Annotated in this window: 51 protein-coding genes (1 of these 51 cut by a window edge); 5 read left to right on the top strand and 46 right to left on the bottom strand. The window is 45.3% G+C overall.

Translation table 11 applies throughout. The features are described from left to right. Positions 1-224: 224 nt before the first annotated feature. From ACFQPF_RS11330 to yneA, 11 genes are all read right to left on the bottom strand, one after another. Entirely contained in the window at positions 225-683 is a 459-nt protein-coding gene (locus ACFQPF_RS11330; RefSeq protein ID WP_379749674.1) for a CcdC family protein, read from the bottom strand. An 8-nt stretch (positions 684-691) separates the two neighbouring features. Beyond that, the gene (locus ACFQPF_RS11325; RefSeq protein ID WP_379749672.1) at positions 692-1,138 is read right to left on the bottom strand and encodes a Na(+)/H(+) antiporter subunit B; all 447 of its coding nucleotides are present in this window, start codon (positions 1,136-1,138) and stop codon (positions 692-694) included. Positions 1,139-1,154: 16 nt separating this feature from the next. Next, positions 1,155-1,865, bottom strand: coding sequence for a cytochrome c biogenesis CcdA family protein (locus ACFQPF_RS11320; protein WP_379749670.1), 711 nt, complete (start codon positions 1,863-1,865; stop codon positions 1,155-1,157). A gap of 322 nt (positions 1,866-2,187) precedes the next feature. Next, positions 2,188-3,246 (bottom strand): tRNA 2-selenouridine(34) synthase MnmH, encoded by a 1,059-nt coding sequence (gene mnmH, locus ACFQPF_RS11315; protein ID WP_379749668.1) that lies wholly within the window; start codon positions 3,244-3,246, stop codon positions 2,188-2,190. Positions 3,247-3,307: 61 nt separating this feature from the next. Next, the gene (locus ACFQPF_RS11310) at positions 3,308-3,523 is read right to left on the bottom strand and encodes a YneF family protein (protein ID WP_379749666.1); all 216 of its coding nucleotides are present in this window, start codon (positions 3,521-3,523) and stop codon (positions 3,308-3,310) included. Between the two features lie 79 nt (positions 3,524-3,602). Further along, positions 3,603-4,046 (bottom strand): sporulation inhibitor of replication protein SirA, encoded by a 444-nt coding sequence (sirA, locus tag ACFQPF_RS11305; protein ID WP_379749664.1) that lies wholly within the window; start codon positions 4,044-4,046, stop codon positions 3,603-3,605. Between the two features lie 141 nt (positions 4,047-4,187). Continuing rightward, entirely contained in the window at positions 4,188-6,188 is a 2,001-nt protein-coding gene (gene tkt, locus ACFQPF_RS11300) for a transketolase (protein WP_379749708.1), read from the bottom strand. 166 nt (positions 6,189-6,354) lie between these two features. Next, the gene (locus tag ACFQPF_RS11295) at positions 6,355-6,639 is read right to left on the bottom strand and encodes a HesB/YadR/YfhF family protein (protein ID WP_379749662.1); all 285 of its coding nucleotides are present in this window, start codon (positions 6,637-6,639) and stop codon (positions 6,355-6,357) included. A gap of 102 nt (positions 6,640-6,741) precedes the next feature. After that, entirely contained in the window at positions 6,742-6,981 is a 240-nt protein-coding gene (locus ACFQPF_RS11290; RefSeq protein ID WP_379749660.1) for a DUF896 domain-containing protein, read from the bottom strand. 100 nt (positions 6,982-7,081) lie between these two features. Then, positions 7,082-7,819 (bottom strand): YneB family resolvase-like protein, encoded by a 738-nt coding sequence (locus ACFQPF_RS11285; protein WP_379749658.1) that lies wholly within the window; start codon positions 7,817-7,819, stop codon positions 7,082-7,084. Next, positions 7,738-8,007, bottom strand: coding sequence for a cell division suppressor protein YneA (gene yneA / locus ACFQPF_RS11280; protein ID WP_379749656.1), 270 nt, complete (start codon positions 8,005-8,007; stop codon positions 7,738-7,740). Before yneA ends, ACFQPF_RS11285 begins: the two co-directional genes overlap by 82 nt. A 155-nt stretch (positions 8,008-8,162) precedes the next feature. Here yneA and lexA point away from each other — a divergent pair, with 155 nt between their 5' ends. Together lexA and ACFQPF_RS11270 are read left to right on the top strand one after the other, a co-directional pair. Further along, positions 8,163-8,777 carry a transcriptional repressor LexA gene (gene lexA, locus ACFQPF_RS11275; RefSeq protein ID WP_379749654.1) on the top strand — a complete coding sequence of 205 codons (615 nt, stop codon included), beginning with the start codon at positions 8,163-8,165 and terminating at the stop codon, positions 8,775-8,777. Positions 8,778-8,989: 212 nt separating this feature from the next. Further along, entirely contained in the window at positions 8,990-9,850 is an 861-nt protein-coding gene (locus tag ACFQPF_RS11270) for an STAS domain-containing protein (RefSeq protein ID WP_379749652.1), read from the top strand. A gap of 44 nt (positions 9,851-9,894) precedes the next feature. On the opposite strand, the gene glnA is transcribed toward ACFQPF_RS11270, so the two are convergent. The 5 genes from glnA to spoVK all read right to left on the bottom strand — a co-directional run bounded on the left by glnA (position 9,895) and on the right by spoVK (position 15,388). Further along, positions 9,895-11,229 (bottom strand): type I glutamate--ammonia ligase, encoded by a 1,335-nt coding sequence (glnA, locus tag ACFQPF_RS11265; protein ID WP_379749650.1) that lies wholly within the window; start codon positions 11,227-11,229, stop codon positions 9,895-9,897. Between the two features lie 31 nt (positions 11,230-11,260). Further along, positions 11,261-11,665 carry a MerR family transcriptional regulator gene (locus ACFQPF_RS11260; RefSeq protein ID WP_379749648.1) on the bottom strand — a complete coding sequence of 135 codons (405 nt, stop codon included), beginning with the start codon at positions 11,663-11,665 and terminating at the stop codon, positions 11,261-11,263. A 194-nt stretch (positions 11,666-11,859) separates the two neighbouring features. Further along, positions 11,860-13,134 (bottom strand): methionine gamma-lyase family protein, encoded by a 1,275-nt coding sequence (locus tag ACFQPF_RS11255; RefSeq protein ID WP_379749646.1) that lies wholly within the window; start codon positions 13,132-13,134, stop codon positions 11,860-11,862. A 17-nt stretch (positions 13,135-13,151) separates the two neighbouring features. Then, on the bottom strand, positions 13,152-14,399 hold the full coding sequence (gene hflX, locus ACFQPF_RS11250; RefSeq protein ID WP_379749644.1) for a GTPase HflX: 1,248 nt from the start codon (positions 14,397-14,399) through the stop codon (positions 13,152-13,154). A gap of 50 nt (positions 14,400-14,449) precedes the next feature. After that, positions 14,450-15,388 carry a stage V sporulation protein K gene (gene spoVK / locus ACFQPF_RS11245; protein WP_379749642.1) on the bottom strand — a complete coding sequence of 313 codons (939 nt, stop codon included), beginning with the start codon at positions 15,386-15,388 and terminating at the stop codon, positions 14,450-14,452. Positions 15,389-15,629: 241 nt separating this feature from the next. On the opposite strand from spoVK, the gene ACFQPF_RS11240 reads away from it, so the two are divergent. Continuing rightward, positions 15,630-16,241, top strand: a complete 612-nt coding sequence (locus ACFQPF_RS11240) for a YitT family protein (RefSeq protein WP_379749640.1) — start codon at positions 15,630-15,632, stop codon at positions 16,239-16,241. A gap of 87 nt (positions 16,242-16,328) precedes the next feature. Here the strand turns inward: ACFQPF_RS11240 and ACFQPF_RS11235 are convergent, their stop codons facing one another. Further along, the gene (locus ACFQPF_RS11235; RefSeq protein ID WP_379749638.1) at positions 16,329-16,898 is read right to left on the bottom strand and encodes a YhcN/YlaJ family sporulation lipoprotein; all 570 of its coding nucleotides are present in this window, start codon (positions 16,896-16,898) and stop codon (positions 16,329-16,331) included. 109 nt (positions 16,899-17,007) lie between these two features. Between ACFQPF_RS11235 and ACFQPF_RS11230 the strand changes: the two genes are divergently transcribed. Further along, positions 17,008-17,955, top strand: a complete 948-nt coding sequence (locus ACFQPF_RS11230; protein ID WP_379749636.1) for a tyrosine-type recombinase/integrase — start codon at positions 17,008-17,010, stop codon at positions 17,953-17,955. A gap of 90 nt (positions 17,956-18,045) precedes the next feature. Here ACFQPF_RS11230 and hfq read toward each other — a convergent pair whose 3' ends face one another. Together hfq and miaA are read right to left on the bottom strand one after the other, a co-directional pair. Next, the gene (hfq, locus tag ACFQPF_RS11225) at positions 18,046-18,276 is read right to left on the bottom strand and encodes an RNA chaperone Hfq (RefSeq protein ID WP_379749634.1); all 231 of its coding nucleotides are present in this window, start codon (positions 18,274-18,276) and stop codon (positions 18,046-18,048) included. 46 nt (positions 18,277-18,322) lie between these two features. Then, positions 18,323-19,246: a tRNA (adenosine(37)-N6)-dimethylallyltransferase MiaA gene (miaA, locus tag ACFQPF_RS11220; protein ID WP_379749632.1), complete on the bottom strand. Its 924-nt coding sequence runs from the start codon at positions 19,244-19,246 to the stop codon at positions 18,323-18,325. Positions 19,247-19,403: 157 nt separating this feature from the next. On the opposite strand from miaA, the gene ACFQPF_RS11215 reads away from it, so the two are divergent. Continuing rightward, complete coding sequence (locus tag ACFQPF_RS11215; RefSeq protein ID WP_379749630.1) at positions 19,404-19,595, top strand: hypothetical protein; 192 nt, start codon at positions 19,404-19,406, stop codon at positions 19,593-19,595. 328 nt (positions 19,596-19,923) lie between these two features. Here the strand turns inward: ACFQPF_RS11215 and mutL are convergent, their stop codons facing one another. The 27 genes from mutL to ACFQPF_RS11080 all read right to left on the bottom strand — a co-directional run. Continuing rightward, a complete protein-coding gene (gene mutL / locus ACFQPF_RS11210) occupies positions 19,924-21,771 on the bottom strand; it encodes a DNA mismatch repair endonuclease MutL (protein WP_379749628.1) in 1,848 nt (615 codons plus the stop codon). 12 nt (positions 21,772-21,783) lie between these two features. Further along, on the bottom strand, positions 21,784-24,372 hold the full coding sequence (gene mutS, locus ACFQPF_RS11205; RefSeq protein ID WP_379749706.1) for a DNA mismatch repair protein MutS: 2,589 nt from the start codon (positions 24,370-24,372) through the stop codon (positions 21,784-21,786). A gap of 189 nt (positions 24,373-24,561) precedes the next feature. After that, positions 24,562-25,140 carry an outer spore coat protein CotE gene (gene cotE, locus ACFQPF_RS11200; protein WP_379749626.1) on the bottom strand — a complete coding sequence of 193 codons (579 nt, stop codon included), beginning with the start codon at positions 25,138-25,140 and terminating at the stop codon, positions 24,562-24,564. 314 nt (positions 25,141-25,454) lie between these two features. Beyond that, a complete protein-coding gene (locus ACFQPF_RS11195) occupies positions 25,455-25,889 on the bottom strand; it encodes a YlbF/YmcA family competence regulator (protein ID WP_379749624.1) in 435 nt (144 codons plus the stop codon). Next, on the bottom strand, positions 25,886-27,409 hold the full coding sequence (miaB, locus tag ACFQPF_RS11190; RefSeq protein ID WP_379749622.1) for a tRNA (N6-isopentenyl adenosine(37)-C2)-methylthiotransferase MiaB: 1,524 nt from the start codon (positions 27,407-27,409) through the stop codon (positions 25,886-25,888). The genes ACFQPF_RS11195 and miaB overlap by 4 nt, the downstream gene beginning before the upstream one ends. A 156-nt stretch (positions 27,410-27,565) precedes the next feature. After that, complete coding sequence (locus ACFQPF_RS11185) at positions 27,566-28,741, bottom strand: glycine C-acetyltransferase (protein WP_379749620.1); 1,176 nt, start codon at positions 28,739-28,741, stop codon at positions 27,566-27,568. Positions 28,742-28,759: 18 nt separating this feature from the next. Beyond that, entirely contained in the window at positions 28,760-29,806 is a 1,047-nt protein-coding gene (gene tdh / locus ACFQPF_RS11180; protein ID WP_379749618.1) for an L-threonine 3-dehydrogenase, read from the bottom strand. 249 nt (positions 29,807-30,055) lie between these two features. Continuing rightward, positions 30,056-30,922, bottom strand: coding sequence for a 2-oxoacid:ferredoxin oxidoreductase subunit beta (locus ACFQPF_RS11175; protein ID WP_379749616.1), 867 nt, complete (start codon positions 30,920-30,922; stop codon positions 30,056-30,058). Further along, positions 30,922-32,661 carry a 2-oxoacid:acceptor oxidoreductase subunit alpha gene (locus ACFQPF_RS11170; RefSeq protein WP_379749614.1) on the bottom strand — a complete coding sequence of 580 codons (1,740 nt, stop codon included), beginning with the start codon at positions 32,659-32,661 and terminating at the stop codon, positions 30,922-30,924. Before ACFQPF_RS11170 ends, ACFQPF_RS11175 begins: the two co-directional genes overlap by 1 nt. Before the next feature lie 333 nt (positions 32,662-32,994). Next, the gene (locus ACFQPF_RS11165; protein WP_379749612.1) at positions 32,995-33,921 is read right to left on the bottom strand and encodes a dipeptidase; all 927 of its coding nucleotides are present in this window, start codon (positions 33,919-33,921) and stop codon (positions 32,995-32,997) included. 222 nt (positions 33,922-34,143) lie between these two features. Beyond that, positions 34,144-34,404: a stage V sporulation protein SpoVS gene (gene spoVS, locus ACFQPF_RS11160; protein ID WP_010193268.1), complete on the bottom strand. Its 261-nt coding sequence runs from the start codon at positions 34,402-34,404 to the stop codon at positions 34,144-34,146. A gap of 217 nt (positions 34,405-34,621) precedes the next feature. Further along, complete coding sequence (gene rny, locus ACFQPF_RS11155) at positions 34,622-36,187, bottom strand: ribonuclease Y (protein ID WP_379749611.1); 1,566 nt, start codon at positions 36,185-36,187, stop codon at positions 34,622-34,624. Between the two features lie 271 nt (positions 36,188-36,458). After that, on the bottom strand, positions 36,459-37,502 hold the full coding sequence (gene recA / locus ACFQPF_RS11150) for a recombinase RecA (protein ID WP_379749609.1): 1,044 nt from the start codon (positions 37,500-37,502) through the stop codon (positions 36,459-36,461). 110 nt (positions 37,503-37,612) lie between these two features. Then, positions 37,613-38,851 carry a competence/damage-inducible protein A gene (locus ACFQPF_RS11145; protein WP_379749607.1) on the bottom strand — a complete coding sequence of 413 codons (1,239 nt, stop codon included), beginning with the start codon at positions 38,849-38,851 and terminating at the stop codon, positions 37,613-37,615. A 147-nt stretch (positions 38,852-38,998) separates the two neighbouring features. Further along, positions 38,999-39,577: a CDP-diacylglycerol--glycerol-3-phosphate 3-phosphatidyltransferase gene (pgsA, locus tag ACFQPF_RS11140; protein ID WP_379749606.1), complete on the bottom strand. Its 579-nt coding sequence runs from the start codon at positions 39,575-39,577 to the stop codon at positions 38,999-39,001. A gap of 91 nt (positions 39,578-39,668) precedes the next feature. Continuing rightward, the gene (locus ACFQPF_RS11135; protein WP_379749604.1) at positions 39,669-40,520 is read right to left on the bottom strand and encodes a helix-turn-helix domain-containing protein; all 852 of its coding nucleotides are present in this window, start codon (positions 40,518-40,520) and stop codon (positions 39,669-39,671) included. Positions 40,521-40,548: 28 nt separating this feature from the next. Then, on the bottom strand, positions 40,549-41,346 hold the full coding sequence (locus ACFQPF_RS11130; RefSeq protein WP_379749602.1) for a DUF3388 domain-containing protein: 798 nt from the start codon (positions 41,344-41,346) through the stop codon (positions 40,549-40,551). 85 nt (positions 41,347-41,431) lie between these two features. After that, entirely contained in the window at positions 41,432-41,689 is a 258-nt protein-coding gene (locus ACFQPF_RS11125; protein WP_379749600.1) for a DUF3243 domain-containing protein, read from the bottom strand. A 90-nt stretch (positions 41,690-41,779) separates the two neighbouring features. After that, positions 41,780-42,508 carry an elongation factor P 5-aminopentanone reductase gene (gene ymfI, locus ACFQPF_RS11120; RefSeq protein ID WP_379749598.1) on the bottom strand — a complete coding sequence of 243 codons (729 nt, stop codon included), beginning with the start codon at positions 42,506-42,508 and terminating at the stop codon, positions 41,780-41,782. 58 nt (positions 42,509-42,566) lie between these two features. Beyond that, complete coding sequence (gene yfmH, locus ACFQPF_RS11115) at positions 42,567-43,856, bottom strand: EF-P 5-aminopentanol modification-associated protein YfmH (RefSeq protein WP_379749596.1); 1,290 nt, start codon at positions 43,854-43,856, stop codon at positions 42,567-42,569. Further along, on the bottom strand, positions 43,846-45,132 hold the full coding sequence (gene yfmF / locus ACFQPF_RS11110; RefSeq protein ID WP_379749594.1) for an EF-P 5-aminopentanol modification-associated protein YfmF: 1,287 nt from the start codon (positions 45,130-45,132) through the stop codon (positions 43,846-43,848). The genes yfmH and yfmF overlap by 11 nt, the downstream gene beginning before the upstream one ends. An 860-nt stretch (positions 45,133-45,992) precedes the next feature. Further along, positions 45,993-46,955 (bottom strand): ABC transporter permease, encoded by a 963-nt coding sequence (locus ACFQPF_RS11105; RefSeq protein WP_379749592.1) that lies wholly within the window; start codon positions 46,953-46,955, stop codon positions 45,993-45,995. Position 46,956: 1 nt separating this feature from the next. Next, positions 46,957-48,009 carry an ABC transporter permease gene (locus tag ACFQPF_RS11100; protein WP_379749590.1) on the bottom strand — a complete coding sequence of 351 codons (1,053 nt, stop codon included), beginning with the start codon at positions 48,007-48,009 and terminating at the stop codon, positions 46,957-46,959. Further along, on the bottom strand, positions 48,009-49,532 hold the full coding sequence (locus tag ACFQPF_RS11095) for an ABC transporter ATP-binding protein (RefSeq protein WP_379749588.1): 1,524 nt from the start codon (positions 49,530-49,532) through the stop codon (positions 48,009-48,011). The genes ACFQPF_RS11100 and ACFQPF_RS11095 overlap by 1 nt, the downstream gene beginning before the upstream one ends. A 175-nt stretch (positions 49,533-49,707) precedes the next feature. Further along, positions 49,708-50,781, bottom strand: a complete 1,074-nt coding sequence (locus ACFQPF_RS11090; RefSeq protein ID WP_379749586.1) for a BMP family lipoprotein — start codon at positions 50,779-50,781, stop codon at positions 49,708-49,710. 92 nt (positions 50,782-50,873) lie between these two features. Next, positions 50,874-51,599 (bottom strand): GntR family transcriptional regulator, encoded by a 726-nt coding sequence (locus ACFQPF_RS11085; protein ID WP_379749584.1) that lies wholly within the window; start codon positions 51,597-51,599, stop codon positions 50,874-50,876. Between the two features lie 326 nt (positions 51,600-51,925). Next, positions 51,926-52,849 carry the final stretch of an FtsK/SpoIIIE family DNA translocase gene (locus tag ACFQPF_RS11080; protein WP_379749582.1) on the bottom strand. 1,410 nt of this gene lie beyond the right edge of the window, so only the last 924 of its 2,334 coding nucleotides appear in the window; the start codon falls outside the window, past its right edge — the gene reads right to left on this strand; the stop codon is at positions 51,926-51,928.

The following is a 52,849-nucleotide window of genomic DNA, read 5'->3' as shown; positions in this document are numbered from 1 at the left end:
ATGCGGGTCGCCCCGCACCACCTTGTCTTAAGCTACTGTTACTACTGCCTTCACAGTTCGGGACTCACACCCTATAGCCTGTACCCATGCCGGGCACACCAACAAAGAAAACCGGTCAAAATTGACCGGTTTTTTTTATAATAATGAAACGAGGGCAGAACATGTCTTGCCGTGTCCTGCCCTCGTTTCATCACTGATTGAATGGAATGATTATGGATTATGGATTAAGCAGGTTTATTGATCTGCTTAAACCGGTAAGCCATAGTCATGCGCCATGGCAAGAGCATTCCAAACGCGATGATAAAGAATATCCCGCTTGTCTCTTCATACGAGATATGCTGTTCAAAATAGATTTTCATGAGCAGTCTAACTATAAAAAGCCCTGCGAATATGAAAACAAACGCTTTAGACATCACCATGTAAATGCCATCTGCTCTTCTCTCGAATTTAGTCGTCATGATGAGCAGGAGCGAAAAAACAACGCCTGTTAAAAAGGCTTCTCCTGCTTTTATGAATGAAATCTGGAACACAGGAAACAAAAACATGGCGAAACCGGTGCTCATAAATAAAGGCGGCAGCATAATCTTTTTCAACGAAACGGGCTTTTTCGAGGCTTTCATCCTTATCCCCATCATCACGAAAGCCATCACTATGGCCAGGATGCCGCTAATTGCAATGAACATACTATTGATCAACCTTCCTGTTGTTCCCGCTCTCCTCTGTCCTCTGCAATGGCCAAAATAATGGTCATCGTGATGCCGACTACCGTCAAGTATACACCTAGATCAAAAAGCATGGCCGTTGCGAGCTCTGTTTTGCCGAGCAGCGGAAAATTAAAATAGCCGAACGTATGACTGAAAAATTCAGCTCCAAACAAAAACGAACCAGATCCCGTCAATACGGCGATCAAAAGCCCTGCTCCGATAAAATACCGGAAATCAACACGAATTACCCTTTTCATCGCTTCCATGCCGTATGAAATATAAAGCAACAGCAGGGCGCCGGAAGCCATCAGCCCTCCAACGAAACCTCCACCTGGTGCATTATGGCCAGAAAAGAACGAATTGATTGAAAAAGCAAGAATGATAAACACGATGATATTGGCTGTTGTTTTTAATATAACATCATTGCTGCGCATCAAATACCTCCTTTACTCAAAAACCTTGAAATCCGCCGAACAGTTCATTTGTTAGAAAGCTCGTTAAATACGTCAGCCAATCAAAGTAAAGCAGCACGCCCATCACTACCATTAGTGCGCCGCCTACTTTAATAAAATGGCGGTTATACTGCCTGATGATCGTCAGCTTGTCTAAAAAGAAGCTGAGAAAGAAAAACGGTACAGCGAAACCGAGCACATAAAAAAACATATACATCATGCCAGCGCCCGGATTTGTCAAAGCAAGCGCCATCACGCCTCCTAAAATCGGTCCCGTGCATGGTGTCCAGCCAGCAGCAAATCCAACACCGATTAAAATAGACCCGATAAATCCAGAAGGTCGCTGCTGAAAGTGGAGCTTCTTATCTTTCATTAAAAATTTCGGTGTAAAAATGCCGAGTATGATAAGACCAAAGAAGACGATAAAAATCGCACCGGCTTGCCTGAGTAGATCTTTGTAAATGAAAAAAATGTTTCCGATAAACGATGTGCTTAATCCGAGTACGACAAATACAATAGAAAAGCCGAGTAGAAAAAAAAGAGTATGCAGCATCGCCTTGCGCCTAAACATGCCCTTTTCTTCTTTTAATTCCGAGACACTCATACCTGTTATGTACGATAAGAACGCTGGATAAAGCGGCAGGCAGCATGGCGAGATGAAGGAGAGCAAACCTGCGCCAAACGCCAGCAGCACATTCAAGTCATTCATTATAATCCCCCTTATATACATTTCTTATCTTAATGGATATGGCGCAGCAACTCAACTATACGCCCTGTGTAACTCATTATTATGCTCGGCCTTCTTCTTGAATGAAAGCAAGAAGGAAAAAAAGCCGAACAATGACATCGTGACGAAACACAATAACAAGAGGCTGATTCAAGCTCTTCACGCGTAGTCACTAGACGTTAACTTTTTTTGTGTTAAGTACTCATAATATATAGCTTTATTAACATTTCGTATAAAAAAGCTTCGCAATGCTTTATTGCGAAGCCATTTTTCACCTTGAACACTCATATCCTGTATTCACTCGTTACAGTCCCCAGCCTGACAGTACATCATGGATCTTTTCAGAAGCTTCTTCAATTGACTCAATATTTATTTCTACACACTCGTTTTCATAACGGCCGTGAGCATGGCTGTACCTTGGGTCATAATAATGCTCCAGCAGCAGAGCGATAACTTCTTCATAGTCATATGAATGAAGAGCGGAAGTGATATCTGGAAATACTTCCGGTGCGATCCTTTTGCCTAATTTCATAACGGCATCATGGATAGCTTCTCTATAGTTTTCTGGCTGATAAAGTTTGCTAATGTACGAGACGCGTTTTCTAAAAGGAACGTTCAAGTAAATCCTTCTGCCCGAATATTTTCCCCTCAGCAAAAAATCCGGAACAACCGCGCGGCCGATCCTTTTGCTTTCTGATTCGATCATCCAGTATGGGCTTTCTTCGAGATCTCTCAGGCGGTGAAACAACTGAGCTTCGAAATCCTTCTGTGTCGCCGGATTTTCACCGATCTGGCCGAAAATGGAGCCCTTATGCCTTGCCATCTTTTCCATATTGACGACCGGCAGCCCTTTTTCCTGCAAGGCAGAAAGGATATCTGTTTTCATTGTTCCGGTAAGCCCTTCAAGCACGATAATCGGTTTTTGAGATGATTCTAATGAAGAAAGGTATGCATCGATCTTCTTCCGATAAGAACGTATGCCGCCTTCTGCTTGTTTGCACGGCAATCCCATCATCGTCATCGTAACCGCGATGCTTCGGCTTCTCATCCCTCCCCTGGCACAGTAAATCGTCAGCTGTTTGCTAGGATGCTCTTTCGAGAGATTCGTAATGGCTTCATAAATAGCCGGAAGTTTCAATGATACAATCTCGATGCCTCTTTTTTTTGCGGCTTCTTCGCTTACTTGTTTATATATCGTACCCACTTCCGCTCTTTCCTCGTTAGAGAAAATAGGAAGATTGACAGCTCCCGGCATCCGGAAATCTTCAAATTCCTGAGGTGACCTGACATCGATAAGACTGAACTGATCGGGGTTATTTAAAATCTCATCGATTGTTGCTGTATTCAAACTGTGCTCGATCATTTTCAAGCCCTTCTTTCACTATAGAAAAAGCACCCGCAAATGCCGGGTGCTTTTGTCCACTTTATTTCATCTGCTTGTTCATCGCCTGCATCATTTGATTGATTTTCTTCTGCGACGGTTTTTGTCCCATTTGCATCATCATAACACGCAGCATGTTTTCATTAATAGGCGGGTTCTTTTGCAAGTAGCTCATCATGTATTTGCGGGCGATGAAAAATCCAATCGCGATTCCTGCAATTAAAGAAAGAACACCCACAAGGATGTATAACCAAGTCATTTCAAAACTTCCTCCTTCATGTTGTCTAGCACTAGTTTACTATAAATCATAGTGCTGGTACAAGATGGAGGCAAAATATTTACGCGCCGTAAAACGAGTTTAGTTTTACAGGGAAAAGCCAGCCGTATTTTTTCGCCTCAAAATCCATTGCGAGAAACCGTGTTTCCACTTTCCGCAACAGTTCAAACATGGTTGTTTCAGCGTCAAACGTGCCTCTGCTCTCGAGCATTAAATAATCACGGTTCAAATAAAGGTGGACTTCGCTTTTGGACAGGGTGATGGAAAACACATTTTTTCTTGTGTCAAAGCTTGAACCCGGTACAGATAATCGCCATAAATAACTCATAAGCTTTTCTGCTTCGATCGGCAAAGTGATATAAGCGGTCTGTTTTTGCGCGATGCTTCTTTTATCTGCGTTCTTGCTTTTTCTTTCCTCTAAAAACAAAGAAAAAATTTTGGACTCTTTTCCATAAAATTCGTGAGCCACATCTTCGCGAATCTTATACAAAAAATATCCCCGCATGGCCCTGTCCTCCTATAGCTTTTTCATTATTATACGCGATAATCCCTCGGACGGCTTGTCTAAAAGCGGCGCGAAAATGCACTAGTTTTGACGAAAAAAGAGTCTCCAAAGACCTTTCCTTCAGAGACTCGTTATTTTTCTCTATTTCATTAATGCTTTTACCCGGTTCACGACGTTTTCTGGAGTAAAGCCATATTCTTTAATGATTGTCGCCCCAGGTGCTGAAGCACCGAAAGAATCGATCGCCAAAACATCGCCAGCGTCGCCGACATATTTATGCCACCCTAGAGAAGCTCCCATCTCAATTCCTAATCTGATCTTCACGTCAGAAGGAAGCACTTCTTCCTTATAACCAGCGTCCTGTTTTTCAAAACGGTCCCAAGAAGGCATGGATACGACTGAAGCTGCAATATTTTCTTTCTTAAGAAGCTCTTGAGCCTCTACTGCAAGGCTGACTTCCGAACCTGATGCTAAAAGAAGGACATCTGCTTTTCCTTCAGCTGGTGAAACCACATAAGCCCCGCGTTTGACACCTTCATATGCCAGTTCTTTTGTAGAGGAAAGAATCGGTAAATTTTGGCGGGACAACACAAGCACAGTAGGCTGGTCAGTGTTTTCTATCGCAAGTTTCCAGGCAGCATTAGATTCATATCCGTCTGCAGGTCGAACGACAGAAAGGTTAGGCATCGCCCTTAATGAGCTGAGCTGCTCGACAGGCTCGTGTGTCGGTCCATCCTCGCCTACTGCCACACTGTCATGTGTCAGAACGTAGGTAACCGGAAGACCCATTAGCGCAGAAAGCCTTACAGCCGGACGAAGATAGTCTGAGAACACAAAGAACGTACCGCCGTAAACTTTAAGGCCTCCGTGAAGGGCCATGCCGTTCAACGCTGCCGCCATTCCGAACTCACGCACGCCAAACCATATGTTGCGCCCACTGTAATCGTTTCTTGAAAAGTTTTTCTCATCTTTCATGAGCGTGTTGTTTGATCCTGCAAGGTCAGCCGAACCGCCGAATAACGCAGGGACCTTTTTAGAAAGTGCGTTGATGGCAGCACCTGAAGTGGCACGAGTCGCAATCGGCTTATCGAAATCTGGCATGTCACTATCCCAGTTTTCAGGAAGCTTCCCAGCAATCGCCGTTTTTAATTCTGCTGCAAGTTCCGGATGCTTATCTTCGTATGACTTAAAGAGTTCATCCCACGCTTGCTGTTTCTTTTTCCCTTCTTCTTTTAATGCTGCAAAATGCTCTGTAACTTCTGAAGGTACGTGGAAGTCTTCTTCAAACGTCCATTTATATGCTTCTTTCGTAAGCTTGATCTCATCAAGACCAAGCGGAGAACCGTGAGAAGCCGACTTTCCTGATTTGTTCGGTGATCCATGGCCGATTACCGTTTTCACTTCGATCAAAGCTGGTTTCGATGTGTCGGCTTTAGCCGCTTCAAGCGCTTTTTCAATTGAATCCAGATCCGTACCGTCTTCTACGAAGAGAACTTGCCAGCCGTATGCTTCAAAGCGCTTTTGAATATCTTCTGAGAATGACATATGAAGATCGCCGTCTAATGAGATGTCATTTGAATCGTAAAGAACAACAAGACGCCCAAGGCCAAGGTGGCCGGCTAGTGAAGCGGCTTCAGATGAAATGCCTTCCATCAAGTCACCATCACCGCATATGGAGTACGTATAATGATCAATAACATCCATGCCGTCTTTGTTATATTTAGCCGCTAAATGGCGCTCTGCCATCGCCATTCCGACAGCCATAGCAAGGCCTTGGCCAAGAGGCCCTGTGGTCGCCTCTACACCAGCCGTGTGGCCAAACTCAGGGTGCCCAGGTGTCTTAGAGCCCCATTGACGGAACTGCTTTAAATCGTCAATTGTAAGACCATATCCAGAAAGGTGCAGCAAGCTGTACAGCAGCATGGATCCGTGTCCTGCTGAAAGCACGAAACGGTCCCTGTTAAACCATGCAGGGTCAGCCGGGTTATGGTTCATGAATTTCGTCCAGAGGCTGTAAGCCATTGGTGCCGCACCCATTGGCATGCCCGGGTGTCCGGAGTTGGCTTTTTCTATACTGTCGATCGATAATGTGCGAATCGTATTGATGGATAATGTATCAATTTCTCTTGCCAATTCTATCATCCCTTCGTATGTATGCATTTTTTAGAATTACATCATATCTATTATCTCATATAAAAACAAGAAAAACAGTTATAGCACGTTGATTATTGTTTGCAACTATGCATCTCATCATACAAAAAGAAGCCTGTAATATAACACAGGCTTCTTTAAAATTTATTCCGCTTTATTAAGCGAGTCCTGGAAACTCACACATCATTCGGTCGCTGTCTTGATCATAATCCATTTTCATGTTATCGACGAGCCATAGCTCATGAGGCTTCACAAAGAAACGAAGGCCCTCTACTTCTTGAACATAATCCTCTTCACCCGGGGTGCCTGGAGCCGCTCCGAGTGAGAATCCGCCGCTGTCGCCGCTTCCTGCATACTTCACGAACAGCCGGATGCCTTCCTTCGCCCCAAGTTCCATATCCCTGTACAGTGCTGCTGCATTACTCGAAATTGAAAATGCCACAATATCACCCTTTCATGTGTTGTTATATAACAGTATATACTTTTCAGAAAATTATGCAACAAAAAAATCCGCTTCTGCACAATGGCATCTGCGGATTTTTTCTTAATGCTTGATCTGACCTTGATTTTTACTCTGCTTTAACTTTTCAGGTGTTACATCCTCACCGTTTGGATCCACAAACGTGATGGACTGAAGATCTGTAACAAATGACTTTCTGAAAGTCTGGATGTATTCTTTTCGAAGAGCTTTTTGTTCGTTGCTTTCTTCTATAGTCAATCCGTCTTTTTTTGCTTTATTCGCCAGTGCGTTTATACGGTCGATTTTTGTTTTTGGAAGCATCATCAACACTCCTTTTCATAGCATCCCTTTATTGGCTTCATACGTCCAGCCTGAAACAACGGTGATGCACTTCCACTATCGTACAAAAAATCGGCGGTTATGGCTACTCTTTTGCTTCTGTTTCCATATATTCAATATATCTTCTATTCACAGTCGCTTTTGAAATATCGTATCCAAGGCCGTTCAACGTTAAAGCAATATCTTTAAACGTGAGCTTTTTTTCTCTCAGCCGAACAATTTCCAATATAGGCGCTTCTTTCTTCTCTCTGCCGCCCTGCCTTAAATTGTGCAGATTTTTTTCCGGACGGTAGCCGTTCTGAACCGCTTTTTTCATCCCGCGGCGGATTTTCATATTATGCAGCTTGCGCTGATATTCCTCAACTGCCGAAACAATCTCAAACACCATTTCATCTGCTTCAGACAGGTTGTATTCTCCTGATCCGGCATAGGTATAAATTTTTTTGTTGAACTTGATCAAATGGTGCAGGATAGCCATCTTTACCTTTCCTCTTCCGATTCTTGTTTCGTCTTGGATCAGCAGACAATCGAATTCGCCTTCTCTGGCCATATCGAGCACTTCAAGCATGCCATCGCGATCTAAGCTGAATCCGCTCGCTGTTTCAGAAATAACCGCTGTCACGTTCAAGTTATGCTGCATGGCAAGTTCCCGCAGTTCTTCAATCTGCCTCTCTAACGAAGACTCTTGCTCCTCTTTATCTGTACTTACACGGGCGTAAAGCACCGCGTTCCGTTTATCACCTAGCTGCTCTTTACCGGAATGATCAGCTTCTGCCCAGGAACGAGCTTCGCTGTATGTAGATTGTTTTTCTTTTCTACCCATGAAATAAACTCCCTTGCTTCTAATGAGTGCTTATGCTGCAGCTTTTCAGAGATGCTCCAAAGAGATTCACCCTCTTGTACTGTCACTGTTTGGTAATGGTTTTCTTCTGCAGACAAGTCAGCTGCTGAAAACACCATAAGCCCTGCCACCATTATAAAGAATAAAATATGAAGTATGCCATTTTTCATTTTTAACCCTCCTGCCGAACGTTCGTTTGTATTTGTGATCTTAATTTATCACAGAACATTTGTTCGCGTCAACTTTTTTCTCGAACTTATGTTTGTATCCTTAGTTTTCCCATGCTATACTTTTTTTAAGAGATTTCAGTAAATGAGGTGGCGTCATGTCTAAATTATCCAGAAGACAGCTTGATATCCTGGATTTCATCAAGCTGGAAGTCAATCAAAAAGGCTATCCGCCTTCTGTTAGGGAAATTGGTGAAGCAGTGGGACTTGCATCTAGTTCTACAGTGCATGGCCACCTGGCACGATTGGAGAAGAAAGGGCTCATAAGAAGAGACCCAACAAAACCAAGAGCCATTGAGGTACTCGGTCTGGAAGATAACTTCGAGGCAAATAAAAGCATCCAGATCCCTGTCATCGGGAAGGTAACAGCTGGTCTTCCAATAAGCGCGGTGGAAAATGTGGAAGATTATTTCCCTCTCCCCGAACATATGGTAGGAGATGATCAAGTTTTCATGCTTAAAGTTGTTGGTGACAGTATGATCGAAGCTGGCATTCTCAATCATGATTTGGTCGTTGTTAAACAGCAGCAGACAGCGAACAACGGAGACATCATTGTTGCGATGACAGAAGACGATGAAGCTACAGTAAAGCGCTTTTTCAAGGAAAAGGATCATATTCGCCTTCAGCCTGAAAATTCATCGATGGCCCCTATCCTGCTTCCTTCTGTAAAAATTCTCGGGAAAGTTATCGGTGTTTATCGAACAATCCACTAAAAGAACCGCCATTTGGCGGTTTTTTTCTTTAAGAATGCATAACTTGTTGATGAGGCTGGCTTAACGTCTTGGCGACAGCCAGGTATTCTATACATGCTTCTTTTCTTTGGACGATTTTCGTCATTTAAGAAAAGAAGCATTTTTGTTTTAAATTTACGGTTAAGGGTATTTATTGAAGGTAATTTCAATAGAGAAAGAAAGGTTGGTAAGATGTGTCCAGTATATACACGCAATCCATGAAGCTTAAATCGGTACATAACTTTGAAGAAGCGGCACAGAACATTCTATATTTCATGAGCAAGCTGATCAATATTAACACTTTATTCGTGGCAAAAAACGATAAACAGGTGAATGAAATTCAGAAAGTGCTCAACCGTGAAGAGATTCTATTAACAGAAGGCACCATTCTCCCCTTTGAAGAAACCTTTTGTAAAATAAGTGTCGACCATGGCCATGAAATATTGACCATTGAAGATATAACGGAAAACCGCCTTACAAAGCACCTGGGTGTTACGACTAACTTAGGGGGAGGCAGCTTCATCGCCATACCCATCTATTACGAAAATGGCGAGAACTATGGAACGATATGCGGCCTTGATAAGAACAAGCTTCAATTTACCGATCAGCATATCGAACTGTTTCAAACGATGTCATCGTTATTAACATATGTTCTTGAACTGGATCGTGCGAATAAAGAGATAAAAGAGCTGTCTGTACCAATCGTTCCGTTAACCAAAGGTGTAGCCATATTACCTGTGATCGGAGAAATTAGTGAAACTCGCGCAGAAATCATTATCCAAACTACTTTGGAGAACTGTATTCAACGCTCACTTGATCATATGATTATTGACTTGTCCGGAATCAGCGATATTGATCAAAATGTGAGCGGGCACTTGCTGAATATCGTGAAGCTGTTAACATTAATCGGTGTGACACCGATCCTTACCGGCTTCAGACCTGACCTGGCAATAAAAACTCTCGACACGTCTATGGACTTTAAAAATATTATCATCGTTAATAATGTGGAAAGTGCCCTTTCCCATATCGGATTCACTCTTAACCGGAATCTTTAGAGAGAAAAACCCCTGATGCGTCTGCATCAGGGGTTTCTACTCTCTTAATACATGCTCATATATTGTTCGCGTTCCCAAGGGTGAACTTGTGTGCGGAACATATCCCATTCGATCTCTTTTGCTTCGATAAAGTGTTCTGCAGCATGCTCACCGAGAGCGTTCATCATGATTTCATTTCTCTTCAAGTTTTCTAGAGCTTCTTTTAATGTAGCCGGAAGATCTTTAATTCCTGCTTCTTCGCGCTCTTCCTTATCCATCACATAGATGTTGCGGTCGATCGCTTTAGGAGCCTGAAGCTTGTTCTTGATTCCGTCAAGACCAGCTGAAAGCAGGAGAGCCATCGCCAAGTAAGGGTTAGCCGTTGGATCTACACTGCGCACCTCAATACGAGTTGAAACGCCGCGCGAAGCCGGGATACGGATGAGCGGGCTGCGGTTTCTCATAGACCACGCAACATAACAAGGCGCTTCGTAGCCAGGTACTAAACGCTTATAAGAGTTAACCGTAGGATTCGTCACAGCCGTAAAGTCTTGAGCGTGCTTCAAGATCCCTGCAAGGAACTGCATCGCTGTTTCACTCATGCCAGTTTCTGTGCTTTCATCATAAAACGCGTTCTCACTGCCTTTGAACAAAGACATGTTCGCGTGCATTCCTGAACCGTTCACACCAAACAGCGGCTTCGCCATGAATGTAGCGTGAAGTCCATGCTTGCGAGCAATCGTTTTGACAGCAAGTTTGAACGTCTGAATGTTGTCACAAGTAGCGATTGCATCCGCGTATTTGAAATCGATCTCGTGCTGACCAGGAGCTACCTCATGGTGAGATGCTTCGATTTCAAAGCCCATGTCCTCAAGTTCTAGCACGATATCACGGCGGCAGTTTTCGCCAAGGTCAGTTGGTGCAAGGTCAAAGTATCCGCCTTTATCGTTAAGTTCAAGCGTCGGCTCGCCTTTTTCATCATTTTTGAACAAGAAGAATTCCGGCTCTGGCCCGATATTGAAATCCGTATAGCCAAGCTCTTCCATCTCTTTTAGAACACGTTTTAAAACGCCGCGAGGATCTCCCGCAAACGGTGTTCCGTCAGGATTGTAGATATCGCAGATCAGACGGGCAACTTTTCCCTTTTCAGAAGTCCATGGAAACACAACAAAGGTGTCAAGATCAGGATAAAGGTACATATCTGATTCTTCGATGCGAACGAATCCTTCGATTGAAGAACCGTCAAACATCATCTTGTTATCCAACGCTTTTTCGAGCTGGCTTACTGGGATCTCTACATTTTTAATTACGCCTAATAGGTCAGTGAACTGCAGGCGGATAAAACGGACGCCTTCTTCTTGCACTTTTTTTGTAATGTCTTCTTTAGTGAATTTAGCCAAAACAATCTCCTCCTAAATGTTGGTTACAAGATTATTGTTTCATAAAACGGGATAATTCTCCCTGTATCAAAGAAGCTTTTCCGAACCTTCCGCCATGAAGCAGCTCGCGTTTGAGCTGGCGGTAAATCGCTGATTCAGTAATTTCTTCTTGATTGTTTTTTTGAGCCTGATGAAGGAGCTGGGCCGCTGCCTGGCTGTTTAGTTCAAACACGCGTTTGATTCCGGCCATGTTCACGCCTTGTTCAAGCAGTGTTTTGATCTCAAGCAGCTTATCAACGTCATTGAAAGAAAACAGCCTGCGGTTTCCATCAGACCGTGCCGGATGAATCAGCTCATGTTCTTCATAATAGCGGATCTGGCGTGCTGACAGCTCGGTCAGCTGCATGACAATGCTGATTGGAAACAGCGGCATATTTCTTCGGTTATGGTCATTCATAATGTGCGCCCTCCCTTCAACTAATGATATCTTATGTGATATCTTCTAACATGTCAACACATGTGAGGAAAATTAACATTATTTTTTTCTGATGCACCCTAAAGTGAGCTGACTAAACAACATTCTCCTGTTTTGAAACAAAAAAACGGACTAACAAATTTGACTGTGCCATTGTTAGTCCGTTTATGATTACTTTATTCGCTCACTGCAATCATTTTCTTGTCGAGCAGCTCGTCTACAGCTGAAAGGATGGATATTTTCACATGTTCGTATGTTAATCCGCCCTGAACGAACGCAATGTATGGCGGTCTGAGCGGTCCATCTGCTGTAAGTTCGATGCTGGCTCCTTGGATGAACGTTCCTGCAGCCATGATCACATCATCTTCATATCCTGGCATGTAGCCAGGATATGGTACAGCAAAACTGTTTACAGGAGACGATGTTTGAATCGCCTGGCAAAACGCGATCATCCTTTCTCTGTCGTGGAAGATGACTGATTGAATCAAATCGGTCCTTTTGCTGTCATAAGCAGGGTTTGTGCTCATCCCAACGCTTTCAAGAAAGGCCGCTGTGAATACTGCCCCTTTCAAAGCTTGAGCTGTAACGTGAGGCGCCAGAAAAAAACCTTGATACATTTCAAGCAGACTATAAAGAGAGGCCCCTGCCTCCGTTCCGATGCCCGGAGAAGTCAGGCGGAAGCCGCAGCGTTCTACAAGGTCCTTTCTTCCTGCTATGTACCCTCCCGTTTTCGCAAGCCCTCCTCCAGGGTTTTTGATTAAAGATCCAGCGATCAGGTCAGCACCTGCTTCAATCGGCTCTTTTTCTTCCACAAACTCGCCGTAGCAGTTATCAACGAAAACAATGACGTCAGGCTTGATGGATTTAACAAACCCGATCATCTCAGTGATTTGGGCTATCGTGAACGATGGACGGTCTGCATATCCTTTTGAGCGCTGTATGCCGATCATCTTCGTATTTTTATGGATCATCCGTCTTACGGCTTCGTAATCGATTTCGCCGTCTGGCGTGAGATCTGCATGCTGATAACCGATTCCAAGCTCTTTTAGCGAGCCTGTACCTGTCCCTCTAAGTCCTACGATCTCTTCAAGAGTGTCATAAGGTTTTCCTGTAATATAAAGAAGTTCATCGCCCGGAAGCAGCACACCAAAAAGAGAGAGAGAGATCGCATGAGTGCCTGAAATAATTTGCGGGCGGACAATTGCTGCTTCAGCTTTAAAGACATCAGCATAGACGTTTTCTAACGTGTCTCGGCCATTGTCATCATATCCGTATCCTGTAGATGGATGAAAGTGGTGATCGCCGACCCGGTTTTCTTGAAAGCTTTTGAGAACCTTCAGCTGATTGTACTCTGAAATGCGGTCAATTTCTTTATGCTGCTCCTTTATTGCTGCTTCTGCCTTATGGCTAAGCTCCTCTAATACGCTGCCATGTTTAAATAGTGTGAACATGCTGTGCTCCTTTTGCTTCAATTGCTTTTTGGAAAGTGATAATCTTTCGGGGCGTAGCCCTTGCATTCATAGACCCCTTTGTCTTCATTAAATGACTGATGCATCAGGATGGTGGCAGACTTTAATTCCGAAAGCCATTTGCCATCACTCGCCTGTACCTCGATATGATAATATTCCATCAGCTTCATGATTTCTTTTTCCGTCCTCTCACGAAGAATGGCAATATCTTCATTATGAAGAGCAGAAATAGATAGTGATGATGTCCCTGAAGGCACGAAGCCTTCTGCAAACAAATCTTTCTTATTAAAGACCGTCAGTACAGGTATACTTGAAGCGCCTAGCTCGTTTAAAATCTTGTTCACGGTACGTTCGTGCTGCACCCTGTCTTCATGTGACCCATCGATCACATGCAAAAGAAGATCGGCTTCCTTCACTTCTTCAAGCGTAGAACGAAAAGCGGCAATAAGAGAAGTGGGCAGATCTTGTATAAAACCTACTGTATCGCTTGCCAGCACGCTCAGACCGTGTGGAAGCTTCAGCTTGCGAGTGAGCGGATCAAGTGTTGCGAAAAGCTGGTTCTCTTCATAGGTACCGGCTTCGGTCAGCCTGTTAAAGATCGTCGATTTACCTGCGTTCGTATATCCGACAAGAGCGACTTGAATCACTCCGGCTGTTTTCCTTCGGTCTCGGTGCCTGTCCCGGTGGCTCGCGATCTGAGTGAGAGACCGTTTCAGTTCATGGATGCGGACGCGTATGTGGCGCCTGTCTTTCTCAAGTTTCGTCTCACCCGGTCCCCTTGTACCGATTCCTGCTCCTAGCCTGGACATCGTTGACCCAATCCCAGAGAGCCTTGGCAGCATGTATTCGAGCTGAGCGAGCTCCACTTGAAGCTTGCCTTCACGGGAACGGGCACGAATGGCAAAAATATCAAGAATAAGCTGAGTCCTGTCAATTACACGAGCGGACAAGCTGCGAGAAAGGTTACGGTTTTGGCTAGGAGTAAGCTCACCATTAAAGATGATCAAATCTGCTTCAAGCTCGCTCTCAAGTGCTACGATCTCCTCAATTTTTCCGCTCCCGATATAGGTAGCCGAATCATAACGGTCCCTCTTCTGTGTCACAACGGCCGCGACCGTTCCTTGAGCTGTTTCGGTCAATGATTTTAGTTCGTCGAGTGAATAAAAAAAATGCTCGTCAGTCTGCCTGGATAGCTGGCATCCAACGAGAATGGCTTTTTCAGGTTCTGTTTTCGTGTATTCGTTCAATACGATTCTCCTTGCACTTAATATCTTCCATCATATCAAATGGTGCAGCTCTAATCCAGAACAAGGTCATCGCTTAGTAATGTCATCAATGTTTTTTTATCATGCCGTAATTCTTTGAGCAAGCGCACCGACTGCTTCCGTATTCCTTTTTCCACTAAGTTTCGTACATACCTGCCATTAGAAAAGGAACTCTTCCCCTGTTCAAGCACAACCCTTTGCAGATGCTGCTTCAGCTTGGATGCACATTCTCTCGTCATCACATATTCGCGTTCTTCCACCATCCGCATGCCTATTTCCATCAGCTCGTTCACACTATAGTCAGGAAATTCCATGATGAGGGGAAATCGCGAAGGCAGACCAGGGTTCAGCTTGAGAAAGCGGTCCATCTCTTGCGAATAGCCGGCAAGGATTAAGATAAACGAATGCTGCTGATCTTCCATCGCTTTTACGAGGGTATCCACTGCTTCTTTACCAAAATCCTTTTCCCCGCCTCGTCCTAGTGAGTAAGCTTCATCAATAAAAAGAATGCCGCCGCTTGCTTTTTTGATCAAGTCTCTTGTCTTCTGAGCCGTATGCCCTATATATTCACCCACAAGATCCGCCCGCTCTGCTTCAATGAGATGCCCCTTCGTTAGCACGTTCATATCATGAAACAGCTGGCCGAGAAGTCTTGCGACCGTTGTTTTCCCTGTCCCTGGATTCCCTTTGAACATCATATGAAGAGCTTGTTTCTCTGTTTTCAATCCCCATTCCTGTCTGCATTTATTGATATACAGCCAAGCATAGATCTCTTTGACAAAATATTTGAAGTCATCCATTCCAACCAGTTTGTTCAGCTCTTTTTCAATCTTTATGAGCGGAAGATGCGCTTCCATATGCTGCAGCTTTTTTTCCTGCTGAAGCGGTGCGTCCTCTTTTTCTTTTTCACCCGGCTGATTCAGCACGATGTTGATCTGCCTTTTATTTTTCGCGGCAATTGGATCATTCAAGGATCTTCACCTCTTTTCTGAGTCTCCATGATCAGCTGATATCTTTTTCTTCAACACCTGCTCTCCTTATTTGTATGAATCTCGCCCCGTTTATACGACAAGGCATAGGCATGAATTATTATACAATTCCAACATTTTCAAAATATATTGCGTTGAAAGCGTTTTCGGGAATAAGATGTATAAATATGAAGCTTATTTAATTTGTACGTTTCTTGGTCTAATCGATTTGGAGGAAATATAAATGAATAGAACTAAACAGGCACTGATCGTTTTCGCCGGTCTTCTGCTGACCGCGATCGGTACAAAGCTTTTGACGATCAGCTCTTTGACATTCGGTGGAACAGCAGGCATCGCTACATTGCTTTCGTTTACATTTGACGTTTCATGGGGTCTTCTCTTTTTTATGGTGAACCTTCCCTTCTTCTATCTATCGATCAAAAGGCTTGGGATGCTTTTTTCATTATCAACCTTGCTTTGCATCATTTTGATCTCTTTCGTATCCGATGCTCTTGACGTCTTGCACCTGCCTGCGCTACCGGCACTCGCAGCAACTGTGATGGCTGGCCTATTGATCGGAGTCGGCGTTAGCTTAGTCTTGAACAACGGTTCCTCGCTCGGTGGCATCCATATTCTGGCGATGTACTTCGAACAGTTCTTAAAAATCAATAGAGGGCTTACTCTGTTTTTGACTGATCTTGCTATCGTTTTATCAGCAGCGTTCATTGTAGGATTGGCGAATGCCCTTTATTCTGTCATCGCGATTGCCATTGCCAGCTTCCTCGTTGGAAAGCTTAAATCGATGAAACCGGCAAACGAAGACGGCATCACGTTAAAAGAACAAAAAACGGCTTAAACATTGTGCAAAAAAGCTGGACCTCGTTTGCGGTCCAGCTTTTTTGCATCTATATTGTCGAGAAATGCGCTTGCCCCGGAAATAGGATCATTCATAAATATCACTTCTGCCTTTGTTTCCGTCTTGTTTTTTTGCATCTTCCATTTTTGTGTTTTTGTATTGACCGCTAAGAGGCGGTATTTGGCCGATTAAAACTCCAACTTGGTTATAGATCTTCCCTTTCATATCATGATGGCCTTCCCCAATTTGGACACCAAGTCTTTGGATCTGCATCACTTTCTTTTGGTCAGTCGTAATAGCCGCGGTACGTCCATGTGAATTATCCTTCACTGACTCATATACTCTTCTCCGCAACAAGTGGTCTTCCGTTGAAGAAGGCCTTCCTTCCCGCTCAATGCCGATTAAGGTGTACATTCCTGTTACGATAACGTGGCTCTTCTTCACACCTTTCACCTTGTCTGCCAGTTTGCTTATTTCTTTAGCATAATGGACTTCAGAGCTTTTTTCTTCGACGACAGGCGAATCGTTTTCAGAATTTGGGAGTTCATGACTTACTTTTGATGGATTCCTGTAATGCTGATCGGTTTCCTTCGTGAATACGTTGCCGCAGCCTGATGCTGCCATCAGGCATACCAGCCAAAATGCACATCTTTTCATTGTTTGTTCCACTTCCCTTTTCTTCCTATTGTTCAATCGAGGACCCCTATTTATTCATGAACAAAGGGAGATTTGGTATAATGGAAAAAAAAGGACTGGTGTGATAATCTTGGATCATTTTCCTCATTTGCCCGGCTATGCACAGCACTATCTTCTTGCCCTTTTATCAGATGGAAGGAAAGAGAGCACACTTCGACGGTATTATTATGATTTACACGATTTCTTTGCCTGGATGCGAGTTAACTTCAAGGATGATGCACTGCCCTCGCTCAGTCACTTAAAAAAAGAAGAGGTACAAGAATATTTACGCTTCTTAACCGACCAGCGCAAGTATTCCACGTCCACTATGACGAGGGTAGAGACCGTGCTGAAGAGACTTGGTGTTTATTTGGTCAGAACAAATGCTTTGTCTGCTAACCCCTTTCACATAGAGCGTACCGTTCATGCTGAGGAATTAACTGACGATGATTTTGTTTCTGCCGAAGAAATAAACCAGCTGTTTTCCGTGCTGTCATCTTTGGATGGATTGACCGAAAATCAACTAAAGCACCGACCTCTTCTTATCGCACGGAACAGAGCTATCTTGCATCTGCTCGTTTATCATGGATTAACATTGAAGGAATTGAGCCAAATTAAGATGAAGGATCTTCGGCTTCACCAAAGAGAGCTTCGATTAGAAACAAGAATATGCCAACTCCAACAAAAAGATCAGCAGTTATTGAGTGAGTACTTAAATAGCATCCCCGAACCTGTAAGACCAAGGCTGCATTCAAATGATCCGCTTTTTGCTGCTTTCGACTATCAAAGGGGTACATACCGATGGGATTATGTACGCAGTTCCCCAAAGCCTCTTACGATCATCGCTATTCAAAAAATGCTTAGACAGGAAATTCGCCGCGGCGGCCTGCGCAGCGGTTTGTCATCACAGCATTTCAGGCGTACATTCATTTTGTCACTTATTGAAAAAGGTGCAGAAGATCATGAAATGCAACAGATGCTTGGCCTAAAAGCGCTCCTGTCGATTAAACGCTACCGCAGCTACGCCCAGCAGCGGTGAATCTTTAAAGTAATGGTTAGTAATAGAGAAACAAAAAAACAGCCTTTTTTCCATAAAAGAAAGGGCTGTTTTTTGCTTCTTAATATCCATTTATTCAGCAGACGATTGAAGGTCTACCGGCTTATGTGGAGTAAACGTGGAAATAGCATGCTTATAAATGAGATGCTGCTTGCCTTCTGCTTCAAGGACGACCGTAAAGTTATCAAATCCTTTCACTAATCCTTTCAGTTGAAAGCCATTCAATAAATAGACGGTAACATAAATATTCTCTCTTCGAAGCTGGTTTAAGTATTGGTCCTGAATATTAACGGTTTGCTTCATTTTTTCACAGTCCTCCTCTTTGCGCACTACAGTTTATACATTCTCGTTATCGCTGTAATTCTCCTTCAACAAAATTTAAAATTTCCTTAAATTTTTCTTGATAAGGTTTCTCGCCCATGTCGAACCATGTCGCATCAGTTTGATTTTTGAACCATGTCAGCTGCCTTTTTGCGTATCTTCTAGAGTTTCGCTTTAAAAGTTCCACGCACTCATTGAGTTCCATCTCATGCCTGAAATACGGAAATAGCTCTTTATAGCCGATGGCTGTTACTGCTTGCGAACCTTCTATCTTCCGTTCAAACAGCATCCGTGCTTCCTCGAGCAAGCCTTCCTTCATCATCGTATCGACACGCTCATTGATCCGTTCGTACAGCCGGCTTCTCTCCATCTCCAACCCGACCATGATGAGATGATAAGGTGATTCCTCGCAGCGCGATTGAGTATTTCCCACTTGAGCAGACATGGCCACTTCCAGAGCTCGAACGACTCTCCGTACATTGTTAGGATGGATGGTTGAAGCCGCAGTGGGATTTTGCATCTGCAGAAGACGATGCAGATGTTCCGCTCCCCTTTTTTCCGCTTCTTTTTCTAACTGTAGACGCAGTTCAGGATTGCCCCCGGCTTCTGGAAATTCATAGCCATGTGTGACACACCTGATATATAGCCCTGTGCCTCCAGCAATAATCGGAATCTTTCCGCGGTTGTTTATCTCTATGATGAGTTTTGATGCCATTTTTTGAAATTCTGCAGCAGAAAAGGTTTCATGAGGTTCCTTAATGTCAATTAAATGATGAGGTATCCCTTCCATTTCTGCTTCCGTGATCTTAGCGGTACCAACATCAAGACCTTTATATATTTGCATCGAATCGCCACTGATTACTTCTCCGCCTAGAGCCTTTGCCAGTTCAACGCTGGTTTTCGTCTTCCCGACTGCAGTTGGTCCTGCTGTAACAATTAATCTTTGTTTCATGGCTGTCTCCTAGAGCACTTTATAGAAATTACAAGAGTATAGTCGTTTTTATTGTAACAGATTGCCCTTTTATCTTTCACGCTTTAACACCTCATTAATCGTTCACACACCAAACACAGCAGACTGCAATATATTAAGTGAACAGGAGGTGTTCTTTATGAGCGGTGAGGCAGAGTTCGTGGAACAGGCATTTGCTTTGCTTGATATTCTCACGGTTCTTCTTGTTGAGGATAACCCAGTCCTTGGAGTATCCTTTGTCGTGCTCGTGAGAATGGCAACAGACGATCGTCTGCAGCGCCTTCTCTTTATTATGCTGGTTATCGTCCTGTCGCTGGCTCCACATCATTGATAGAAACGTACATAATAAAGAAAACTTGGCTGACGCCTTAAGTCAGCCTTAGTTGCCCTTACACTTTTTCCTAAACTTTTTGACTGCGTCGACTTTCTCCTCTGTTAAAAAGTTATCTTTTCTTAAAGTGTAAAGAAAACTTGGCTGACGCCTTAAGTCAGCCTTAGTTGCCCTTATACTTTTTCCTAAACTTTTTGACTGCGTCGACTTTCTCCTCTGTTAAAAAGTTATCTTTTCTTAAAGTGTAAGAAAACTTGGCTAACGCCTTAAGTCACCCTTATTTGCACCTGTACCTGTTACAGAAGGGCGAGCGGAACAGCTTTTACTTCTACATCACGCGTTTGAACATTTTTTCAAGCTCATAGCTTGAGAGGTGAATGGTGATAGGACGGCCGTGTGGACATGTGAACGGGTCTTCTGATTGTCTAAGTGATTCTAGTAAAGCAAAGATTTCATCATTTCGCAGATGCCGGTTCGCTTTAATCGATCCTTTGCAAGACATCATGATCGCTGCACTCTCTCTCAGCTTGGTGATTGAGATGCTTTTCTCTTCTAACACCTGCTGAATGATGTCTTCGATCGTTTCTTTTTCATAGCCTGAAGGGAACCATTGCGGATGCTCTCTCACAATGAACGTATGCTGACCGAAATGTTCGAGAAAAACTCCCGCTTCCTTTAACAGATCAAGCTTATCTTGCAGCAGATAAAATTCACGGGCCGTGAATTCGAACGTAAACGGAACAGTAAGCTGCTGCAGCTCTCTTGCCACAGCTGCCGTCTTTTCCCGGTAATATTCATACTTCAGCCGCTCTTGGGCAGCATGCTGGTCGATCAAATACAGTCCCTTCTCATTCTGGGCGACAATGTATGTTCCATGCATCTGGCCGATCGGGTACATCACCGGTATCTTGGAATCGATGGGCTTTGGCAGCTCGCTTTCTGAAATTACGTATTCCGGCAAATCAGCTGCAGTTGAGGGCAAGGATTCTAAAGAGTGTGAATCATCCTCAGCTGACCTTGAAACATGGGATGCCGATTTTGCTTGTTCTTTAGTTTGAGATGGAGAAGATACCCATTCGCTTACAGGCTGAGCAGCGGGAGAATGCTCAAATATAAACTCCTTCTGCTCGGAAATCTCTTTCCTCTCATTTTTGTCTTTCTTCTGCAAAACATCGGCATCTGGAATCAAGAGCGAGTCGCGCAGAACTTGTTTCACTCCTTGTTCGATCAGTTCCGACAGTTCCGTTTCCTTGCTCAGCCGCGCTTCCTGTTTGGATGGGTGAACGTTCACATCGATTAACACAGGGTCCATCGTGATGGAGAGAACACACACCGGAAAACGTCCGATCGGCAGAAGCGTGTGGTAGGCGGATTGCAGTGCCTTCGATACGGCATAATTTCGAATGTAACGGCCGTTCATGAACAAAGACATATAGGTGCGTGAAGCCCGGTTTACCTCAGGTTTGGCGATAAAACCCGATACTTCGTAATCCAGAGACTTTAGTTGCACCGGAATCATAAGCTTTGCTGTATGCATCCCGTAAACGGCGGAGATTACTTGGAGAAGGTTGCCGTTTCCAGTCGTGTGGAGGAGCTCACGGCCGTTATGCTTTAATCGGAAAGAAACATTAGGATAAGCAAGTGCGAAACGGTTCATGATATCAGCCGTATGAGCCATCTCAGTCTGAATCGTTTTCATATGCTTGAGCCGAGCTGGAGTGTTGTAAAACAAGCTGCGGACGATGAAGTCTGTTCCTTTCCTGCTCTTTGCCGGTTGCTTGTCCACGATCACACCGTTTTTTATAAGTAGCGATACGCCTGCCCCGTCCCCTGTACTGCTTGTCATATTGACTTCGGAAACAGACGCGATACTTGGCAGCGCCTCACCCCTGAAACCCATGGTGCGAATCTGGTACAAATCCTGCTCACGTTTGATTTTAGACGTCGCATGCCGGGAGAACGCGAGCTCACAATCGTCAGGTTCCATCCCGCTGCCATTGTCGAGAACACGGATAAGCTGAAGGCCCCCCTCTTCAAGTTCAACTTCGATTCTTCCCGATCCCGCATCGATCGCATTTTCAACCAGCTCCTTGACAACAGATGCTGGCCGCTCCACCACTTCTCCCGCGGCTATTTTATTGGACAATAATTCGTCTAGCTGAGTGATCTTCCCCATAGGATTCACGCCTTATCTTATTTTCTTTTGCAGCTCAAACAGCTTGTTCATCGCATCCAGCGGTGTCATTTCCAGCAAGTTCAGAGACTGGATCATAGATATAACCGCTTCGTTCTTATGCTGTTTCGGTGAAACCTCTTTGACAGGTGTCTCGAACAAACTGAGCTGGCTTTCTGGCACATCTATAGAAGCGGCTACTTCTCTGACAGCTGGCGAAGAGTGCTTTCCTTCGTTCTCGAGGTCATGCAGGATATGCTTTGCGCGCTGAATGAGCGGAGACGGAAGCTCCGCTAGCTCTGCGACTTGTATGCCAAACGACTGATCGGCATGCCCGTCCACGATCTTGTGAAGGAAAACAAGCTTACCTGCCTCTTCTACTGCTGAAACATGGACGTTCTTCAGCTGCGGCAGCGTATCTGTCAGAACCGTCAGCTCATGATAATGAGTAGAAAAAAGGGTCTTGGCTCCTATCTGGTCATGAATGTGTTCAATAATAGAATGAGCGAGCGCCATTCCGTCATAGGTAGATGTTCCCCTGCCGATCTCATCAAGAAGGATCAGGCTGTTTTTTGTGGCATGGCGTATCGCATAATTCGTTTCGAGCATCTCGACCATGAACGTACTCTGCCCACCGACTAAATCGTCCGCTGCCCCTATCCTCGTAAAAATCTGATCAAATAAAGGGAGTTCCGCGCTGTCTGCCGGTACGAAACAGCCAACCTGCATCATGATGGCAGTCAAGGCAAGCTGCCTCATGTACGTACTTTTCCCAGCCATGTTCGGCCCCGTGATGAGCAGCATGCTGTTACCATCCGTTAAACGAATATCGTTGGACACATATTCCTGCGCATCCATCACCTTCTCTACAACAGGGTGTCTGCCATTAACGATATCCACTATCCCGCGGATTGATATAACAGGCTTCACGAAGCGCCTCTCTTCACTTACAGATGCGAACGACTGCATCACGTCAAGTTCAGCCAGACAGCCTGCCAGTTCTTGAAGACCAGGCACGAAACGTTTCACATGTTCGCGGATTTCGAGAAACAGACGGTGTTCGAGATCCGCCATTTTATCTTCTGCCTCAAGAATCAGCCTTTCCTTTTCTTTCAGTTCGGGGGTGACGAAGCGTTCTGCATTGGACAAAGTCTGTTTTCTTTCATACCTGTCTTCAGGAACTCCCGCTAAGTTCGCCCGAGTGATCTCGATAAAGTAACCGAAAATTTTGTTATAGCCGATCTTCAATGATCGTATGCCTGTCTTCTCGCGTTCTTTTTGTTCAAGAGCAGCAATCCATTCTTTACCGTTGGTGCTCGCATCACGGTACTCATCAAGCTCTTTGCTGAATCCTTCTTTAATGATGCTGCCGTCTTTAAGAAGGAGCGGCGCATTGATATGGATGGCATTTTCAAGGTATTCTGCCAAACCTTCATGGGCATCCATTTGAGAAAATAGCTTTTCGCTCCCCGCACAGCCCAGCTGGAGCAGCTGTTCTTTAATACTTGGGACATTCTGCAGGGAGACCTTAAGCTGAAGGAGGTCACGAGGACTGGCATTTCCAAACGCTGATTTCGCCGCAAGCCGCTCCATGTCATACACTTCCCTCAGCTTAGCGCGAATCTCTTCACGTTCAAAAAATTTGCTGTAAAGAGCCTCGACCATATCCAGCCGAGCTTGAATCTCATTGCGCACATAAAGTGGCTCTTCCAGCCACTGCTTGAGCTTTCGTGCACCCATGCTCGTCATCGTTTTATCGAGCAGCCAGAGCAAAGAGCCTTTTTTCCCTTTCGTGCGATTTGTTTCTACAAGCTCTAAATTTCTTTTAGAGAATGCGTCAAGCTTCATCAGTACCGAGTCAGACTGTGGCACCACTTTCCGCATATGCGAAAGGGATCTTTTTTGCGTATGCTTTAAATATTGAAACAGCCTTCCAGCCGCCTTCTTTTGCAGCGGATGACCAAGCAAGCCGACATGCTCTGCAAACATATCTGGAACAGAATCTCGTTCTTCGCTTGATGCAGCAAACTCATTGCTGCTATGTATCCTTTCTTTCCAGCTTTCATACGTAGCCCTGTCAAGAACCGCTTCTCTCACACGGTGCCGGCTCAAATCTGCCATCATCGTGGCTGATTCTCCGTTCCGCAAATACGCTTTCGCTTCCCCTGTTGAAAGATCAGCGACCACAAGTGCATAACTGTTTCCGTCAATCGCGAGTGCTCCGATATAGTTATTGTCTCTGTCAGACAGCAGCTGATCATCCATGACCGTTCCTGGAGTGATGATCTGGACGACCTCACGCTTGACGACCCCTTTTGCCTGCTTTGGGTCTTCCACCTGCTCGCATATCGCCACTTTATGCCCTTCTGTGACAAGGCGTTTTATATAGCCTGGAGCGGAATGATACGGTACACCGCACATAGGTATGCGGCCATTGCTCCCGCCATCTCTAGAAGTGAGTGTGATTTCGAGAATCCTAGAGGCATTTAGGGCATCATCAAAGAACATTTCATAAAAATCACCAAGACGAAAAAATAAAAAGGCATCCTCATGGCTCGCCTTTACCTGTAAATATTGCTGAATCATTGGAGTATACTGGGTCATCATCATTCACCTGTTTCTTCTAACTTTCTAAACGACATTATATCATATGTCTCTTGTTAGTTGCAGAGATGGCCGTATCATACCCACTTTGTACGTTACCAGTTGGACTGCGCCGAATTTCTGCACTGTTAAAACATTATATTTTCTTAACGTATAAAAAACAGGGAAGAAATAATCTTCCCTGCCGCACTATTCTTCGAGCTCCCCGATCAAGAAGTTAGGGTCAAGGTCCTCGAATTCTTCATCATCAATATCTTCATAGTCATAATCACTTGCATCCTCATTGCCGTCTTGATAACCGCTGTCAGGCTTTACACACACCACCACTTTTGTATCGCCAATCATCTCACAGCTGAATTCACGCTCAACCTGCACAAGAATTTTATTGCCATTAGGCGAGACCGTTGCCTCTAATGTGTTTGGCTCTTGCAGTGCTTTTGCGGATACTTCATAATCTGTGCCTAAATATTCTTTGTCAAGCTTCTCAAATGCGATATTGTCTTTAAAATGAACCGTTTCTGTGACTACTTCTGTTTTCGTATTATTGCTATACGAGTACCAGATATTAACATCATAGCTTCCTTCCACGACAACCGCTTCTTTTCCTTTATGGGCTTTAAAGGTGTGATTGATAATCCAGCACCCGAGAATGCTGTTTGGCCTGTGGGAAGGCGCGATGGAGTGCGTCGCCTGTGAAAACTTCCGCCCCTTGCCACAGACTGCTCGGGTGATGATCTCTCTGTACTGATAATCTATGTTGTGTGACATAGACACAATCCCTCCTCTTTTAATTTCCATTCATCCTATGCAGGGCGAATGACTAGTGTGCATATCCATAAGTGCGGTTTCCGTACAACTCTATCTTATGGTTAGATGCCCTGTTTTTGCCTGTCTACATAAAATAAATTTGAAATACCGCTGTAGAGGAGATGATTGTATTGTTGGAAATAGGCAACCTTTACGGTATGTGAAAATATTATCTTTGTTGCTTTTTTTCTATGCTCTCTTCAAAATGCTCTCTTAACACGATGGACATTTCCCTCATCTAAAAAAAACACAGCATCCGCCGTGTTTTTTCTCGATTAATGACAGCCGCATCCCCCTGGGGCGCAGCCTTCCTGTGAACCTGTCGTGCCTTTGAGTACATTTCCGCCAGTTGACTCGATGATTTCGTCTGTTACCGTGTTTGAGATCGTGTGAGAAACCATCTGCAGAATGTCGTTGACATCTACTTGTGATTGCTTGAATTCACGGACGACCGGAATGGCGTCCACTTCCTTCATCAATTCATCAATTTTTGCTTCTGTTTCTTTAAGTGCTTCCAGTTTTCCGTAATGCTGCAGATTGACCGCTTGCTTCTGCAGTTTTTTTATCTCTCCAATCAGCTTGGCTACGGTCGGGTTGCCGTTGATCTGTGCTTCTGCCCGTTTAAAGAAATCCACTTCATCCGTTACGGCAATCATTTTTGCAAGCTCGCGCGCTTTGTCCAATATTTGATCTTTTGTATAGTTCATCACTTTGCCACCTCTGCTTTTTCTTCTACCCATTCTCCGCCAAGGTTCCATGTTTTCGCATCTGTAATGCGTACCTTGACGATCTGGCCGATCAAGTCTTTCGGCCCTGCAAAATTCACGACTTTGTTCGCGCCGGTATGACCAGTGAGCACCTCGGCGTTCTTTCTGCTTTCGCCTTCTACAAGCACTTCTACTACACGCCCCACATAGGCCTTGTTCTTCTTTAACGATATATCATTCAGTACCGCGTTCAGCCGCTGCAGTCTTTCTTTCTTTACATGCATCGGAACGTTGTCTTCCATTTTTGCAGCAGGTGTTCCTTCGCGCGGAGAATAGATGAACGTGTATGCCGCATCGAACTCTACTTCCTGAACGAGGGAAATGGTTTCTTCAAACTGCTCTTCCGTTTCATTCGGGAAACCAACGATAATATCTGATGTGAGAGCAGCGTCCGGAATCGCCTTCTTGATCTTGCTGACAAGCTCCAGATAGCTTTCTCTTGTATATTTCCTAGCCATCAGTTTCAGCACATCTGAGTTCCCATGCTGTACAGGAAGATGAATATGTTCGACAATGTTGCCCTGGTGAGCGAGTACTTCGATCAGGCGGTCATCGAAATCTCGCGGATGGCTTGTCGTAAAACGGATTCTTGGGATGTCAATTTTACGGATCTCATCCATGAGATCACCAAGCCCATAGTTCCTGTCTGTAAAGTCCTTCCCGTATGCGTTGACGTTCTGTCCGAGCAATGTCACTTCTTTATAGCCGTTTCGTGCCAGGTGTCTGACTTCTTCTATAATATCTTCTGGTTTTCGGCTGCGCTCTTTGCCGCGTGTGTACGGAACGATGCAATACGTACAGAACTTATCACATCCGTACATGATGTTGACCCACCCTTTTACGTTCCCTTTACGGACGCGCGGCAGGTTTTCAACAATGTCGCCTTCCTTGGACCATACTTCAACGACCATCTCTTTAGAGAAGAGCGCATTTTCGATGATTTGGGGAAGACGGTGAATGTTGTGCGTCCCAAAAATCATATCCACATTCTGATACGTTTTTAGGATTTTGTTTACGACTGATTCTTCTTGTGACATACAGCCGCACACGCCCAGAAGAAGGTTCGGGTTGTTCGCCTTCGCTGTCTTAAGGTGGCCAAGCTCGCCAAACACTTTATTTTCGGCGTTTTCTCTGATCGCACATGTGTTCAGAAGGACAACATCGGCATCCTCCGTTGAAGCGGCCGCACTGTATCCCATCTCTGTCAGGATGCCGGCCATCACTTCTGTATCATGATCGTTCATCTGGCATCCGTATGTTCGAATGTAAAACTTCTTCCCCAGTCCGATATTTACAAGGTTCTCAGGAATGGCAAAGTCTTTGAGCACCTTTATTTCTTCCTTGCCCCGCCTTTTCGCATCCTTTAGCGATGGCGGCTGATAGGCTTGTTGAAAATAGTGGGAATAATCTTTTTTGACAGCTGCATCTGCAGCCGCTGATTTCTTTTCATTTGTTACCGACATATCGTACGTTCACTCCTTTTACTGCACAAAAACGCTTACACCTGCACTTTAACTTTATAATTATATCAAAAAAAGCAAACGCACAAAAGGAAGGAGTCAGATAAAATGGTAAAAAAACAGGAAGAAGCATGCCGCCTCTTCCTGTATACAGAAGATCTATATGATGCCAAGCTCTTTTCCAGCTTTTTCAAACGCATCTAACGCTGTTTGTAAGTCTTCTTTACTGTGCTTCGCTGTAACAATGGTACGCACACGTGCTTTCCCTTTTGCCACAGTAGGGAACGCGATGCCTTGAGCGAACACGCCAAGCTCTAAGAGCCTGTCGGATAGCTTGTGCGTAAGGGCGTCATCACCGACAATGACTGGCGTGATCGGCGTATCACTGATCCCTGTATCAAAACCTAATGCCGCAAGTCCTTCTTTAAAGAAGCGTGTGTTCTCCCACAATCTTTCCATATGCTCCGGCTCTTCAAGCAAAACATCGATAGCGGCGGAGCTGGCAGCTATGACAGCCGGGGGATGAGAGGTACTGAACAAGAACGGGCGTCCTTTATGGATCAAATAGTTTCGTAATGTTTCGGTGCTGGCAATATAACCGCCAAGCACCCCGATCGCTTTTGAAAGCGTACCGACTTGAATGTGCACACGGCCGTTCAAGTTAAAATGATCGATCGTGCCGCGGCCGTTCTCACCAAGAACACCTGAAGCATGCGCGTCATCAACCATAACGAGTGCATCGTATTTTTCCGCAAGTTCCACGATCTCAGGAAGAGGCGCAATGTTTCCGTCCATGGAGAAAACACCGTCTGTTACAACAATGCGTTTGCGGTATGCTTGTGTTTCTTTTAACGCAGCCTCGAGGTCTTCCATATCAACATGCTTATATATGCGTCTCGCTGCTTTAGTCAAGCGGATGCCATCAATGATGGATGCATGGTTCAGTTCATCTGATATGACAACATCCTTGTCTGTCAATATCGCAGATAAGATGCTCTGATTCGTGGAGAAGCCTGACTGAAATACGAGGCAAGCTTCCGTATGCTTGAACTGGGCGAGTTTTCGCTCAAATTCTTCATGCATAGAGAGGGTTCCGGCAATCGTTCGAACGGATCCCGTTCCGACTCCGTACTTTTCAACCGCTTCAACAGCTGCACGCTTCATCTTCGGATGATTCGTCAGCCCAAGGTAGTTGTTGCTTGAGAGCTGATTCACTTCTCTTCCGTTAATTACAACTCTTGCGTCCTGCTCTGACTCTAGCGGAACGAGACGGCGGAACGTACCGGCTTCTTTCATTTCATCAAGCTCGTGCTGCAAATATTCAAACCCTTTCATTCTAATGCGCCTCCTTTATTATGGCAGCAGTACGACCTTGCCGCACTGTCCCTTCATCATCAGATCAAACCCTTTTTCAAACTCTTCAAGCGGCAGAGTATGCGTGATGATCGCATCGGTGTTCATCTGGCCTGCTTTTAACAAGCCTGACACCTGCTGCCACGTTTCAAACATCTTTCTTCCTGTGATGCCCTGAACGGTAACCCCTTTAAACACGATATCATTGGTTATATCAATTTCTACCGGCTTCACTGGCAGACTGAGGATCGATACCCGTCCGCCGTTGGTGACGATCTTGAACCCCTGGTCGATGGCAGCAGGATGACCGCTCATCTCGCAAATCACATCTACACCATTTCCGTCTGTCAGATCGAGAACCGCTTGAACAGGATCAGTGTCTTTCGGGTTGATGACTGCTGTAGCGCCAAGATTTTTGGCAAGGTTTAATCGATATTCATTCAGATCAATCGCAATGACCTGGGCTGCACCTGCCGCTTTAGCAACGCCTACTGCCATCACACCGATCGGCCCGCAGCCGATAACCGCAACACTCAGACCGGCTACATCGCCGGCAAGTACGGTATGGACCGCGTTGCCCATCGGCTCTTGGATAGAAGCGGCTTCAAAAGGCATGCTTTTATGATTTTTCCAGATGTTTTCAGCTGGAAGTGCCACGTATTCGGCAAAGCATCCGTTCGTATCCACGCCAATGATCTTTGTTTCCTTGCAAATGTGATACTGACCTTTCAGGCATTGCGGACATCGGTGGCACACAATGTGAGTTTCCGCTGACACATGGTCACCTACCGAAACGTTCAGCACCGCACTCCCGATTTTTTCCACGACGCCGGAAAACTCATGGCCGAACACATAGGGAGGTTTGACACGGCTCTGTGACCACTCATCCCATGTGTAAATATGAACATCCGTTCCGCAGATGGACGTTGCTTTTACTTTGATCAGCACTTCATTTTCGCCGATTTCCGGAATGTCTACCATTTCAAGCTTTGCCCCAAACCCGGCATGATGCTTGACGATCGCTCTCATTTTATCTGTCAAAAACATACACTCCCTGTCCTCTAACTCATATCGCTTTCATTCTATCAAAGGTAGGAAGTGACGGTAAAGGGGGGTGTCCATATGGGATGGACATAGGCACACACCATAAAAAAAACGCTATTTTTTTTGTGGATGCGCTATGAAAACTTGGATGAAGCCGAGCCTTTAAGTCAGTCTTAGTTGCACGTATACTTTATTCCTAAACTTTTTGACTTCGTGAAAAAAAACACCGTCGCAATCTGCGACGGCGCCTTCTTACATAAATTCAGCTGCAAGCTGTTTAAACGTATCTTCATCCAGTTTAAGATTTTGCTTGGCAAGGGCATCTTTGCTGTATCCGTGAGCCAAATCTTGATAGGAAGGTTTATTTTGATCTTGATAGATGATGCCTTTCACAAGACCTTTATGCTCCATCAATGTTGTCATAGCAAGGGTTCTGTTTCCTGAATCATACCCCTCGATCGAATCGAGCGCCACGAGGTGTTCCTTAAACCAGTCATACGTGTTCACCTTGTTATACGTCACACAAGGCGAGAAAACGTTGATCAAGGAGAAGCCCTTATGCGCGATGCCCGCCTCAATGATGGCCACTAGATCCTTTAAATCAGTGGAAAAGCTTTGGGCGACAAATGTGGCCCCTGCTGTTAACGCGAGCTCCATGATTCCGATGGAAGACTCGACTGAACCTTCAGGCGTGCTTTTGGTTTTGAAGCCGACATCGGAACGCGGGGACGTCTGCCCTTTTGTTAAACCATAAATCTGATTGTCCATGACGATATACGTGACATCGATGTTGCGGCGGATGGCATGAACGGTGTGCCCCATCCCGATCGCGAAACCATCTCCGTCTCCTCCTGAAGCGATAACAGTCAGGTCCCGATTCGCCATCTTAACGCCTTGTGCGATCGGAAGAGCACGTCCATGGATGCCATGAAAACCGTATGATTTAATATAACCGGAAATCCTTCCAGAGCACCCGATGCCAGATACAACCGCAAGATTTTCCGGAGTCAGCCCTGCATTCGCCGCAGCACGCTGGATGGCAGCCTGGACAGAGAAATCGCCGCAGCCAGGGCACCAGTTTGGTTTAATACTGTTGCGGAAATCTTTAAACGTTGCCATTACACCAGCTCCTTCGCTTTCGCTGTGACTTCTGACGGCAGGAACGGGTTGCCGTCGTATTTCAATATGTTGAAGATCTTCTGATGATTGCCGGTGTTCAGTTTGATAATAGAAGCAAGCTGTCCTGTCGCGTTATTCTCAACCACCACGATCTTTTTCGCGCGATCTGCCAGCTGCTGAAACTCTGCAGCTGGGAAAGGGTGGATGAGGCGGATGTGGGCATGGTTAGCCTTGATGCCTTCCTCCTCAAGCCGCGGCATCGCCTCTTCAATGACACCTCTTGTCGAGTTGAACCCTACGAAGAGGACATCCGCTTCTTCGTGCGGTGTATGTTTTACGATCGGCGTGTCAAACTTCAGAGACCGAAGCTTAGATAAACGCTTGTCCATCTGCTTCTGGCGGTTGCTCGCCACTTCTGACGGCTTGCCATACTCGTCATGCTCAACTCCTGTTACATGGTGGATACCGTTTTTCATCCCAGGCACAACGCGCGGGGAGATGCCGTTCTCCGTCAGCTCAAAACGCTTGAAGTACCCATCTTTATCATCAGATTCAGGCAGCTCTGATTGTATATCCAGCGTGCCTCGACGAATTGATACGCGGCTGTAATCCAGCGGCTCTACGGACTGCTTTCCAAGAGAAAGCTGCAGATCCGTCAGCAGGATAACCGGACACTGGTATTCTTCCGCGATATTGAGCGCTTCTACTGCATCATAGAACGCTTCCTCTGCCGTGCTCGGTGCCATGACCACCTTTGGGATCTCTCCGTGCGTACCATAAATCATCGCCATCAAATCGGACTGTTCCTGTTTCGTCGGCAAACCAGTTGACGGGCCTCCTCGCTGCGTATCTACGACAACTAGCGGAACTTCTGTCATTCCGGAGAGCCCGATCGCTTCCATCATGAGAGAAAGACCTGGTCCCGCCGAAGAGGTGACTGTTCTCACACCAGCATAGTTAGCGCCGATCGCCATCGTGCACGCCGCGATCTCGTCTTCTGTCTGAATGACGGTACCGCCAAACTTCGGCAGCTTCTTGATTAAATACTCCATGATCTCAGATGCCGGCGTGATGGGATAAGCTGGCATAAACCGCACGCCCCCAGCCAAAAAGCCCAGCGCAATGGCGTCGTTGCCGATCATGAACATCCGTTTGCTTCCATCTGCTGCATTCAAGCGGAACCCGTCAAGCTCACCTGCGATACTATGAAAATATTCTGCGCCCTTCTGTATAGCTTCCATGTTCTTTTCCACAACTTTTGAACCTTTGCGGGAAAAAATTTCATCAACGACATCCTGATACGATTCAGCCGGCAAGCCAAGTACGGCACTCGTTGCACCGATGGCGACCATGTTTTTCATTAATGACGTGCCAAGCTCAGTCGCCATTTCAGTAAATGGAACAGAGAACAGCCGCACTTTCGATCCATCTGGAACAGACGGATTAAACTTGGCATCACCGATCACGACACCACCCTCGCGAAGCTCATGCAAATTCACGTCGATTGTCTCCTGATCAAACGCGATTAGAATATCCAGATCATCAGAGACGGCTCTCGTCTGATAGGTGCTCACCCGAATCTTATTGTTCGTGTGCCCGCCTTTAATGCGGGAAGAAAAGTGACGATAGCTGTATAAATAATATCCCATGCGATTTAAGGCCATAGCAAAGATCTCACCCGTACTGTCGATCCCTTCGCCCTGCTGTCCCCCAACTTTCCAGGAAAGCTGTTCAATCATGCGCTCCACCCCTTATAATATCCTTTTTCAAAGCGTCAGCTGCCTATGAAGGCATTGCCATATAGGTTTTAAAGCTTGTTTCTTCCTGTCATCCCCGCTGCAAGCATCGATCATAGCTCGACCACTGATCACAGAAAAGTGCATTCCTTGCGGGAGATTGTAAGTGTAGTTCCTTAGACCCTTAAAGTAAGACTGTGCAACAAAAAACCAACAGGACTCTTTTTCTCAACAAACAAAAAATATGTACTGAACGCTTACAATTCTAGACGTATCACAGCTAAATTGCAAGTAGTCATATGAAAATTTTGGAATAATGAGAAGTTTCTAATAATTTTAAACAGCAGAAAAATAGCCTGCAAAATTATCAAAGAAAAACCTTTCCGCCTGCTCTTGAGAAAAATGCTTTGTTACTTCGTTTATCAAGGCTTCATATTCTTTGTATGAGGACAATTTTTCAGGTGTCTCTTCTATCCCATCAAAATCCGAACCAAACCCGACATGATCCGCACCGCCAAGTGAGCAGACGTGCTCAAGATGGTGAAGCACATGTTTGATTGATGATTTTCCGCTAGTCGTTAAAAAAGAAGGGACGAATGTTATGCCGATTCTCCCGCCTTTACTTATGAGAGCGTTGATCTGGCTGTCACTCAAGTTTCTAGGATTATCACATAATGACAACGCGTTCGAATGAGACGCGATAAGATAGTCGGCTCTTTCTATACAGTCCCAAAATCCTTTTTCAGATAAATGAGACACATCTGTCCAGCACTTTTTTTCATTAAGGAAATCAACGATCTCTTCACCGAAGGATGTGAGCCCTCCTCCTCTGCTCTCTAAAATGCCATCTGCTGCATCATTGCTATAATTCCAGGTGATGCCTGTACTTCTGATACCAAGCTGATACAATATTCTCATTTTGCTTAAATCTTTACCAATGCAGTCACAGCCTTCCAGACTCAATATCGCACCAGTCTCTTTATCTGCAAGATGAAGCAAGTCTTCACGGCTTCTGATTAATTTCAGAAGAGGGGAAGTGGCGAGCACCCTTTCATGGAAGATATCAATCATTTGCAGCGCTGCTGAAAATCGCGACTCGGCCGGGACCTTTTGCGGAATGTATACAGCAAATACCTGCACTGCCTTAGGATATTGCCGCAGCTGCGGGTAGGTGACATGCATCCCTTCTTTAGCTGAAAAAGATAACGATGGATTCTCCCACATTTGCCAAAGTACATCACAATGGGCATCAAATATACGCAATACGGCACGCTCCCTTTCTTTCTTTTTCTTCCCTGAGAAAATTCTCAATCAAAGAATATCGGCTGTTGTCATTATACTATTTTTCAATCACGAAATTCTCCTTTAACAGCCTGCGTTCACAGAAAAAATCAGGTGTTCTTCGTGCTATTTCAATACCCGCGTGACGCCAAACGGGCATGTAAAAGCCTGTCTGTACATGACAGACAGGCTGGAGAAGTCGTATTATCTCGGTTCTACGATCAGCTTGATGGCTGTCCGTTCTTCACCGTCAATTAATATATCCGTAAATGCTGGAATGCAGATGAGGTCAACTCCGCTTGGCGCTACGAATCCTCTTGCGATCGCTACTGCTTTAACCGCTTGGTTTAATGCACCTGCACCGATGGCTTGGATTTCAGCCCCGCCGCGCTCACGCAGTACGCCTGCAAGTGCACCTGCTACAGAGTTGGGATTGGATTTTGCTGAAACTTTTAATATTTCCATTAATTTGAACCTCCTTCAAGATATGATACCAGTTCTACTATATTCATTGGATCGGGCTTGTATTCCTTAAATTAAATGAGCGCTTGATGTTTCGCGCCTTGGAATACATCAATACGTTAACCCCATTTAACTGTTCCCTTCCAATCTTTGTATCAAACCTTATCGATCGGCCAAATTCATCTCCATAAACAAAATAAAGTGGTGAAGGATCACCACTTTATTTCGCGTACTCAACTGCTCTTGTTTCACGTATGACAGTAACTTTTATATGACCTGGATAATCCAGTTCACTTTCAATCTTTTTCGTAATGTCGCGTGCTAGCCTGTATGAAGCCATATCATCCACCATATCAGGCTTCACCATAATGCGAATTTCTCGTCCTGCCTGAATGGCAAACGATTTTTCGACACCGTCAAACGATTCTGATATCTCTTCCAATTTTTCAAGCCTGCGAATGTACGTCTCCAGCGTTTCTCTTCTTGCTCCTGGTCTTGCAGCTGACAGTGCATCTGCTGCAGCGACTAGCGTTGCAATGATGGACGTTGGTTCCGTGTCACCATGATGGGACGCAATACTGTTAATAACAACAGGATGCTCCTTGTACTTCGTTGCCAGTTCGACACCGATGTCAACGTGGCTTCCTTCCACTTCATGGTCAATCGCTTTTCCGATGTCATGAAGAAGTCCCGCTCGCCGTGCAAGATGCATGTCTTCTCCGATTTCTGAAGCCATCAGGCCGGCTAAGTAAGCGACTTCCATCGAGTGCTTCAACACGTTCTGGCCATAGCTTGTACGATATTTTAATCGTCCAAGAATCTTGATCAGGTCAGGATGAAGCCCATGCACACCCACTTCAAACGTCGTCTGTTCTCCTACCTCGCGGATGTACTCATCCACTTCGCGCCTTGATTTTTCCACCATCTCTTCGATTCTCGCAGGATGAATCCTGCCGTCTTGAACGAGCTTGTCGAGTGCCATTCTGGCAATCTCGCGGCGAATCGGGTCAAATCCGGATAAAATTACGGCTTCAGGCGTATCATCAATGATAAGATCAATACCCGTAAGAGTTTCTAATGTACGAATATTACGCCCTTCACGCCCGATAATTCTTCCTTTCATCTCATCGTTTGGCAGGTTAACCACTGATACAGTCGTTTCTGCAACGTGATCAGCTGCGCAGCGCTGGATGGCAAGTGAAAGAATTTCTTTCGCTTTCTTGTCAGCGTCTTCCTTCGCGCGGTTCTCAAGCTCTTTCACCATCATAGCAAGTTCATGCGACAATTCGCTTTCTGCTTCAGTCATGATGATCTGGCGGGCTTCTTCTCTCGTAAACCCGGAAATGCGCTCGAGTTCACGCTGATGCTCTTCCAGCAGTTCTCCTACTTTGCTTTCCATCTCTTCAATTTGCCGTTGTTTTTTGGCGAGAGATTCCTCACGCTTTTCCAAGGACTCCTCTTTTTTATCAAGGGTTTCGCTTTTCCTGTCCAGGATCTCTTCTTTTTGTACCAATCGTTGCTCTTGTTTTTGCAGCTCGCTTCTGCGGTCGCGCACTTCACGCTCAGCCTCTGTGCGAAGCTTGTGAATTTCATCCTTTGCTTCAAGCAAAGCTTCTTTTTTGCTGGCATCGGCCTCGCGCTTCGCCTCTTCTACGATTTGCGCTGCGGCCCGCTCTGCGCTGGAAATCTTTGCTTCTGCAATCGACTTCCTAACAAGATATCCGACAACTGCGCCGGCAGCTAAACCGGCAAGCAAAATGGAGATGAGAATCAACAAATCAGGCATGTTAACACCTCCTCTTGCTTTTTAAGTTTTTCATTTCATCAAATCAGTCGTCATTCGTGTAACAAAGCGCTTGCACAATTCAAGTGTTCTGTTGCATCCATCATTTTAATTTCCTTAGAAATCAAAATATAACTTCATTTTATAGTTGTCCACATACCTTGTCAAGAGAGTTAAACTTCTATAATAATAGGTGCTGCTTAAAAGCGCAAGATGCTTCAAAATAATATCCAGGAATGCAAAAAACCGGCCGGGGCCGGTTTTTGCTAGTGATCTATTCTGTCAGTTCAAATTCTCCCACTTCATCATGCGCTGGCGCTTCGGCTGCCTTCGCTTCGAGCTGATGGTAATCTCTCACTTCTTGAGAGATAGCAGCTGCCACTTCCGGGTTTTCCTTAAGGAACTGTTTAGAGTTCTCGCGGCCCTGGCCAAGTCTTTCGCCTTCATACGAATACCATGCACCGCTTTTTTGAACGACATCAATCTCTGAACCGATATCAAGGATTTCCCCTTCGCGCGAAATGCCTTCTCCGTACATGATGTCCACTTCCGCTACTCTGAACGGAGGAGCTACCTTATTCTTGACAACCTTCACTCGCGTCTTGTTTCCGACAATATCCTGGCCTTGCTTCAGCTGCTCAGCACGGCGCACTTCAAGCCTCACTGAAGAGTAGAACTTAAGTGCACGGCCGCCAGGAGTCGTTTCCGGGTTGCCGAACATCACGCCGACCTTTTCACGGATTTGGTTGATAAAGATAGCGATCGTTTTCGATTTATTGATGGCACCTGAAAGCTTTCTAAGCGCCTGTGACATAAGTCTCGCTTGGAGGCCAACGTGAGAATCTCCCATTTCGCCTTCGATTTCAGCTTTAGGCACTAGTGCTGCCACCGAATCGATAACGATGATATCAACTGCACCGCTGCGCACGAGCGCCTCAGCGATTTCAAGCGCCTGTTCACCGGTATCCGGCTGTGAAAGAAGAAGCTCATCGATATTAACGCCAAGCTTTTGCGCATACACAGGATCAAGAGCGTGCTCGGCATCGATGAATGCTGCCTGCCCTCCACCTTTTTGTACCTCTGCGATCGCATGGAGAGCAACCGTCGTCTTACCTGAGGACTCTGGTCCGTATACTTCAACAATTCTTCCACGCGGATAGCCGCCGACTCCAAGCGCGATGTCGAGCGCTAATGAACCGCTTGAAATTGTAGAAATCCTTTGTTCAGTCTGTTCGCCAAGCTTCATAATAGATCCTTTGCCGAACTGTTTTTCAATCTGGCGAAGCGCCATTTCTAAGGCTGCTTTACGGTCGCTCATGAAATCACTCCTCATATATAATAGAAACATTTATTCATTATTCTTGTTACCTCTATCATACCTTGTTTGAACAGCTTTGCCAATCTTTTTGCGAACATTTATTCGTATTTTTATTTTTCGGCAACAATCCGCTTATGAAGAGCAAATAGTCCATGCTTAACGGCCAATGCACGGATGCGGTTTCGAGATCCTGCCAACTGAAGAGGCAGGACATCGGTTTGCTGCGGAGAAGAAATAGCGATATAGACGGTTCCCGGTTTTGCGTGTCCGTCGCCGTCAGGCCCTGCAGCACCAGTAAAGCTTATCCCAAAGCCACTTCCCGTCTTTTGACGAACTGCCTCTGCCATTTCAGCCGCACATTCTGCACTGACCGCACCATGTTTTTGTATCGTTTCTGCTTTTACGCCGAGCAGCTTTTCTTTCATGTTGTTGTTATAAACAACGACACTGCCCATAAAGCTTTTCGATGCACCGGGTACGTCCGTCACTGATTTCCCGAACCATCCTCCTGTCAGACTTTCTGCAGCAGATAACGAAGTCGCAGTTTGCTGCAGACTCTTCAGGAGCTGTTCTTCAAGTGTGCTGTCATCGTAGCCATAAAAAAATTCGCCGGCTCGCTCGAGTATTCTCTGTTCCGTTTCATCTAATGCACGCTCTGCTTCTTCCGTGCTGTAAAAGCTTGCTGAGAGTCTTAACGTCACCTCAAAGTCACCAGCGAGCGGAGCGATTGTCGGATTTGTCTGGTTCTCAATTAGATCCGCAAGCTTTGCTTCCAGCATTGATTCGCCTATCCCAAAAAAGCGTAAAACTCTGGAACGGACAGGTTCTTTGCCACCTTTTTGAAGCAAAGCAGGCAATCCGTATTGACGGAACATCGGCTTTAATTCTGAAGGAGGACCAGGAAGCAGCATCCAGGTTTTGTTCTCAGCTTCCGTCACCATCCCTGGAGCCATTCCAAAATCGTTTGGCAGCACTAGTGATCCTTCCAATATGAGGGCTTGCTTCTTATTGTTTTCGGACATCTCCTTTCCCGTTATTTTGTAATGATTTAAAATATCATCAAGTGAGCGATGATCATACACCAGTTTTCTGCCGATACAAGCTGCAGCCGTTTCTTTCGTAAGATCATCCTTCGTCGGTCCCAGCCCTCCCGTGATGATGATGCATTCTGAGCGTGATGAGGCTTGCTTCATCACCTCTAGCAATCTATCTGGATTGTCGCCGACTGTCGTATGATGATAAACATGAAAGCCTGCAGAAGCGAGCTCAGCTGATAGAAACTGAGCGTTGGTGTTTGCGATCTGACCGAGCAAAAGTTCCGTTCCGACTGCGATAATTTCTGTTTTCACCTTTCTGCTCCTTTCAATGTACCTATTCTTTTCTTTCCCATCAAATGCCTGTTTGGCCAATCCTGTACTGATCATCGTGTCAATTTGAGCAAATCAAGCAGATAACTGATAAAAAAACAGGAGATTTCTCCTGTTTTTTCAGCAATATTATTTAGATTTTAACAATGCTTCTTTATTCGCCATAAAATATTCATAGCCAGAATACACGGTGATAATCACAGCCGCCCATAAACTCAAGTCAGCAAAAGGGATGTTCACCCAAGCGAAAGGAAGATTTTTCAAAAGAAGAGCCGAGATAGCGATGATTTGAATCCACGTTTTCAGCTTGCCCATCTGACTTGCTGCGATTACCTCTCCATCAGCAGCAGCTACTAGACGGATGCCTGTCACAGCAAATTCACGGCTTAAAATCACAATGACCATCCATGCAGGCGCATCTCCTGTTTCGACTAAAGCGACAAGCGCCGCCGTGACAAGAAGCTTGTCAGCGAGCGGATCCAAAAATTTTCCAAGGTTCGTAACAAGGTTATATTTTCTCGCGTAATAACCATCCACCCAGTCCGTCGTTGATGCGAGTATAAATATCAATGCCGCAGCAAGGTGCGTAACAGGCAGTTCTTTTCCGTCATAGGATAATACTCCCCAATCAAAGCCTCCTAGAAGAACAATCATAAAGACAGGGATCATCAGCACTCTTGAGACGGTAATTTTGTTAGGCAAATTCACAAGCTTTCCTCCATTTAATAAAAGAAGAGAAAGGCAGAAGCCCTTCCTTCTCTCCTTATCATATTTCTTTTCATTCCCAAGCTGGTCAGGTTTATTGAACGAATCGTATTAAAATTTTCTGATGCACTTTTTCAAGAGGAGCAACAGGATACGTGAACGGTACGCCGTTCAGTGTCAGCTTCGTCGTGTGTGCCGCACCGATGTTAAGCAGAATTTCCTTTTGCCCTTCTGCCTTGAAGGTATACGTTTCGCCATTTTTAAACTGTTTCGTTAACAAAAACTTACCGGAAGCATCCTTAATGTCGACATAGCTAGGTCCAGAAAGCGCAAATCCGATATCGAGGACATCGGTCCCGCTCAGTTCGTATGCCGTCATGTTGCCTTCCGTTTCTTTCTTCACGAGAGACATATCAGGCTTTTCTGGCTCAGGTTCTTTAGGAGCTGTTTCTTCCTTAGTCTTTTCCTCTTTCTGTTTATCGCCTTTCTTAACATCCTTGTCGGTTTCAATCAAACTCTCAGACTTCTTCTTTTCCTCTACCTGATCGCCGCCAAGATTTTGAATCAACATGTAAACCCCCATGATTACAATGAGAACAACACCGGCTATCACTAACATGGGCACGTATTTCCGAACAGCTGACTCTTTATCAGCACCGACAGTACGCGGTCGTTCAGACCTTGGAGTAAATTCTTCGGGCTCTCTCGCTGCTTTTGGTATATCCTTTTCATACTCTGCAAATACGGCTTCATAATCAAGGCCAACCGCTTCACAATAATTCTTGATAAATGCTCTCGCATAAAATGGCCCAGGCAAGATGCTGTAATTGCCCTCCTCAATAGCAGCTAGATATCTTTTTTGTATCTTCGTTGCGGTTTGGAGCTCTTCGAGGGTTAAGTTCCGCTCCTCACGCTTCCCTTTTAAAAACATTCCCAGTTCTGTCAATCATACCACCTACTAACAAGATTAGTTATTAAAATGCCTCAAATCCCGGATCCCGGTGTACCGCTTCATATGTAATCTCTTCATTCGGGTCATTTTTCAGTTCTATAATATAATCAAAATCATCCATGGAATACTCATTGTTCGTGATGAATAGATCCGGATGCTCGACCACCTTTGTAGAAGGGAGCCTCATAATTTCCCGTATAAGCTGCCAGTGCTGTTCGTTATTGTTCCGCACCGATACAGCTCCGTCAATGATAAATACATTGTCAGCGTCATATTCATCATCGATCAGCCGTGTCCTCAAGGTCTGCTTCAGCAGCGTTGAGGACAGGAAGACCCACCGCTTTGAGGCACAAACACTCGAAGCGACAATACTCTCTGTCTTGCCTACCCGCGGCATGCCCCTGACCCCGATCAGCTTATGGCCTTCCACTTTATAGATTTCTGCCAGAAAGTCGACCAGCAGGCCAAGTTCATTCCTGACAAACCGAAACGTTTTCTTATCGTCCGCATCTCGTTCAATATAACGGCCATGTCTGACGGCAAGCCTGTCACGAAGCTTTGGCTTGCGGAATTTGGTTACCGTTATGTTATCCATCGTATCGAGTATATTCTTAAGCCTGGAAGTCTTCTCTTCGTTATCAATAACGAGCAAAAGGCCGCGGCGTTCATTATCTACACCGTTTATCGTAATAATATTAATGCCAAGCATACCAAGGAGTGAAGATATATCTCCAAGAAGGCCCGGACGGTTTTTATGTATTTCATATTCAAGGTACCATTCCTGTCCGATATCTATCCTCTCCTTCTTGTTATTCTCCATCTTGTTATTATAATAAATGAAATTAAATGATTATAAAAGAAAAATAAAAGGGATGTTAAGAAATTTCCTTAACATCCCGCTTCATTTAGTGGCTGTTCCCGTTCTGGACCAGCTTGACCATCATGTTAGCGATGGCGTGCTTTTCTTGATCATCTGCCACGTTCCAAAGATCGGCCAGTACTTTCTCTTCCGGGTTCTTCGGTTCTACATGGCTGGCAAGATAACCGCCGATCTCAGTCGCAAGATTTGATATAGCTGATTGGTCCATCCCTTCATGCTGGGCATGCTCAAGACGGTCAGCCAAGAATTCTTTCCATTGACCAAAATTGTCTAATACGGACATGTTCGTCTCCTCCTTTTTATAATATCATCGTTAATATGCCAAAAAAGGAGGACAAATATTCTTTTTTAAATGCAGTTTACCATAATATATTTACGTATACCATGCCCCGTTCACAGCTAAAATATGGCCATTGATGTAGCTGGATGACTCCCCGGAGAGGAAATGAACCGCATCGGCTATCTCCTCTGGACGCCCCAGCCTGCCTGCAGGGATGCTGTCCTTTAGTTCCGTGATATCCTCTTCGGTGAAATCAAGCATCATCGCCGTATCCACCGCTCCAGGAGCTACCGCATTAGCACGGATGCCATTCGGGCCAAGCTCTTTGGCAATAGACCTTATAAACGTGTTCATTCCCCCTTTTGCTGCAGAATAAACCGCCTCGCAGGAAGCGCCATTCTCGCCCCAGACACTGGAAATGGCTATGACCGTACCCCTTTTTTGTGAGAGCATGTATGGAATGAACTGCTTGGTTAAAAGCATCGGGCTCGTCAGGTTCAGCGCAAGCATCTTATGGAATTCGTCTTCCTTCATATCCTGAAACAGCCCGTAATGGCTGCTGCCGCTGTTCAGTATGAGAGCATCGATGCTTCTGCCAGTCTGGCTGATCAGCTCTTCTATTCCAGTGGATGAAGAGAGATCCGCATAGACGGGTATGCAGGCGGTTCCCGTTGTCCTGGTAAGCTCTTCTGCCAGCTCGACTGCTTGGTCCTTGCTTGAACAGTAATGAAGGAACAGCGTTTTATAGGACGGTGCCAGCTTAATGGCGATGGCTTTCCCTATCCCGCCTGATGAACCGGTTATGAGTGCAGTTGATGTCATGAATGTTCCCTCCAGAAAAAAACATCCCCTTTTTGGAGAGGATGCGCTTTTCTTCTTATTATGACGGCTTTTTTTGCACGGTGCAAACGGTCATCGCCTCATCGGTAAAGTGATTGTTTAAAACTCTTTCTGCTTCTTTTGCGTTCAGTGATTCCAGCGCAGGGATAACATCGAACAGGTCCATGCCGTTAAACGCGTAGCGTGTAAACTGATTAGCGATGAACTCAGGAGAATTTAACGCTCTTAAAAACGAACCGATTTTCTTTTTTCTGGCTCGCTCAAAACTGTGCTCATCAAGCTTTGTTTGTTTGGCAGCAGCGACCATTCTACGGATGCTTTGGGCGAGTTTCTCCGGTTGTTTAGTGTCTCCGCCAAGCATACTGAATCCGAATCCACATTCTTCAGTGTAGTCAAATGAAAAGGTGTGGTCGATCAATCCGTCGTTATACAGTTTTTCATAATTAGCAGAGCTTTTGCCAAACAGGATATCGAGCAGAAGGTTTACTGTGAGCTCATGATTCAGCAGTTCTTTGCCTTGGCGCCCCGGTGAGTTTTCCTTAAATCCGATATAGCATTTTGGAGTCTGTACTGGCATGTGTATCACATGCTCTTTTCTTGCAGCCCCGGCAGGTTCCTCATCAAAAAGGCGCTTGATCGGGGGCTTGTCGCTGAACCCTTTGCTGGATTGGTTTGTGCGTATGAGGCTCATAATTTCTTCGGCATCCACAGGACCCACAACAAATAAAATCATGTTGCTTGGATGGTAAAACGTTTCATAGCATTCGTATAACATATCTTTTGTGATGTCTGAGATCGATTCGACTGTTCCTGCGATGTCAATCTTGACAGGATGATGTTTGAACATGTTCTCAATCAGCCCAAAATATACACGCCAATCAGGGTTATCATCGTACATTCTGATTTCCTGTCCTATGATGCCCTTTTCCTTCTCGACGGTCTTTTCTGTAAAATAAGGTTCTTGAACAAAATCGATAAGAGTCGAGAGGTTCGTTTTCACATCACCCGTTGTGGAGAACAGATAAGCCGTCCGCGTGAATGTCGTAAAAGCATTAGCGGATGCGCCTTGCTTGCTGAAATCCTGAAACACATCCCCTTTTTCTTTTTCAAACAGCTTATGCTCTAAAAAATGGGCGATGCCATCAGGCACCTTAACAGCCTCTTCTTTTCCAGGCGAAACAAAATGGTTATCAACTGATCCATAATTCGTCGTGAACGTGGCGTATGTTTTATTGAAACCCTTCTTCTCGAGCACATACACCTTCAACCCGTTCTCCATTTCTTCATAATGAAGCGTCTCATCAAGCTGGCCAAACTGTTTATTCTGCATCCGAAGCGCCTCCCTTCAAAAAGTAGATCGTATCGAGTTTCAGTTTCTTCGCTACCTCCGTCACATCTTTCTTCGTGACCGCATCAATTCCAGAGAGCCACTCTTCCACTGTTCTGTCTGTGCCGGAAACGACGGCATGATACAATACTTCAGTGAGCCCGAAGCTTGAATCGATGGTCTCAAGGATCTGGTTCTTGATCATCGCTTTTGTCTGCTCGAGTTCAGAATCCGTAATGTTTCCAGAAACGATTTCATCAAGCTGCTCCTTGATGATTTTTACTGCCTTCTCATAGTTCGCCGCTTCAATTCCGCTCATGACAAAAACGGCACCTTTATGGCTTTCGAACCTAGATACAGCATAATAGGCAAGGCTTTCCTTTTCGCGCACATTCATAAAAAGCTTGGAATGTGAAAAACCTCCAAAAACACCGTTGCAAACCTGCAATGCATAATAATCACTGTCGTTATACGTCGTATAGGTGCGGTAACCCATGTTCAGCTTTCCTTGCTGGACATCCTGCACCTCAAACACTTCGTTTACTTTTGCCGGCTGTATTTCGTCCTTCTTTGAAACAGGATTGTCACTGTTTCTGCCTGCAAGCTGAAAATACTTTTCAGCAGCCTCACGCACGTTAAGCTGCGCTGTATCTCCAATCACATAAAGGTCCATCTTGTCTCGGGAAATGACACTTTGGTAATACTCATACAGCTCCTTGGGCGTAATGCGGTCCACTTCTTTTTCTTCTCCGTACACATTATATCGGTACAGCTCATCCTGATACATCTCTTCAAGAAGCCGCTTGTTCGCGTAGCGCATTTTATCATCATAAATGGATTCAATCTGCTGCTTTAATGACCGCTTTTCCTTATTCACGATTTCCTCTAAAAAGCTTACGTTTTCCGCAGCGGGCTGAAGCAAGATCTCCGATAAGAGCTTCAGAGACTGTTCAAACAAAGGTGTGCTGTCAGACAAAAATTTCTCGTTGGCCACCTCTAGGCGCAGGCTGATCACCTGATTTTCCCCTTTTTTTGAAAGATCCACGGAGAGAGAAGCTCCGTACATGTCGTCTAATGCACCTCTAATAGCTTTTGAAGAGGGCAACTGTTTCGTCCCTGCTTGCAGCACGAATGGAAGCAGAGCGCGTTTTGTTACATTCTCACCCTCTATCGGCCGCAGAAGCTGAAGGACGATAGAATTAGTCTTATATTTCTTTGTCTGGACCGTATGAAGTGTCAGTCCGGACAGCTCTTCTTTAAGATGGTCCACATATTGCATGTTCATAATCCTCCTTATGTATGTTGAATAGCGATGAGCAGCGAACATCATTTTTTACCCATTTTATATTTTACCCACTTTCGGTAACAAGCAGTACTATTCCTGCCAGAAAGATAAAGTTGCGAACATTTGACCGAAAACTTTATCAATGAAACCCTACTATCCGCTAAAAATAGCCCCCATATGCTAAAAACCAAGGGCAACGCATGATAGCACTGCGTTGCCCTTGGTTTTCTTATAATAGCTTTTTTCGCAATCATTGTTGCTTTTAGAATTCTAAGAAGTGGTTGATCTCCGATACAGGCGCACGCTTATCCAGAGGCATATGGCGAAAAGCAGAAACGGCTCGTTCAGCCTAGGACAAGCAAATGAGGAAGGGACCGAGAAGATCGGTTTGTGACTTATTGGGCACTTACTCATTTGAACTCGAGGGGCTACCCTTTTCTGCTGGACATGGTGAGCTATCCGCTAGCCAAGCGCCTTTGGAAGGTCTCACCTTCTCACTCCCACTCGCAGGATAAGGAAGGCGGCGCAGCAAGACATCAAACGCAAGAAAATGTGATTTTCATTTTCGAGGAGTCGGTGCCTTTCACTACGATCAACCTCTCAATCAAGGATTCAAAGTTGATTAAGGTAAAAAGACCTTGTTAGATGATGTACAACCATTCTTTGGGATAATGTTTAGAAAACTAGATCGCTGAACTTACACATAGGCAATCTCGCAGTATAAATTTTGCATAATTAGACGTTTCATAAGCAACAATCTCTACGAAAAGAGCCTTTGTAATAGAAAGGTAAAACGGCTGAAACGGATCAGTTTTACAATGTCATGATTATACCGTCCTGTTTTTTTACAAACCCTATCTTTTTCCTTTTTCGTAATGCTGTCCGATCGCCTTAGGAGCGTCAGCACGTCCCACAAGTCCTGCTAGGGCAAGAATGGTCAATACATAAGGCAAGATCAGCAAGTACACATGCGGGATGTCTTGTATTCCGGGTATTTGCTGTCCGGTGATGCTTAAGCTCTGAGCAAGCCCGAAAAATAGAGCCGCTCCCATCGCTCCAAGAGGATGCCACTTACCGAAAATCATCGCAGCAAGCGCCATAAACCCTTGTCCGAGTATTGTTGAATGAGTAAAGTTTCCAGAGATCGATGCCGCGTAAACCGCTCCGCCAAGACCGGCGAATACCCCGCTCAAAAGAACAGCGGTATATCTCATCCGTACAACGTTCACACCCATCGTATCAGCTGCCATCGGATGTTCGCCGACCGCTCTCAGACGGAGGCCGAACGGTGTTTTGTAAATTACAAACCACGCTAAAACCGCAAGTGCGATGGCAAGAAATGAAGTAGAGTACGCATTTGAGAAGAACAGTTTTCCTATTACAGGAATATCAGACAATACAGGGATGTCCCACTTTGAAATACGCTCGCTTATAACAGGAGTCTGTCCCGCATCAAAGATTTTCTTCGTTAAAAAGATTGCAAGTCCTGCGGCAAGAAAGTTCAATGCCACACCGCTTACCGTTTGATCTGCTTTCAATGAAATGGAGGCAACCGCATGAACAAGGGATAAAAGAGCCCCCGCTGCCATGGCAAAAAGAAAGCTTACCCATGGAGACGCAGCTCCTAAGCCCCATTGCTCGCCGTAATACGTAAACACAGCACCTGTAAAAGCGCCAAAAAGCATAAGGCCTTCTAGGCCGATATTGATGACTCCTGCACGCTCACTGAACACTCCTCCGAGTGCTGTGAAAATTAAGGGTGCGGCAGAAACGATGGCAGCAGGTATGATGATCGCCAGTATTTCCATAAGTCCCATCTTAAATCTTACCCCCTTTATTCACTCTGTTCACAACCCAGTGAACAAGATAGCTGCACGCGACGAAGAAAATGATCAGCGCGATAACGATTCCGATGATCTCAGTCGGAACACCTGCGATCGACTGCATGTTGAGAGCACCAATCTTCAAGCCTCCAAACAATGCAGCACCAAAAATGACTCCTAGCGCACTGTTGGCTCCAAGCAGCGCAACCGCAATCCCGTCGAATCCTACACCAGTAAATCCTGCGTTAATCGTCATATACTGATACGTTCCAAGGCCTTCCATGCTTCCAGCCATACCAGCGAAAGCACCTGAAATGGCCATCGACAGCACGATGTTGCGGGACACATTGATTCCTGCGTATTGAGAAGCGTGCTGGTTAAAGCCGACAGAACGGAGTTCATAGCCTGTTGTTGTACGCCAAAGGATGAACCACATAACAGCTGCTGCGATAAGGGCTACGATGAATCCATAATGCAAGGTTGAATAGTCCGTCGCATTCTCAAGCCATGCCGATTTTAACGATGCGGATTGTTTAATCGATTCCGTCCGTTCGCCAGGAGCGAGCAAGTAGGCACGAATGATGGCGTTAGTTGAGTATAATGCAATATAATTCATCATGATTGTCGTGATGACTTCGTGTACCATGAACCGGGCTTTCAAAAAGCCAGGGACCGCTCCCCAAAGCCCGCCGGCTACAGCTGCAGCAGCAATCGCTAAAGGGATATGAATAACCGCGGGTGCATCGACCGTGACACCGACATACACCGAGGCAAGCCAGCCAACAAGAAGCTGTCCTTCTACTCCGATGTTAAAAAGGCCAGTCCTGAAAGCAAAGGCAACCGCTAGCCCAGACAAAATAAGCGGAGTCATCTGGCGTATTGTTTCTCCTAGAAAATAGCTGCCGCCGAAAATCCCTTCAAAAAGAGCGCTGTACGCCTTAAGCGGATTATAATCACTGACCGCCATGATGACAGCTCCGATCAACAGCCCTAAAATAACGGATATAACCGGAACGGATAGTTTCATAAGTTTACTTTGGTTTTCCATTATGCGATAACACCTGCTTTCTTGCCGCCTGCCATGAGAAGCCCAAGCTCTTGTTCTGTCGTTTCTTTCGGATCCACGATCGCGGTAATTTTTCCTTCATAGATGACCGCGATCCGGTCACTCACGTTCATGATTTCATCCAGTTCAAACGATACGAGAAGGACAGCCTTGCCATTGTCTCGCTCGGCAATCAATTTAGAATGGATGAACTCAATCGCTCCCACGTCCAGTCCGCGTGTCGGCTGAGCAGCGATCAAGAAATCAGGGCTTCGGTCCACTTCCCGGGCGATTATAGCCTTTTGCTGGTTTCCACCGGAGAGTGCCCTAGCTGGCGTATAAACATCTGGAGTCCTCACGTCAAATTCCTCAACAAGCTTCTTCGCTTTGTCAAAGATCGGCTTAAACTGCAGAATGCCGCCTTTTGAAAAAGGCTTCTGATAATAGGTCTGAAGCACAATATTTTCTCCGACAGAAAAGTCTAGGACGAGACCGTGCTTATGGCGGTCTTCAGGTATGTGCCCAAGTCCGGATTCCGTAACCTTGCGCGGCGGCTTGTTCGTAATGTCTTTTCCGTTAAGCGTAATCTTTCCAGAGTCCGCTTTCCTCAGACCCGTCATGACTTCAAGCATCTCCGTCTGTCCGTTTCCGTCCACTCCTGCGATACCGAGAATTTCTCCAGCATTCACAGTCAAAGTAAGACCGTCCACGACCGGAACCTTTCTGCTGTCCACAACCGATACATCTTTCATTTCCAAGACCGCATGCTTTGGTACACTTTCCGTTTTGTTAACCTTAAAGTTGACCTCGCGTCCGACCATCATGGCTGCGAGCGCATCAGGGTTCGTATCCTTCACATCGACCGTTCCGATGCTTCGCCCTCTGCGGATAACTGTACAGCGGTCACACACTTCCATAATTTCTTTTAATTTGTGTGTGATCAAAATGATTGACTTGCCTTCTTGAACCATCTTCTTCATGATCTGAATGAGCTCTTTGATCTCCTGAGGCGTCAGCACTGCGGTCGGCTCATCAAATATCAAAATTTCAGCTCCGCGGTACAACGTCTTTACGATTTCCACACGCTGCTGCATGCCGACTGAAATTTCTTCTATTTTCGCGTTCGGGTTAACAGAAAGCCCATATTGCTTCGAAAGCCTTTCCACTTCTTTTGCTGCACTCTTCACATCTACCGTTCCGCCTTTTACAGGCTCTTTTCCAAGTATGATATTCTCGGTTACGGTAAATTTGTCAACGAGCATGAAGTGCTGATGCACCATCCCGATTCCCATGCTGTTTGCGATGTTCGGATCATTTTGCTCAAGTTTTTTTCCTTTTACAATGATCTCGCCTCTTTCAGGCTGATATAAGCCAAACAATACGTTCATCAGGGTCGATTTACCAGCGCCATTCTCTCCGAGCAGCGCATGGATCTCCCCTTTCTTCACTTGAAGGGTTATATCATCATTGGCGACGATGCCCGGAAATTCTTTGCGTATGTTCCGCATTTCAATTACATATTCCATGAGTTCACCCACTTTACCAAAATAGCAGCTTTGCCTCACTATGAATCAAGCGAGGTGACTTGCTGCAAAAAAGGCTTGGCCGCTGCCAAGCCTTGGCTTTATTGTCATTAACTGGTTAAAAGGTCCTAAACTGGCAACAAAGGCTGGCATAAGCACCAGCCTTTGTCCCTAAAAATCACTTGCCTTGTTTAGATTGGAAATCTTTGAATTCGTCATCTGTTTTTGGAACAGTGACCTCGCCTTTGATGATTTTCTGCTTGTACTCTTCTACCATCTTAAGTGCATCTTTTGAAACGTTTTCTTGTGTAGGCGCGATACCAACGCCATCCTTGTCAAGACCGAACTCTACGATCTCTCCACCTGGGAACTTGCCATCCATTGCAAGTTTTGAAACATCATAAACAGCTGTATCAACACGTTTAACCATTGAAGTCAATGTTACGTTTTCAGGCATTCCTTCTTCGTGCTGATCGCGGTCAACACCGATTACCCAAACATCTTTGCCGTTCTTTTTCAGGTTCTTCGCTTCTGTGAATACACCCATGCCTGTTCCGCCAGCAGCGTGATAGATGATGTCTGCGCCTTTTCCGTACATTGTACCGGCAATCGCTTGTCCTTTTTCTGCTTTGTTGAAGTCTTCAGCGTACTGAACCATCACTTCAGCCTTCGGGTTAGCGGCAAGTACTCCTGCTTTGAATCCGTTTTCGAACTTCTTGATCAGTTCACTGTTTACTCCGCCTACAAAGCCGACTTTGTTTGACTTAGTCTGCAGTCCTGCGATCAAACCAACAAGGAAAGAACCTTCATGCTCTTTAAATGTGATGCTCGCAACGTTCTTCTCTGGCACGACCATATCAACGATTGCAAGGTGTGCATCAGGCTTCTGCTGAGCAACTTGCTTGACGTCTTCAGCCATAAGGAAACCGATTCCGAAAATCAGTTTAAAATCTTGGCGGATCAGCGCGTTCAAATTCGGCTTATAATCACTCTGCGCGTTAGACTGAAGATATTTGAATCCTGTATCCTTCACAAGAGAATTGTCTTTTCCGAATTTCTGCATACCTTCCCAAGCAGATTGGTTGAATGATTTATCATCTACGCCGCCAGTATCTGTAACCATCGCGACCTTGAAGTTTTCCTTCTTGCTGCCTTTGTCTCCCGTTTTTGCATCATCAGATGAGCCGCAGCCTGCAAGAAGCGTTCCTGCAGTCAATACAGAGCTAAGCATTAAAGCCATTTTCTTTTTCATGAATATTTCCCCCTGAGTTTTAATGTGTTTAAAAGACGAAAAGAAGTAAAACCGTACCCCGGAAAACCACCTCCTAAAAAGAGTAAAAATGGTTAAAAGCGCTTTCTTACAACAGAGAACTGAAACTTATCTGCTCTGAAATAGTTGCAAGAATAAAGAACAGGCTGATCAAATTGATCATAATGCATCTGCATAAGAGCAAGCATAGGAGACTTTTCCTCACATTGAAGAATCTCTGAAATTTTCTCATGATAACCGATCGGCTGGATGTCCGCGACGGCGTACATCACCCGTTTACCTGCTTCCTTTTCAAGAAGGTCAAGCAGCGACTGGTGCTCATGGATGCCTTTCATCGGAAAAAGGTCATATGGAACATAATCCTCACAAAAAACGACTGGCTCCGAATCAGCGGTCCGTACTCGTTCGATGCGCATCAACCCGTTAGAGAGCGGACTGCCAAATTTGGCTTCTAGATCCTCTGGCGCCTTTATTTTTTCAGAAGAAAGAAAGATGGTCCCCGCACTCTTCCCGCCGCGTTCAATGGTTTCTGTAACGGATGAGAGGGCTTCGATTCCTGCTGAAAATAGTGCACGGGTCCTGACAAACGTTCCGACCCCATGCTTTCGGATGACAACGTTTTCATCTTCGAGAATTCGGAGCGCTTCTCTTAAAGTGGCCCGGCTGATGCCCAGCTGGCGTGCCAGTTCAAACTCAGAAGGAAGCTTTTCTCCTTCACTGTAGACGCCCTCTTCTATGTCTTTTTTAATCTTTTCAATGACTTTCACATAAAGAAGACGGTGGTCTACTTTGATTGACATACCCTACATCACACCTTTTATTCCTGATGCCAAAACGGTTTGTACCTAAAAGACTGTTACGTATTTGACATAATTTCTTAATAATCGACATTAATATACCATTTCTAATCTTATAAATAAATACTATTTTTAGAAATTTTTAATATTGACAGGCAATGACATTTCAGCATTACTAGGAAGCGAAGCATCGCCTGCCCTCATTTGCGTCCAGCACTACAGAATCTTGGCTGACACTAAGCATTTTGCACGAGCCTCAATAACAAGTTAAACATGATTATCACTATAAAAAAGCTGCACCAGCCTTCACTTGGCTGATGCAGCTTTTTTTAAGAGGAAGACGCTTCGCCGGACGGAATACTCGAAATGAGGACTTCTCTTGGCTTGCTTCCTTCATAAGGTCCGACGATCCCTTTCATTTCCATCACATCAATGAGTCTTGCCGCTCTGGCATACCCTACTCTAAACCTGCGCTGCAGCATGGAAACGGATGCTGTCTGCATGTCTACTACAAGCTTCACGGCTTCTTCAAACAGTTCATCCTCCGCTTCCATAGTAGGCTCTGCCTCTTCCGTCGGTATCATTTCGTTCTGATATTGAGCCTTCTGCTGCTGAATGCAATGCTCGACGACTTGTTCCGCTTCAGCGTCGGAGAGGAATGCACCTTGCACCCTCACTGGCTTGGATGAGCCGGCTGGAAGATACAGCATGTCACCTCTGCCAAGCAGTTTCTCTGCCCCTCCCATATCCAGTATCGTGCGGGAATCGGTCTGAGACGAGACACTGAAGGCTATGCGTGACGGGATGTTGGCCTTGATCACTCCTGTAATGACATCAACGGAAGGACGCTGTGTTGCGATGATTAAATGGATGCCGGCTGCACGCGCCATTTGGGCGAGCCGGGTGATGGCATCTTCCACATCGCCTGATGCGACCATCATCAGATCGGCCAGTTCATCAACAATGACTACGATATAAGGAAGTTCTGGCTGTTTGGCTTCATTCTTTGCGTTATTTTTACGAACACTTTCGTTATAGCCTTCAATGTTTCTTGTTCCGCTGTGAGAAAAGAGTTCATACCGCCTTTCCATTTCTGACACCACTCGCTTCAAGGCTTGAGCAGCCTTTTTAGGCTCGGTCACGACGGGGGCAAGGAGATGGGGAATGCCGTTGTACATGTTCAATTCGACCATTTTGGGATCGATCATCATCATTTTCACTTCATGCGGCTTCGACTTCATCAGAATGCTCGT

Origin of the sequence: Fictibacillus iocasae, assembly GCF_042665465.1 — a bacterium.
GTDB lineage: Bacteria > Bacillota > Bacilli > Bacillales > Fictibacillaceae > Fictibacillus > Fictibacillus iocasae.
The sequence above is the reverse complement of the archived record's forward strand: the minus strand, read 5'-3'. Positions and strand labels throughout refer to the sequence as shown.

Coding starts and splice junctions, on each gene's coding strand:
- ACFQPF_RS11330 (WP_379749674.1), bottom strand. CDS start 683: ATGTTCATTGCAATTAGCGGCATCCTGGCCATAGTGATGGCTTTCGTG.
- ACFQPF_RS11325 (WP_379749672.1), bottom strand. CDS start 1,138: ATGCGCAGCAATGATGTTATATTAAAAACAACAGCCAATATCATCGTG.
- ACFQPF_RS11320 (WP_379749670.1), bottom strand. CDS start 1,865: ATGAATGACTTGAATGTGCTGCTGGCGTTTGGCGCAGGTTTGCTCTCC.
- mnmH (WP_379749668.1), bottom strand. CDS start 3,246: ATGATCGAGCACAGTTTGAATACAGCAACAATCGATGAGATTTTAAAT.
- ACFQPF_RS11310 (WP_379749666.1), bottom strand. CDS start 3,523: ATGACTTGGTTATACATCCTTGTGGGTGTTCTTTCTTTAATTGCAGGA.
- sirA (WP_379749664.1), bottom strand. CDS start 4,046: ATGCGGGGATATTTTTTGTATAAGATTCGCGAAGATGTGGCTCACGAA.
- tkt (WP_379749708.1), bottom strand. CDS start 6,188: ATGATAGAATTGGCAAGAGAAATTGATACATTATCCATCAATACGATT.
- ACFQPF_RS11290 (WP_379749660.1), bottom strand. CDS start 6,981: ATGATGCTTCCAAAAACAAAAATCGACCGTATAAACGCACTGGCGAAT.
- ACFQPF_RS11285 (WP_379749658.1), bottom strand. CDS start 7,819: ATGGGTAGAAAAGAAAAACAATCTACATACAGCGAAGCTCGTTCCTGG.
- yneA (WP_379749656.1), bottom strand. CDS start 8,007: ATGAAAAATGGCATACTTCATATTTTATTCTTTATAATGGTGGCAGGG.
- lexA (WP_379749654.1), top strand. CDS start 8,163: ATGTCTAAATTATCCAGAAGACAGCTTGATATCCTGGATTTCATCAAG.
- ACFQPF_RS11260 (WP_379749648.1), bottom strand. CDS start 11,665: ATGAATGACCATAACCGAAGAAATATGCCGCTGTTTCCAATCAGCATT.
- ACFQPF_RS11255 (WP_379749646.1), bottom strand. CDS start 13,134: ATGTTCACACTATTTAAACATGGCAGCGTATTAGAGGAGCTTAGCCAT.
- ACFQPF_RS11240 (WP_379749640.1), top strand. CDS start 15,630: ATGAATAGAACTAAACAGGCACTGATCGTTTTCGCCGGTCTTCTGCTG.
- ACFQPF_RS11235 (WP_379749638.1), bottom strand. CDS start 16,898: ATGAAAAGATGTGCATTTTGGCTGGTATGCCTGATGGCAGCATCAGGC.
- hfq (WP_379749634.1), bottom strand. CDS start 18,276: ATGAAGCAAACCGTTAATATTCAGGACCAATACTTAAACCAGCTTCGA.
- miaA (WP_379749632.1), bottom strand. CDS start 19,246: ATGAAACAAAGATTAATTGTTACAGCAGGACCAACTGCAGTCGGGAAG.
- ACFQPF_RS11215 (WP_379749630.1), top strand. CDS start 19,404: ATGAGCGGTGAGGCAGAGTTCGTGGAACAGGCATTTGCTTTGCTTGAT.
- mutL (WP_379749628.1), bottom strand. CDS start 21,771: ATGGGGAAGATCACTCAGCTAGACGAATTATTGTCCAATAAAATAGCC.
- mutS (WP_379749706.1), bottom strand. CDS start 24,372: ATGACCCAGTATACTCCAATGATTCAGCAATATTTACAGGTAAAGGCG.
- cotE (WP_379749626.1), bottom strand. CDS start 25,140: ATGTCACACAACATAGATTATCAGTACAGAGAGATCATCACCCGAGCA.
- miaB (WP_379749622.1), bottom strand. CDS start 27,409: ATGTCGGTAACAAATGAAAAGAAATCAGCGGCTGCAGATGCAGCTGTC.
- ACFQPF_RS11185 (WP_379749620.1), bottom strand. CDS start 28,741: ATGAAAGGGTTTGAATATTTGCAGCACGAGCTTGATGAAATGAAAGAA.
- tdh (WP_379749618.1), bottom strand. CDS start 29,806: ATGTTTTTGACAGATAAAATGAGAGCGATCGTCAAGCATCATGCCGGG.
- ACFQPF_RS11175 (WP_379749616.1), bottom strand. CDS start 30,922: ATGGCAACGTTTAAAGATTTCCGCAACAGTATTAAACCAAACTGGTGC.
- ACFQPF_RS11170 (WP_379749614.1), bottom strand. CDS start 32,661: ATGATTGAACAGCTTTCCTGGAAAGTTGGGGGACAGCAGGGCGAAGGG.
- spoVS (WP_010193268.1), bottom strand. CDS start 34,404: ATGGAAATATTAAAAGTTTCAGCAAAATCCAATCCCAACTCTGTAGCA.
- rny (WP_379749611.1), bottom strand. CDS start 36,187: ATGCCTGATTTGTTGATTCTCATCTCCATTTTGCTTGCCGGTTTAGCT.
- recA (WP_379749609.1), bottom strand. CDS start 37,502: ATGAGCGACCGTAAAGCAGCCTTAGAAATGGCGCTTCGCCAGATTGAA.
- ACFQPF_RS11130 (WP_379749602.1), bottom strand. CDS start 41,346: ATGGAGAATAACAAGAAGGAGAGGATAGATATCGGACAGGAATGGTAC.
- ACFQPF_RS11125 (WP_379749600.1), bottom strand. CDS start 41,689: ATGTCCGTATTAGACAATTTTGGTCAATGGAAAGAATTCTTGGCTGAC.
- ymfI (WP_379749598.1), bottom strand. CDS start 42,508: ATGACATCAACTGCACTCATAACCGGTTCATCAGGCGGGATAGGGAAA.
- yfmH (WP_379749596.1), bottom strand. CDS start 43,856: ATGCAGAATAAACAGTTTGGCCAGCTTGATGAGACGCTTCATTATGAA.
- yfmF (WP_379749594.1), bottom strand. CDS start 45,132: ATGCAATATGTGGACCATCTTAAAGAAGAGCTGTCCGGACTGACACTT.
- ACFQPF_RS11105 (WP_379749592.1), bottom strand. CDS start 46,955: ATGGGACTTATGGAAATACTGGCGATCATCATACCTGCTGCCATCGTT.
- ACFQPF_RS11100 (WP_379749590.1), bottom strand. CDS start 48,009: ATGGAAAACCAAAGTAAACTTATGAAACTATCCGTTCCGGTTATATCC.
- ACFQPF_RS11095 (WP_379749588.1), bottom strand. CDS start 49,532: ATGGAATATGTAATTGAAATGCGGAACATACGCAAAGAATTTCCGGGC.
- ACFQPF_RS11090 (WP_379749586.1), bottom strand. CDS start 50,781: ATGAAAAAGAAAATGGCTTTAATGCTTAGCTCTGTATTGACTGCAGGA.
- ACFQPF_RS11085 (WP_379749584.1), bottom strand. CDS start 51,599: ATGTCAATCAAAGTAGACCACCGTCTTCTTTATGTGAAAGTCATTGAA.